At 71.2% G+C, this 56,312-nt stretch carries 51 protein-coding genes and 1 pseudogene (1 of these 52 running past the window's edge); 33 read left to right on the forward strand and 19 right to left on the reverse strand.

Annotation, left to right across the window (positions count from 1 at the left end; genetic code table 11):
• Window positions 1-91: 91 nt before the first annotated feature.
• Together J7I97_RS11225 and J7I97_RS11230 are read right to left on the reverse strand one after the other, a co-directional pair.
• On the reverse strand, window positions 92-1,687 hold the full coding sequence (locus J7I97_RS11225; protein ID WP_214933388.1) for a DUF4139 domain-containing protein: 1,596 nt from the start codon (window positions 1,685-1,687) through the stop codon (window positions 92-94).
• Window positions 1,688-1,695: 8 nt separating this feature from the next.
• Window positions 1,696-3,858: a DUF4139 domain-containing protein gene (locus J7I97_RS11230; protein ID WP_214933389.1), complete on the reverse strand. Its 2,163-nt coding sequence runs from the start codon at window positions 3,856-3,858 to the stop codon at window positions 1,696-1,698.
• Between the two features lie 104 nt (window positions 3,859-3,962).
• Here J7I97_RS11230 and J7I97_RS11235 point away from each other — a divergent pair, with 104 nt between their 5' ends.
• Entirely contained in the window at window positions 3,963-4,316 is a 354-nt protein-coding gene (locus J7I97_RS11235; RefSeq protein WP_214933391.1) for an MmcQ/YjbR family DNA-binding protein, read from the forward strand.
• On the opposite strand, the gene J7I97_RS11240 is transcribed toward J7I97_RS11235, so the two are convergent.
• The 6 genes from J7I97_RS11240 to J7I97_RS11265 form a co-directional block, all read right to left on the reverse strand.
• Window positions 4,282-5,361, reverse strand: coding sequence for an iron-containing redox enzyme family protein (locus J7I97_RS11240; protein WP_251051680.1), 1,080 nt, complete (start codon window positions 5,359-5,361; stop codon window positions 4,282-4,284). The two genes, J7I97_RS11235 and J7I97_RS11240, sit on opposite strands and share 35 nt — an antisense overlap.
• 2 nt (window positions 5,362-5,363) lie before the next feature.
• Window positions 5,364-6,116, reverse strand: coding sequence for a HemK2/MTQ2 family protein methyltransferase (locus tag J7I97_RS11245; RefSeq protein WP_374195463.1), 753 nt, complete (start codon window positions 6,114-6,116; stop codon window positions 5,364-5,366).
• 825 nt (window positions 6,117-6,941) lie between these two features.
• Window positions 6,942-7,682, reverse strand: a complete 741-nt coding sequence (locus J7I97_RS11250) for a VOC family protein (RefSeq protein WP_214933599.1) — start codon at window positions 7,680-7,682, stop codon at window positions 6,942-6,944.
• Window positions 7,683-8,232: 550 nt separating this feature from the next.
• Window positions 8,233-9,066, reverse strand: coding sequence for an SDR family oxidoreductase (locus J7I97_RS11255; RefSeq protein WP_214933393.1), 834 nt, complete (start codon window positions 9,064-9,066; stop codon window positions 8,233-8,235).
• A 157-nt stretch (window positions 9,067-9,223) separates the two neighbouring features.
• Window positions 9,224-9,475: a CDGSH iron-sulfur domain-containing protein gene (locus tag J7I97_RS11260; RefSeq protein WP_214933395.1), complete on the reverse strand. Its 252-nt coding sequence runs from the start codon at window positions 9,473-9,475 to the stop codon at window positions 9,224-9,226.
• Between the two features lie 96 nt (window positions 9,476-9,571).
• The gene (locus J7I97_RS11265; protein ID WP_214933397.1) at window positions 9,572-10,300 is read right to left on the reverse strand and encodes a DUF72 domain-containing protein; all 729 of its coding nucleotides are present in this window, start codon (window positions 10,298-10,300) and stop codon (window positions 9,572-9,574) included.
• 163 nt (window positions 10,301-10,463) lie between these two features.
• Between J7I97_RS11265 and J7I97_RS11270 the strand changes: the two genes are divergently transcribed.
• The 4 genes and pseudogenes from J7I97_RS11270 to J7I97_RS40255 all read left to right on the forward strand — a co-directional run.
• Window positions 10,464-10,820 (forward strand): STAS domain-containing protein, encoded by a 357-nt coding sequence (locus J7I97_RS11270; protein WP_214933399.1) that lies wholly within the window; start codon window positions 10,464-10,466, stop codon window positions 10,818-10,820.
• Window positions 10,821-10,952: 132 nt separating this feature from the next.
• A complete protein-coding gene (locus tag J7I97_RS11275) occupies window positions 10,953-11,147 on the forward strand; it encodes a hypothetical protein (RefSeq protein WP_214933401.1) in 195 nt (64 codons plus the stop codon).
• 51 nt (window positions 11,148-11,198) lie between these two features.
• Window positions 11,199-11,480: a hypothetical protein gene (locus J7I97_RS11280; RefSeq protein ID WP_214933403.1), complete on the forward strand. Its 282-nt coding sequence runs from the start codon at window positions 11,199-11,201 to the stop codon at window positions 11,478-11,480.
• Between the two features lie 43 nt (window positions 11,481-11,523).
• Window positions 11,524-11,604 (forward strand): annotated as a pseudogene (locus J7I97_RS40255) (SRPBCC family protein); the annotation flags it as partial.
• 75 nt (window positions 11,605-11,679) lie between these two features.
• Here the strand turns inward: J7I97_RS40255 and J7I97_RS11285 are convergent.
• Together J7I97_RS11285 and J7I97_RS11290 are read right to left on the reverse strand one after the other, a co-directional pair.
• Entirely contained in the window at window positions 11,680-13,074 is a 1,395-nt protein-coding gene (locus J7I97_RS11285; RefSeq protein WP_214933405.1) for a M1 family metallopeptidase, read from the reverse strand.
• 36 nt (window positions 13,075-13,110) lie between these two features.
• Complete coding sequence (locus J7I97_RS11290; protein WP_214933407.1) at window positions 13,111-17,016, reverse strand: Pls/PosA family non-ribosomal peptide synthetase; 3,906 nt, start codon at window positions 17,014-17,016, stop codon at window positions 13,111-13,113.
• 226 nt (window positions 17,017-17,242) lie between these two features.
• Here J7I97_RS11290 and J7I97_RS11295 point away from each other — a divergent pair, with 226 nt between their 5' ends.
• The 5 genes from J7I97_RS11295 to J7I97_RS11315 all read left to right on the forward strand — a co-directional run bounded on the left by J7I97_RS11295 (window position 17,243) and on the right by J7I97_RS11315 (window position 22,845).
• The gene (locus tag J7I97_RS11295; RefSeq protein ID WP_214933409.1) at window positions 17,243-17,977 is read left to right on the forward strand and encodes a helix-turn-helix transcriptional regulator; all 735 of its coding nucleotides are present in this window, start codon (window positions 17,243-17,245) and stop codon (window positions 17,975-17,977) included.
• Between the two features lie 32 nt (window positions 17,978-18,009).
• Window positions 18,010-18,936 carry a DMT family transporter gene (locus J7I97_RS11300; RefSeq protein ID WP_214933411.1) on the forward strand — a complete coding sequence of 309 codons (927 nt, stop codon included), beginning with the start codon at window positions 18,010-18,012 and terminating at the stop codon, window positions 18,934-18,936.
• Window positions 18,937-19,194: 258 nt separating this feature from the next.
• Window positions 19,195-20,607 carry a family 2B encapsulin nanocompartment shell protein gene (locus J7I97_RS11305; protein ID WP_214933414.1) on the forward strand — a complete coding sequence of 471 codons (1,413 nt, stop codon included), beginning with the start codon at window positions 19,195-19,197 and terminating at the stop codon, window positions 20,605-20,607.
• Between the two features lie 97 nt (window positions 20,608-20,704).
• Entirely contained in the window at window positions 20,705-21,949 is a 1,245-nt protein-coding gene (locus J7I97_RS11310) for a family 2 encapsulin nanocompartment cargo protein terpene cyclase (protein ID WP_214933416.1), read from the forward strand.
• Between the two features lie 14 nt (window positions 21,950-21,963).
• Window positions 21,964-22,845 (forward strand): geranyl diphosphate 2-C-methyltransferase, encoded by an 882-nt coding sequence (locus J7I97_RS11315; RefSeq protein ID WP_374103789.1) that lies wholly within the window; start codon window positions 21,964-21,966, stop codon window positions 22,843-22,845.
• Between the two features lie 82 nt (window positions 22,846-22,927).
• On the opposite strand, the gene J7I97_RS11320 is transcribed toward J7I97_RS11315, so the two are convergent.
• On the reverse strand, window positions 22,928-23,152 hold the full coding sequence (locus J7I97_RS11320) for a hypothetical protein (protein WP_214933420.1): 225 nt from the start codon (window positions 23,150-23,152) through the stop codon (window positions 22,928-22,930).
• A gap of 47 nt (window positions 23,153-23,199) precedes the next feature.
• Here J7I97_RS11320 and J7I97_RS38360 point away from each other — a divergent pair, with 47 nt between their 5' ends.
• Window positions 23,200-23,355, forward strand: a complete 156-nt coding sequence (locus J7I97_RS38360; protein ID WP_251058713.1) for a hypothetical protein — start codon at window positions 23,200-23,202, stop codon at window positions 23,353-23,355.
• 177 nt (window positions 23,356-23,532) lie between these two features.
• Window positions 23,533-23,769, forward strand: coding sequence for a hypothetical protein (locus tag J7I97_RS38365; protein ID WP_251051668.1), 237 nt, complete (start codon window positions 23,533-23,535; stop codon window positions 23,767-23,769).
• Between the two features lie 142 nt (window positions 23,770-23,911).
• Here J7I97_RS38365 and J7I97_RS39560 read toward each other — a convergent pair whose 3' ends face one another.
• Window positions 23,912-24,190: a hypothetical protein gene (locus J7I97_RS39560; protein WP_214933422.1), complete on the reverse strand. Its 279-nt coding sequence runs from the start codon at window positions 24,188-24,190 to the stop codon at window positions 23,912-23,914.
• Window positions 24,191-24,955: 765 nt separating this feature from the next.
• Between J7I97_RS39560 and J7I97_RS11335 the strand changes: the two genes are divergently transcribed.
• Genes J7I97_RS11335 through J7I97_RS11345 form a run of 3 tightly spaced genes read left to right on the forward strand, consistent with a single transcriptional unit; the run spans window position 24,956 to window position 28,954 of the window.
• Window positions 24,956-26,587 (forward strand): MFS transporter, encoded by a 1,632-nt coding sequence (locus J7I97_RS11335; protein ID WP_214933424.1) that lies wholly within the window; start codon window positions 24,956-24,958, stop codon window positions 26,585-26,587.
• Window positions 26,588-26,591: 4 nt separating this feature from the next.
• A complete protein-coding gene (locus J7I97_RS11340) occupies window positions 26,592-28,391 on the forward strand; it encodes a DEAD/DEAH box helicase (protein WP_214933426.1) in 1,800 nt (599 codons plus the stop codon).
• A gap of 2 nt (window positions 28,392-28,393) precedes the next feature.
• Window positions 28,394-28,954 carry a hypothetical protein gene (locus J7I97_RS11345; RefSeq protein WP_214933428.1) on the forward strand — a complete coding sequence of 187 codons (561 nt, stop codon included), beginning with the start codon at window positions 28,394-28,396 and terminating at the stop codon, window positions 28,952-28,954.
• On the opposite strand, the gene J7I97_RS38375 is transcribed toward J7I97_RS11345, so the two are convergent.
• Window positions 28,933-29,481: a hypothetical protein gene (locus tag J7I97_RS38375; RefSeq protein WP_251058714.1), complete on the reverse strand. Its 549-nt coding sequence runs from the start codon at window positions 29,479-29,481 to the stop codon at window positions 28,933-28,935. The genes J7I97_RS11345 and J7I97_RS38375 overlap by 22 nt on opposite strands.
• A gap of 221 nt (window positions 29,482-29,702) precedes the next feature.
• Entirely contained in the window at window positions 29,703-30,437 is a 735-nt protein-coding gene (locus tag J7I97_RS11355) for a dienelactone hydrolase family protein (RefSeq protein ID WP_214933430.1), read from the reverse strand.
• 799 nt (window positions 30,438-31,236) lie between these two features.
• Here J7I97_RS11355 and J7I97_RS11360 point away from each other — a divergent pair.
• From J7I97_RS11360 to J7I97_RS11395, 8 genes are all read left to right on the forward strand, one after another.
• The gene (locus J7I97_RS11360; protein ID WP_214933432.1) at window positions 31,237-31,755 is read left to right on the forward strand and encodes an EF-hand domain-containing protein; all 519 of its coding nucleotides are present in this window, start codon (window positions 31,237-31,239) and stop codon (window positions 31,753-31,755) included.
• Window positions 31,756-32,194: 439 nt separating this feature from the next.
• Complete coding sequence (locus J7I97_RS11365; protein ID WP_214933435.1) at window positions 32,195-33,832, forward strand: trypsin-like serine protease; 1,638 nt, start codon at window positions 32,195-32,197, stop codon at window positions 33,830-33,832.
• Between the two features lie 212 nt (window positions 33,833-34,044).
• The gene (locus tag J7I97_RS11370) at window positions 34,045-35,127 is read left to right on the forward strand and encodes a class I SAM-dependent methyltransferase (RefSeq protein WP_214933437.1); all 1,083 of its coding nucleotides are present in this window, start codon (window positions 34,045-34,047) and stop codon (window positions 35,125-35,127) included.
• A 121-nt stretch (window positions 35,128-35,248) separates the two neighbouring features.
• Window positions 35,249-36,661 (forward strand): hypothetical protein, encoded by a 1,413-nt coding sequence (locus J7I97_RS11375; protein WP_214933439.1) that lies wholly within the window; start codon window positions 35,249-35,251, stop codon window positions 36,659-36,661.
• 78 nt (window positions 36,662-36,739) lie between these two features.
• Complete coding sequence (locus tag J7I97_RS11380; protein WP_214933440.1) at window positions 36,740-38,002, forward strand: MoxR family ATPase; 1,263 nt, start codon at window positions 36,740-36,742, stop codon at window positions 38,000-38,002.
• The gene (locus J7I97_RS11385; protein WP_214933442.1) at window positions 37,999-39,261 is read left to right on the forward strand and encodes a VWA-like domain-containing protein; all 1,263 of its coding nucleotides are present in this window, start codon (window positions 37,999-38,001) and stop codon (window positions 39,259-39,261) included. The genes J7I97_RS11380 and J7I97_RS11385 overlap by 4 nt, the downstream gene beginning before the upstream one ends.
• Window positions 39,262-39,379: 118 nt before the next feature.
• Window positions 39,380-39,949: a PadR family transcriptional regulator gene (locus J7I97_RS11390; RefSeq protein ID WP_214933444.1), complete on the forward strand. Its 570-nt coding sequence runs from the start codon at window positions 39,380-39,382 to the stop codon at window positions 39,947-39,949.
• Between the two features lie 80 nt (window positions 39,950-40,029).
• Complete coding sequence (locus J7I97_RS11395) at window positions 40,030-41,745, forward strand: acyl-CoA dehydrogenase family protein (protein ID WP_214933445.1); 1,716 nt, start codon at window positions 40,030-40,032, stop codon at window positions 41,743-41,745.
• Between the two features lie 33 nt (window positions 41,746-41,778).
• Here J7I97_RS11395 and J7I97_RS11400 read toward each other — a convergent pair whose 3' ends face one another.
• Together J7I97_RS11400 and J7I97_RS11405 are read right to left on the reverse strand one after the other, a co-directional pair.
• Window positions 41,779-42,759 (reverse strand): LysR family transcriptional regulator, encoded by a 981-nt coding sequence (locus tag J7I97_RS11400; RefSeq protein WP_214933447.1) that lies wholly within the window; start codon window positions 42,757-42,759, stop codon window positions 41,779-41,781.
• A gap of 36 nt (window positions 42,760-42,795) precedes the next feature.
• On the reverse strand, window positions 42,796-44,541 hold the full coding sequence (locus tag J7I97_RS11405) for an ABC transporter substrate-binding protein (protein WP_214933449.1): 1,746 nt from the start codon (window positions 44,539-44,541) through the stop codon (window positions 42,796-42,798).
• A gap of 217 nt (window positions 44,542-44,758) precedes the next feature.
• Here J7I97_RS11405 and J7I97_RS11410 point away from each other — a divergent pair, with 217 nt between their 5' ends.
• From J7I97_RS11410 to J7I97_RS11430, 5 genes are all read left to right on the forward strand, one after another.
• Complete coding sequence (locus J7I97_RS11410; protein ID WP_214933451.1) at window positions 44,759-46,036, forward strand: alpha/beta fold hydrolase; 1,278 nt, start codon at window positions 44,759-44,761, stop codon at window positions 46,034-46,036.
• A 62-nt stretch (window positions 46,037-46,098) separates the two neighbouring features.
• Window positions 46,099-47,292 carry a M6 family metalloprotease domain-containing protein gene (locus J7I97_RS11415; RefSeq protein WP_214933453.1) on the forward strand — a complete coding sequence of 398 codons (1,194 nt, stop codon included), beginning with the start codon at window positions 46,099-46,101 and terminating at the stop codon, window positions 47,290-47,292.
• 337 nt (window positions 47,293-47,629) lie between these two features.
• On the forward strand, window positions 47,630-48,400 hold the full coding sequence (locus tag J7I97_RS11420; RefSeq protein WP_214933454.1) for a hypothetical protein: 771 nt from the start codon (window positions 47,630-47,632) through the stop codon (window positions 48,398-48,400).
• A 48-nt stretch (window positions 48,401-48,448) separates the two neighbouring features.
• Window positions 48,449-48,697 (forward strand): hypothetical protein, encoded by a 249-nt coding sequence (locus J7I97_RS11425; protein ID WP_214933456.1) that lies wholly within the window; start codon window positions 48,449-48,451, stop codon window positions 48,695-48,697.
• A gap of 258 nt (window positions 48,698-48,955) precedes the next feature.
• Window positions 48,956-49,924: a chitinase gene (locus J7I97_RS11430; RefSeq protein ID WP_308369332.1), complete on the forward strand. Its 969-nt coding sequence runs from the start codon at window positions 48,956-48,958 to the stop codon at window positions 49,922-49,924.
• A 61-nt stretch (window positions 49,925-49,985) separates the two neighbouring features.
• On the opposite strand, the gene J7I97_RS11435 is transcribed toward J7I97_RS11430, so the two are convergent.
• Together J7I97_RS11435 and J7I97_RS11440 are read right to left on the reverse strand one after the other, a co-directional pair.
• Window positions 49,986-51,134 (reverse strand): flavin-dependent oxidoreductase, encoded by a 1,149-nt coding sequence (locus J7I97_RS11435; protein ID WP_214933460.1) that lies wholly within the window; start codon window positions 51,132-51,134, stop codon window positions 49,986-49,988.
• A complete protein-coding gene (locus J7I97_RS11440; protein ID WP_214933461.1) occupies window positions 51,131-51,499 on the reverse strand; it encodes a nuclear transport factor 2 family protein in 369 nt (122 codons plus the stop codon). Before J7I97_RS11440 ends, J7I97_RS11435 begins: the two co-directional genes overlap by 4 nt.
• Before the next feature lie 96 nt (window positions 51,500-51,595).
• Between J7I97_RS11440 and J7I97_RS11445 the strand changes: the two genes are divergently transcribed.
• The gene (locus J7I97_RS11445; RefSeq protein ID WP_214933463.1) at window positions 51,596-52,498 is read left to right on the forward strand and encodes a LysR family transcriptional regulator; all 903 of its coding nucleotides are present in this window, start codon (window positions 51,596-51,598) and stop codon (window positions 52,496-52,498) included.
• Between the two features lie 66 nt (window positions 52,499-52,564).
• Here the strand turns inward: J7I97_RS11445 and J7I97_RS11450 are convergent, their stop codons facing one another.
• Complete coding sequence (locus J7I97_RS11450; protein ID WP_214933465.1) at window positions 52,565-53,194, reverse strand: hypothetical protein; 630 nt, start codon at window positions 53,192-53,194, stop codon at window positions 52,565-52,567.
• A 133-nt stretch (window positions 53,195-53,327) separates the two neighbouring features.
• On the opposite strand from J7I97_RS11450, the gene J7I97_RS11455 reads away from it, so the two are divergent.
• The 4 genes from J7I97_RS11455 to J7I97_RS11470 all read left to right on the forward strand — a co-directional run.
• Complete coding sequence (locus J7I97_RS11455; protein WP_214933466.1) at window positions 53,328-54,005, forward strand: response regulator transcription factor; 678 nt, start codon at window positions 53,328-53,330, stop codon at window positions 54,003-54,005.
• A gap of 220 nt (window positions 54,006-54,225) precedes the next feature.
• The gene (locus tag J7I97_RS11460) at window positions 54,226-55,530 is read left to right on the forward strand and encodes a HAMP domain-containing sensor histidine kinase (protein WP_308369333.1); all 1,305 of its coding nucleotides are present in this window, start codon (window positions 54,226-54,228) and stop codon (window positions 55,528-55,530) included.
• 15 nt (window positions 55,531-55,545) lie between these two features.
• Entirely contained in the window at window positions 55,546-55,740 is a 195-nt protein-coding gene (locus J7I97_RS11465) for a hypothetical protein (protein WP_214933468.1), read from the forward strand.
• A 110-nt stretch (window positions 55,741-55,850) separates the two neighbouring features.
• Window positions 55,851-56,312, forward strand: partial view of a SpoIIE family protein phosphatase gene (locus tag J7I97_RS11470; RefSeq protein WP_308369334.1) — the 5' portion only. Its footprint extends 1,734 nt past the window's final position; the window shows 462 of its 2,196 coding nt (coding positions 1-462); its start codon is at window positions 55,851-55,853; the stop codon falls past the right edge of the window.

Genomic DNA, 56,312 nt, shown 5'->3' on the forward strand with positions numbered 1-56,312 from the left:
CGTGAGTCACGCGTCCCAGCCACCCCGTAGGTGGCTCAGACGGAGGAGGCCACGCGGCAGCCAGCCGCGCCCTACCTCCAAGCCCGGTCCTTTAGGGCCGGGTCAAGTTTGACAGACCGACGACTTTGGCGCTCGCCGACAGCTCGTAGACCAGAGTGACCGTGCGGCGGCCGCCGGGTGGGAGCGCGACGTCCCAGCGGGCGATGCCTTCAGCGTCGACCACATCGGGCGCCGGAGAGCAGGCTTCCTTGCGCAGGCGTACCTCCACCGCCGAGACCTCGGAGACCGGGATCCGCTCCCGGAGGACGACCACCCGTTCGCCCTGCTCCCCGGGGGCGGAGAACCGGGACAGGTGCAGCCGGACCGTGCGGGTGACCACGGTCCGCTGGATGATTCCGGCGGAGTCGCGGGACTCCTCGGCATACCGGACCACCCTGTGGTCGTCGCAGCTGCCGAAGGCGAGCTCGACCGGGGCGCCGGGGGCGGTGAAATCCAGCGTGCCGCGGCCGCTGAATCCGCTGCCGCGGACCAGGTCCACGGGACCGGCGAGCAGCGCATGGCCGGACAGGTTGTCGAACCGCACCACCTGGGTGACCAGCGGGGACAGCTCGGGCGAGCAGGCGAACTCGCTGCTTTCGGCCGTGGTGAAGGCGGAGATCGGCACCCGGTGGGCGCGGCCGTCTCCGGGCACGGAGACTGGTGCGGGGGAGCTCAGCACCCGCGCCTCGCCGCCGTCGTCCACCCCCGGCAGGCCGAGCACCGGGGCCGGGCCGAGGTCCCCGATCTCCTCCTCGCGCAGCTCGACGTCGACCGTACGGCGCTCCGCGGCGGAGCGGTCCCCCAGCGTCAGCCGGTCCTCGCCCAGCCGCGGTGGATCGGTGGCCAGCGCAGACCGGGCCGTCGACAACGTCAGCCGTACGTCGGACCAGTCCTCGCCGGTGCGCTGCCAGACCATCGCGTCGGTCTCCAGCGTCAGGGAGTCCCCGTCGAGCACGGCCCGGTAGGCAGGCCGCCACAGCGCACACGGGGTGAGGTGGCTCAGGCGCAGCCGGACCGGCCCGGCGACCGCGGTTTCCACGGTCAGTTCGATATGGCCGACCAGCTCGGCGGGCTCCCCCTCGGAGAGGTCGATGGCCCGCTGGGCCTCCCCGAGCTCGACGGCGAGGCCGGCCAGCCGGGCCTCCACGGTGCGGAGTTGCTCGCCGTACGCGTCGCGCTCGTCGTCCACCCGGTCCAGTTCGCGGGCCCAGCGGGGCCCTTCGCTCTCCCCGCAGCCGACGCCTTCGCCGATCTCCCGCAGCAGATCGGCGGCGAGGCGGCCGAGCAGGCCGAGGCGGGCGTGCAGCCGGTCGCGTCGCTGCCCCAGGGCGATCCGCTCCTCTTCGAGAACGTGCACGCGGTGGCGCAGGGCGGAGTCGTCGCCGGTGGACGGCAGCGGCCCGCGCGGCGTCCAGCTGCGGACGATCCGCACGTCGAGAACGGTCGCGGCGTGGTCGGCGGTCAGCTCGGCATGGAGGGTACGGTCGACGGCCAGCGCACTGACCGGCCCGAGCCGCAGCCGCTGGACCCCGGCCTCCAGGTCGAGCATGACGGTGCGCTCGATGTGGGCGCGATCCTCCAGGCAGGTGACGGCGGTGACGGGGAGGGCGATCACGGGGAAGGCGATCGGCTTCGGGGCCGTGGACATGGCGTGTGTCAGCTCCTGCGGTTGCCGCCGACCAGGGCCTTGCCGGCCGGGATGCGGATCTCGTAGCCGCCGTCGAGGGCGGCGGTGCCACCGGCGGGCAGGTCCACCCGCCAGACGCGGGTGCCCGGGGCATGCCGCTCGGGCCCGGCGCCACCCTCGGGTGGTGCCGTCCAGTCGGCCCGTTCCTCGATCCGGACGTCCGGTTCGGAGGTGACGGGCACCCGCTCGCGGACCTCGACGGTGACGGGCCTCGCGAGCCCGTTGGCCAGCTCCACGTGGACGCGGTGGTCGAGCACGGTGGTGTTGCCCCGCAGGCCCGCGGTCGACTCGTGGAGGTTCGTACGGCGGGTGACCCGGATGCCCTCGGCAGGCCCGAGCCCCACCCGGCGGACACCGCCGGGGGCGAGCGTGGGCAGTGCGGCGGTCAGCAGGAACTCGTCGTCGACGGTGACCTCCACCGGGCCGGCCAGCAGAGCCTGGTCGGTGGCGTTGGAGAGCACCAACTCCGCGTACACGGTCCGCTCCACGGACGGCACGCACACGTACTCGGTGCGCAGACCGACCGGAATCTCGGCGACGGTGATGGTGTGCCAGGTGCCGTCCGACGGAATGTCGGCGCGGGCCGTGGCATCGAAGCGGTGGTCGAAGGAACCCGCTGACTGGCGGGGCCGCACGGCGTGCCCGGGCAGCGGCAGCACGGCCACCGCTTCGGCGCGGCGGCGGTACTCGGCCGCCACCGCGTCGGAGGGAGAGCCGGGGAACAGCCGGCCTTTGCGGCCGCCCTGCTCGTCGGGGCCGCACAGGACGAGGGCGGCGTAGTCGAGCTCGGCGCCGCTCGGCTGCGGCGGACCGGCCGCCGGTGCGGCGCCGCGCGGCTGCGGTGGACCGGCCGGCGGTGCGGCGCCGCGCGGCTGCGGTGGACCGGCCGGCGGTGCCGGAGCGGGTGGCGCAGCCCGGCCGGGAGCCGCAGGTGCCGTGGCGGCGGGGGCGCCGGCGAAGGATCCGCCGCCGGTACGCGGCCTGCCGCCCGGTCGCGACCGGACCGGCTGCGCGAGGTCGGACATCCCGCCGCCGAAGACCGCCGGGGAGTGGCTGTCCGCGCCGGAGGGCACCGGGAGGGCAGCGGGTGGCCCTCCGTAGGCCTGCGGTGCGGGCGGCGGTGGCGGCGGCGGCGGAACGGGGCCGGACGCGGAGCCGCCTGCGGCAGCCGCGGGCGCGGCCGTCGGGGCCGGGCGGGGGCCGGCCGCCGCCTCGTATCCGGCGAACAGGTCGGCGAGCCCCGCCGGAGGCTCGCGCCAGCCGGAAGGAGTGGGGGCGGGCTGACGGCGTCCGATCCGGATCGAACGGAGCCTCGGCAGGTCGGTGCGGCGCCGGAGGTCGGCGGTGGCCAGGGCGATGCGCACGCCGGTCCAGTCCTCACCGGTGCGCTGGGCGACCGAGGCGCGCAGCACCAGGCGCCCGGTGTCATCACCCTGACGGTGGGTGAGCCGGTAGGCCGGCACCCAGACGGCGCCCGGCACCCCGTACTCCAGCTCCAACTCCAGCTCCAGCCCCACCTCCGCGTCACCGGTGACGTCGAGGGTCAGGACCGCGGAGACCGTGGTCTCCACATGCGCTGACGGTGCGTCGGTGGAGGCGCGGGCGAGTCTGTCCGCGGCGACGCTGAGCTCGTGCTCGACGCGGCGCATCGCCTCCTCCAGCTCGACGAGGCGGCTGTGCAGTCCCGTCAGCCGCTCGTCCACGAACTCGGCGAGCGCCAGCCACGCGTCGGCCGGGGTGCGGCGGTGCGGGTCCTCGGGCAGACGGACCGGCGGCACCGGGTGCAGAGCCCTGACCTCCTCGATCAGGCTCAGTTGCCGGTCCCGGCGTCCCTGCGCCGCCGCGTACTCGTCGCGCAGCCGCTCGACCTCGCACCGCAACTCGTCGGGTACTCCGGTGCCGAGCGGCTCGGCCTCGATGTCCACACGGGCCTCGGTGACGCGCACCCCGGGGGCGCCCAGGACGCCGGCCCGCAGTGAGCCCGGGTCCAGCGAGCGGGGCAGTCCCGTCACCCGCACCCGGCCGTCCGGCGGCACGCGGCCCCGGACCAGGCGGCGGCAGACCGCGCCCTGCGCGTACACCACGACCGAATCGAGGGTCGATCTCCACCTCGGTGCTGTCTCAGCCGTCATGTGCTCCGCCCCCCGCCGCGTCCGTGCTGAGCGAAGCCTACGCCCGAGCGGTCCGCGCCTCCGCGTCGAGTCCCGATGTCAGTGACCTGTCGTACGGTCGGGACGTGTGCACATCCGACGAAGTCCGTGAACTCGCCCTCGCCCTGCCGGAGACGACCGAGAAGGAGGCCTGGTCCATGCCCACCTTCCGGGTCGCCGGCAAGATGTTCCTGACCCTGCCCGACGAAGAGACGTCGATGGCCGTCCGCTGCCCGAAGGTGGAGCGCGACGAGCTGGTCCTAGCCGAGCCCGAGAAGTTCTGGGTCGCGGACCACGAGGCGTCCTTCGCCTGGGTGCGAGTGCGCCTGGCCGCCCTCAATGACGCGGATGAGCTCCGTGCGATCGTCGTCGACTCCTGGCGCCAGGCGGCCCCGCCCGGGCTGCTCAAGGCCCACCCTGATCTCGTGCCCCCGGCATAGAAGCTTCCGCTCCCGCTCCCGCTGAGATGAGCGGAGTCGTCAGGGCTGATTCACCCCGGCTCCACGCGGCGAGGAGGACGCTTCCGAGACGCCCCTCGAGCAAGGTGGTGGCGTCCGCACCGAAGGCGATGTCCCGTTCGAGGTGGGGCTCGTCCTCAAGGAGTCCGGCGATGACCTCACGGCGGACGAGCTGCTCATGTACGGCGTCGGCCTCGACGTGCTCGGTGTAGAAGTGCTCGGCGGCAGGACCGGCCTCCAGCCGGCGCATGGCGGCGGCCATACGGCGCGAGCCCGGCGACGACGTCACCTCTACACAGGCGAAATGACCCACGAGAGCTCCACGCAGCGCCCGGTGAAGGCCGAAGAGGGACATGACGTTGACAGTGGCCAGGGCCTCGGCGGGCGCCGAGTCGAGGTAGGAGCCGTACGAGGGATCGAGATCCAGATCCTTCATCAGGTCCGCGAACAGCCGGGAGTGCATCCGTTCGGCGCGGCCACCGCCGAACTCGTCGTACTCGATGGCCACCATGGCCGCCTTGGCCCGGCCACGCAGGCGCGGGATCACCCAGGCGTGCGGCTCGGCCTCTTTGAGGTGATAGAGCGAGCGCAGTGCCGCGTACTCGCGGAGCTGCCACAGTTCGCCGTCGTGTTCGAGGTGCGCCGAGACGCTTCCGGTGTGATCGACGGGCTCGACGAGCAGCTCGCCGAACGCCTCGTCGACGGTGCGGTCTCGGGCGGTTTCCCGGCGCAGTGCCGTCAGGAACCGGTCTTCGAGTGCCTGCCGGAGCCGGAGAAGTCCGGGATCCCACTCGAGAGCCTCGTCCACGCCCTCGAAGCCGCGGTAGTGGAGTTCGTACAGTACGTAAAGGGCGAGCTGAAGGTCCTCGCCGAACGCGGCTGCCGGGCTGACCGCCCAAGCGTCCGGCAGGCTGTCCTGCTCACCACGCAGGGCGGCGATCACCGCTCTGGAAAGCGCGCCCCTGCCCGTCGGCAAGGCCGGCGCCATCTCGGCCGGCATGGCGGGAGACGTCCATGTCGCTGGCATGCCTACCGCGCCTCCCGACTCGTGTGTGCGGGGCGGTCCTCCGCTGCGCGGTGCTGCTGCGCGGCCCGGATGACGACCAGTTCCTCGGTCAGTTGTCCTCGTTCCACCAGGCCTTGCTCCACCAGCCAGGGCCTGCGCGATCTCAGGACAGGGCCGAACGGGATGTGTGCGTGCGCCACGATTTCGCCGCTCAGCCCCGCCTCGGCCAGGCGCGCCAGGGTGGCATCCGTACCGGCCAGGGCGGAATGGACCAGCAGCAGGATGCCCTGGGGTTTGAGGAGGGCGGGCGCGGCCGCGCAGATCCCGTCGACGACGGCTCTGCCGTCGCGGCCGCCGTCCCAGGAGCGGGCAGCGCCGCGTCGGGGCAGGTGTGCGTCAGGGGCCGGGACGTAGGGCGGATTGCTGATGACGAGGTCGAATCGCCGACCGCGTACGGCCTGCGGGACGGTTCCGAGACGGACGGTGATCGGCAGACGCAGCCGCGCGGCGTTCACCCTGGCCGTGAGGGCGGCGCGCCAGGAGACGTCGACCGCGGTGACCCGGGCTCCGCCCAGGGCCGCGCACAGCGCCAGCGCTCCGCTGCCGGTTCCGATGTCCAGGACGTCCATACCGGCGGTTACGTCGGACTGTACGGAGCGGGCCAGAAGCAGGGTGTCCTCCTGTGGGGAGTAAACGCCGGGGAGACGCCACAGCGGCCTGAACCCCAGGCGGGCGTTCGGGAGGCCAACCGTCTCGGTCATGCGCGTTGCAGTCATATGTGGATCTCCACGGGGTCGATCGCCGTCCGGTTCCCAGCGCCGGTCTCTCGGCCTGGTTTCCAGCGGCTACCCACGTCACCCGGGCTCATGCCCATGCCCCTGAGTGCGCGGACGGGTGATGCCGGCGGGCAGGGAGCGGTATCGCCCCGGCCGCCGGGTGGACCAGCGACGTCCCCGAACAGGACCTGACCATCCCCCTGAGGCCTATTCCAACGCTGCCGCACAGCGGCTTCCGATTGAGCGTGCCGTGGCCACAGGCGACGAACACCTCGCTGGTCGGGGCCGATCGGCAGCCATGACGGCCGGCCCGACGCCGGCCTTCAGACGCCAGTCTTCAGGAGTGTGGCCCAGGTTGGGGTGCGGGCTGCGGGCCTGGCTCCCGATCCGGTTCCGGCGGCGCCGCCGGCTGTGGTTCCGGCGCGTGGGGGTCGACCGGGAAGGGGTGCGTGGGCGGAGCTGGGTAAGGGTTCGGGCCCGCTGGGAATGGATGGGTGGGCTGCCCCGTATTCGTGCTCATCATCGAGGGCCCCCTTCCAGAGAGGCGACTTGGGAGGTTCAGGTGTTGGTGGTGGTTTCGGCGAGTTGGTCGACGACGGCCACCGTGTCTGACCTCGGTGATAGCCATGCACGGCGTCTAACCCGCACGGCCGGTCCGAAACCAGCCGGGGCAAGGCCACCGCGGCCCTGACGAGCATGAGCCGCCGCTTCAGGACTCGCCTTGAGCCGGCGGACGAGTCCGACCGCCGTCCGCCCGTCCGACCGCCGTCCGCCCGTCCGCCCGCCGCCCGCCCGTCCGCCGTCCGGCCGCCCTCCGCCCCAGGGTCAGTCGGCGGGACCGTCCGCCGTGAGCCTGAACACCGCTCCGTCGGCATCGCGGAGGGCCACCCAGCGCTCGGTGGCGTTCGAGACGATGGGCGACAGGGCCGCGCCGCCGTGGGCTTCGGCCGTCTCGATGGCCTTGGCGAGGTCGGGGACCCGGAAATGGACCAGCCAGCGGGGCTGCATGTGCGGGTCGGGGGCCGCTGTCTCGACGGGACCGCTGTTCAGACGGGCTACGGGCTCGCCGGCCTGCCGCAGGACGACCTGGTCCTCCTCGTAGGAGACCTCGCAGCAGCCCTTGCGGCCGCTGGCCCAATCCAGCACTCCGCCGTAGAAGATCGCCGCCTCGAACGCGTCCCGGGTACGCAGTTCCAGCCAGGCCGGCGCCTGGCCAACGCCGATGCGCCAGTCGGCTGCGACCGGGCCCTCCCAGATACCGAAGACGGCGCCGTCGCGGTCGGCTACGAGGGCACCGCGGCCACCCGGGGCGAAGGAGACCGGGCCGACCGCGATCGTGCCGCTGCGCTCGCGGATCCGGTCCACCGCCACGTCGGCATCGTCGACGGCGAAGTACACCGTCCACGCCACCGGCATGGTCACGCCCGTGGCCAGGGACCCGATGCCCGCCACGGGCACGCCTTCCAGCTCGGCGACGACGAACGCCTCGCCCATGGGTGCGGGCCGGAAATCCCAGCCCAGCGTCGCGCCGTAGAACTCCTGCGCACCGTCCAGATCGCGGGCCATCAGGCTGACCCAGCACGGTGCGCCGAAGACGTCCCGCGTGGTGATCCCCACGGTTCACGCTCCGTTCTCTCGGTGCGGTCCTTGCGGTGCTTGCGTTGCAGCACCGCAAGGGTTACTGGCGGTGTTGAGGTCAAGGTCATCCTGACGCCAGCTGTGCCCCCCGCGCACGTCGGCGCCCCGCAGCGGCATGGCGAATGCCTTGGTAGGCCCGGAGGCAGAGCGGTAGGACTCCGTCGGATGCCATTCGGCCAGGAGGATTGTGGCGTCGTCGGTGCGCGGAGCATGCCCATGGACTGGACTGCCGGTACGGATCAGGGCCCGGAAGATCGTCCGGGCCGATCGTGTGGGCATCGCGGAGCAGCGCTCCGAGGCGACGGCCGAACTCTGCATCGTCCATGTGGTCACCACCTGTCAGCGGTGGGCCACCGGCGCCCGCGCAGGTCACTTGAGTCTACGCTTCCCTGACCTGCCCGTTGGCCGAGGAAGCCCGGCCCGGGGGGCGCCGAGTATGAGGCCGTCGGATGAACGAATGTGCTCAGGGTCGGGCGATTCAGCGGAAGGCGGCGCCGTTCTCCGAGATCCATTGCTGGAATGTCCTGGCCGGGGCGCTGGTGATCTGGGAGACGGTGTCGCGCACGGTGAGCAGCTCGTCGTTGAGGTCGCCGCCCGTCACGTCGAGGACCGCGTCCGCGGCTTCGTCGCCCAGGAAGGCGGCTATCTGACGGTGGGCCTCCTGCCGGCTGATCTGGGCGAACGGCACCTCCCGCCCCAGCGTTGCCGCGATGGCCCGGACCTGTTGCCGGGCCGTGATCCGCTCCGGGCCGGTCAGGGCGTACGTCCGCCCTCGGTGGCCGGACTCAGTCAGGGCCGCCCGGGCCACCGATGCGATGTCCGCGGGGTGGACCGTGGGGAGGCCGGTGTCTGCATAGGGCACGCGGACCGTTGCGCGCTCGCGGATCGTTCCCGCCCACCACAGGGCATTCGAGGCGAACTGTGTCGGTCGCAGGATCGTCCATGCCATTCCGCTGTCCTTGAGCAGTTGCTCGACGGCCAGGTTCTCGTCGGCGGGGCCCAGATGCGGATGGGTCTGGACGGTAATGGACGACACCAGCACCACGTGTTCCACACCTGCCCGCCGAGCAGCCTCAAGAATCGCGGCGTCCGAGCCTATTCGTGACACAAGGAACAGCGAACGCACCCCCTCCAGCGCGGGCTTCAGTGAGGCTGCCCGAGCGAAGTCAGCCTCGACAGCTTCGACCCCTTCCGGAAGCGCGGCCCGCGCGGAGTCACGCGTGAGCCCCCTCACCGGTCCGGCACCGAAAGACTGGAGCTCCTTCAAGAGCGCGCTTCCTATGTTCCCAGTGGCCCCGGTCACGAGGATCATCGGTCTTCTCCTGCCGTCAGGTGGTGATCAACATGATGTGACGGTAGGACCTCAACCGAACTTCAGGTCAAGGAGGCCCAACAGGGGGTGACCAACTGAGCAGGTTTGAGGACTACGACCCCGCGGGCCAGCGCATGGGGCTCATTCCCTCATTCCCTCATTCCTCTCGACTGGCCCGGTCCGGCACGCGCACACGGTGGCTGGTGTCGCACCACGGGTAGATCCGGCTGCGCCGGCATGTGCACAGCGCGACCACCGGCCTCTCGGACCGGGCGATCGACCCGTCCCGCCGGGACCGCTCCACGGGCCCGGCGACCAGCTCGGGCCCGTCCGGCTCCGTGATGCGTCGCGGTGTGCCCGTGTTCCGCTCCGCCGGGAGGCTCCCGGCCGCTGCTCGGTCTCGTGCCATGGAGGGCGCCTGCCCAGCGGACGGCGCACAAACCGTCTGGAGTGTTGTGCTCCGCCCGGCTGCGCCGCTTTCACGCACCCCGCTCGTAGAGGGGTGTCAGGGCCCGTCCACGAGCCGCCGGAACGCCCGGGCATTGACGACGGCGGCCCCGCCCGGGTCGTTGTTGAAGTAGGCGAAGACGTCGGCGTCCGCCGGCCAGGTGTCGGCGATGCGCTCGGCCCAGGACTTCAAGGCCGTCCGGCCGTACCGGGGACCGGGGGAGGCCCTGCCCTCGTGAAAGCGTACGTATCCCCAGTCGGCTGTCCGCCACAGCGGCGTCACGGGACGTGACCCCCGGTCCGCCCAGCACAGGGCGGCCCCGCGCGCGGTCAGCACCTCCCGTACCTCCGGGATCCACCAGGAGTCGTGCCGCGGTTCGACGGCCACGCGCGTACGGCGCGGGAAGCAGGCGAGGCAGGCATCCAGGGCTTCCACGTCCACCCGCAGGGTCGGCGGCAGTTGGAGCAGGACCGGTCCCAGCCGGTCACCCAGCGCGCTGCTGTGCTCCATCAGGCGACGCACCGGCTCCTGCGGCTCCCGCAGACGCTTGATGTGGGTCAGGAACCGGCTGGCCTTCACCGCCATGACGAAGCCGGGCGGAGTGCGTTCCCGCCAGTCGGCGAACGTTTCCGGGGCGGGCAGCCGGTAGAACGCGTTGTTGCTCTCGACCGTGTGGAAGTGCTGCGTGTATTCCTCCAGCCAGAGCCGTTGCGGCCGCCCTTGCGGGTAGAGCACCCCGGCCCAGTCCCGGTACTGCCACCCGGATGTGCCGACGAGGACAGGCATGATTCTCCTTCTCGGCGTCCAAGGGGGGTGCCGGGCCGCCCTGGGGGATCCACTGACCCCCCGGTGGCTGGCTACCCACCTCCCGGGCGCCCATGCGGGGATCCGGCGCGCGGCCGGGGCCCCGTGGCCGCATGTACGCGCCGATTGCGGGCAGCCCCATCCCATGAGCTACGACCAGCCGCGGATAGAGGTTCTCCTGGACCAGGACGAGGTCCGGGTCGTCGTGCTGTCGGGTGAGTTCGACATCGACAACGTCGAGCCAGTCCGAGAAGTGCTGACCGCTGCCGCGAGGGACGGCGTACGACGTGTCGTGGACGTCACCCGCCTGGTCTTCGCCGATTCCTCCTTGCTCACCACGCTCCTCGCGAGCCGACGGGACGGTCCTCTGGTACTGGCGGGCCCGGTCCCGCCACAGTTCGCGCAACTCTTGCGCCTGTCCAGCGCGGAATCCGTCCTGGAGATCGCACCCACCCTCGACGACGCCCGCTCCTTTCGGCCGAGCCCCCGCCGGGACCCGTAGACATCAGCATTCGACGCCTGGGGCGGTGTGGGTGTGAGGCCGCGTATCAGGGGCAGGCGGCTGTTGCGAAGGCTCCCGCCGCCTCCCGACCGCGGCGAGGACCGTGCACCCGCGACACGAGGAGCACGAGAGATGAGCGAGCAGAGGAAGAACCCGACCCCGACCCCGCCGTCGAAGGCGCCGGGGGAGAGCGGCGACCGCGCGGCACGCGAGGAGGCGGAAGACGCCGTCATGCCGGGCCGCCATGACCGCGAGGCGGGCGACGCGCTGACGCCGAACACCGAGGCCCAGCGCCGCGCGGGCAGGCGGGACCGGTCTGGGGACTGACTCCGCCAGTTCCGGGAGTGACGACGCCGGAACGAGGGAGATGACGCAGCGATGAACCATTACGGCGAACACGCGCATCCGCGCGTCACCGGACTGGTGGGCTCCAAAGCGAGCGAAACGGCTGCCCGAGTACGGCGTACGGGCGCCGGTGCGGGACAGCTCGTCCAGGACGCGGTCCCCGCGATCGTACGGGCAAGAGCCAATGACGGCGATGGCGGCGCCGTCGCCCGTGGTGGTTTCCAGCCCTTGCTCCTGGCCGCCGGAGCGGCGTTGGCGGCGGTCGCCGCCGTGGTGGTCCGCCGCCGGGCAGGCGCACGCGGGACGAGTCGGTAACGACGAGAGGTGTTCGGTAACGACGAGGTGTGAGGACCCGACGACCGAGTACGAACGCTCGCGCACGATGCCCGCTCTCCCGGAGCACGTCTTCGACCAGGCGGCCAACGTGGACCAGATGGATGAACAGGTGCGCCTGCGCACTGACGGCGCGGCCGGCTGACTCCCGGGTTCCGTCCGTCGAGCAGTTCTACGCCCGTCAGGCGGAGTTCCCGCCCCCGCCCGCGGGCTCGCCGTTCGCGGGCGGGTACGCCGGTCTCGCCGGTGCCGGCGGCGAGGGAAGAGGCGGGAGGGACGGCTCGTACAGCCAAGCCGAGAACAGGTCGTCCACCGGCTCGGCGGCGTAACGGGCCACGTGGGTGGCGAAGCCCGCGGTGGTCACCACGCCGTGGCGGTGCACGGTGGCCCAGTCGCGCAGCATGCGGAAGAACGCGCCGTCACCCAGGGCGCAGCGGATCGCGTGCACGGCGAGACCCCCGCGCTGGTACAGGCGGTCGTCGAACATCAGCTTGCGTCCCGGGTCGGCCAGCGTGAGGTCCTGCGGCTGCGAGGCCACCAGCCGGTGTGCGGTGGCCGCCAGCTCGTGCGCGGTGCGGCCGCCGGAGCGTTCCGACCAGAGCCATTCGGCGTACTTGGCGAAGCCCTCGTTCAGCCAGATGTGCCGCCAGTCGCCGATGCTCACGCTGTTGCCGAACCATTGGTGCGCGAGCTCATGGGCGACGAGGCGCTCCGAACCACGGGCCCCGTCCACATGGTTGGCGCCGAACGTGGAGAGACCCTGGGCCTCCACCGGGACGTCCAGTTCCTCGTCGACGACGACCACCGCGTACTCCCCGAAGGGATACGGCCCGAACAGTTCCTCGAACAGCCGCATCATGGCGGGCTGCCGTGCGAAGTCGCGGGAGAACCGCGGCAGCAGACGCACCGGCACGTGGGCGCTCTGCGGAACGCCGCCGAGGCCGGGGTCGCCGAACAGCACCGTCTGGTACACGCCGATGGACAGGCCGACGAGGTAGCTGGAGGTGGGTGCGGACTGCTCGTACACCCAGGTGGTCGTGCTGGCCCTGGTCGTCCGGGTGAGCAGTCGGCCGCCGGCCACCACCGTGTAGGCGGACGGGGTGTTGACGGAGATCTGGTACGAGGCCTTGTCGGCGGGCCGGTCGTTGCACGGGTACCAGGAGGGTGCGCCGACCGGCTGGCTGGCCACCAGCGCGCCGTCGGTCAGTTCCTCCCAGCCGATGCCGCCCCAGGGGCTGCGGACGGGCTTGGGATTGCCCGCCCAGTGCACCTCCACAGTGAAGGCGGCGCCGGCGGGCAGCGGCTTGCCCGGCCGGATGCGGAGCTTTCCGCCCCGGAGGGTGTACTGCGGCGCCCGGCCGTTCACCAGGACCCGGCCTATTTTGAACTCGGCCAGGTTCAGGTGGAACTCGGCGAGCGGCGCCCGCCCGGCGATCGCACTGAGCCGGGCCGTCCCGGCCAGCCGGTTGGGGCCGGGGCGGTATTCCAGAGCGAGTTCGTACCGGTGCACGCGGTAACGGGGGTCGCCGTTGGCCGGAAAGTACGGGTCCGATGCCGCTGTCCTCTGGCCGCTCATTGCCGCTTCCGTTCCCCGCACTGTGCTCGGGACCTTTCAGGTCCGCCACGCCTCGATCGGATTGCCCAGCCAGCGCGTGCCGGCGGGGACGGATTCCCCGGCCATCACGAGGGAGGCGGGACCCAGGGTGCTGTGGGCGCCGACCGTACTCCCGGGCAGGACGATTCCGCCCGGGCCCAGGGTGGCGCCCTCACGGAGGACCACAGTATCCGTCCTCAAGATCCGGTCGTGGAAGAGGTGTGTCTGCAACACGCAGCCACGGTTCACGCTGACCGCGTCGCCCAGCACCACCAGGTCCGTCTCGGGCAGCCAGTAGCTCTCGCACCACACGCCACGGCCGATCCGGGCCCCGAGACCGCGCAGCCACAGGGCCAGCAGCGGCGTACCGGGCACCGATCCGGCCAGCCACGGCACGGCCAGTACCTCGACGAACGTGTCGGCGAGCTCGTTGCGCCACACGAAGCCGCTCCACAGCGGGTGTTCTCCCGTCCGGTGCCGGCCCACCAGCAGCCACTTCGCGGCCACCGTGACCCCACACGCGGCCACCCCGGCGGTGAGCAGGACCGCCCCGGACAGCAGCGCGGTTCCCCAGATCCCCAGACCGCTCGTCGTGATCAGCGCGCAGAGCGCCGCCACGGTCAGTACGGCCAGCGCGGCCGAGCAGAACACCGGGACGAGCCGGCACAGCTCCACCATGCCCCGCGCCCACAGCAGACGCGCGGGCGGATCGTACGTCCGGCTCTGGTCGCCGTCCGCGGCGGACCGTGGCAGCCGGACCGGCGGCAGGCCCAGGTACGAACTGCCCTTCTTGGCCTTCTTCGGAGTCGCCGACAGCACACCGACCAGCCCGTCGTCCGGCACCGTGCGGCCCGGCGCGGTCATGCCGGAGTTGCCGAGGAACGCCCGGCGGCCGATCTCGGAGTGGCCGATCCGCATCCAGCCGCCGCCCAGCTCATAGGGGGCGGTCAGAGTGTCGTCGGCGAGGAACGCGCCTTCGCCCACGGTGGTGAGACTCGGCAGCGCGAGCACGGTGGACACCTCCGCGCCCCGGCCGATCCTCATGCCGAGCAGCCGCAGCCACACCGGGGTGATCAGCCCGGCGTACAGCGGGAACAGCGTTTCCCGGGACAGATCCATCAGCTGAGTGACCGTCCAGGCCTGCCAGCCCACCCGGCTGTGCGTCGGATGAATTCCCGTACGCAGTCCGAGGCTGAGCAGACGTACGCAGACCAGCAGGAGCAGCGCGTACGCGAACCCGAAGGCGAGCGCCCCGGGCACCACGCCGAGCAGGGTTCCTCGCAGTGCCCGGGCCGGCCCGGCGTCAGCGGGCACGAACCGGCTCACCACGAGCAGGGCGGGCAGGGTGGCGAGCACGGGCAGGGCGGTGAGGGAGAAGCCGGTCGCCCCGTACATGGCGCGCCAGTGGACCGCGCGCGGCGGCCGCTGCCCCGGCCAGTTGCGCTTGGCCTTGCCGAGCTTGACGGCGGGCGCTCCGGCCCAGCGCTGGCCGGTCGGAATCTGCCCGGCCACGGCGGAGCCGGGGGCCACCTCGGCCCGCTTGCCGACCCGCGCACCCGGGAAGAGCATGCTGCGGGTGCCGACCACCGCCCCCGCACCCACCTTGACCGGGCCGATCTCCAGCCGGTCCCCGTCCAGCCAGTACCCGCAGAGGTCCACCTCGGACTCCACGGCGCAGCCGCGGCCGAGCTTGAGCATGCCCGTCACCGGGGGCAGCGCGTGCAAGTCCACCTCGGGGCCGACCTTGGCGCCGAGCGCCCGCGCGTAACGCTCCAGCCAGGAACCGGTGAGGGACGTCGCGCCGACGTACTCGGCCAGCCGTTCGGCCGTCCAGAGCCTCAGGTGCACGCTTCCGCCGCGCGGGTGGCGTCCTGCCTTCACCCCGCGCAGCAGCAGCCGCGCGCCGCCGGCCGCGATCGCGAGGCGGCCCGGCGGGCTGAAGAACAGCACCGCACCGGCGGCGACGAGCCACCACGAGGCGGTGGGCGCCCACGGATAGGGCCCGAACCAGTGCAGTACGTTGCCCAGTGCCAGCAGCGCCACCGTCCAGCGCAGGCCGACCAGGGTGAACAGCGGGAGCAGCAGGAGCGATTGCGTGACTTGGGACCGGACCGGAACCGGAGCGACGGCCCGGGCCGCTTCGTCGTCCCGTACGGACTTCTCCAGCCGCCGGGCCAGCTTGCGCAGGGTGGGCTGCTGATAGATGTCGAGGACGGCCGCTCTCGGGTAGCGGGTGCGCAGCCGGGTGGTGAGCTGGGCGGCGGCGAGGCTGTTGCCGCCGATCGCGAAGAAGTCGTCTGCGGCTCCGGTGACGGCCACGCCGAGGGTCTCGCTCCACTGCTCGGCGAGCCAGGCCTCGGTGCCGTACAGCTCCTCGGCGGGGCCGTCGGGCTCCAGTTCGGGCAGCGGCCACGGCAGCGCGTCCCGGTCCACCTTGCCGGAGGTGCGGGTCGGCAGCTCGTCGACCGGCGCGAGCAGCGGGACGAGGGCCGCGGGCAGTTCGGCGCGCAGCCGCTCCACGGCCGCCGCGCGGTCCCAGCCCTCCTGGGTGACCAGGTAGCCGACGAGCAGCTGGTTGCCGCTGCGCGCGGTGCGTACGGCGGCGGCCGCGCCGGCGACGCCGGGCAGGGCCTGCAGCGCGGCGTCCACCTCGCCCAGCTCGATCCTGCGGCCGCCGAGCTTGATCTGCTCGTCACCGCGGCCGAGGAAGACCAGCCCCTCGGGTTCCGCGCGGACGAGGTCGCCGCTGCGGTAGGCGCGCTGCCAGCCGAGGGATTCCAGCGGGGCGTACTTCTCGGCGTCCTTCTCGGGGTCGAGGTAGCGGGCCAGGCCGACGCCGCCGATCACGAGCTGGCCGCTGCCGCCCATCGGCACCGGCTCGCCGGACTCGTCGACCACGGCCAGCTCCCAGCCGTTCAGCGGGAGGCCGATCCGGATCGGCTCTTCACCGGTCAGGAGCGAGGCGCAGGCGACGACGGTGGCCTCGGTGGGGCCGTAGGTGTTCCAGACCTCGCGGCCCTCGGTGACCAGACGCTGGGTCAGCTCCGGCGGGCAGGCCTCTCCGCCGAAGATCAGCAGCCGGACCTCGCCCAGGTCCTCTGGCTCCCAGAGCGCGGCCAGGGTCGGAACGGTGGAGACGACGGTGATCTCCTGTTCCGCCAGCCAGGGGCCGAGGTCGGCACCGCTGCGCACCTGGGAGCGGGGGACGGGCACGAGGCAGGCGCCGTAGCGCCAGGCCAGCCACATCTCCTCGCAGGAGGCGTCGAAGGCGACGGACAGCCCGGCCATGACCCGGTCGCCGGGACCGATCGGCTCCTCGGCGAGGAACAGCGCGGCCTCGGCGTCCACGAAGGCGGCGGCGCTGCGATGGCTGACCGCGACGCCCTTGGGCCTGCCGGTGGAACCGGAGGTGAAGATGACCCACGCGTCGTGCTCGGGGCCGGGCCGCGCGGCGGACACGGGAACGTCCGCCAGGCCGGTGACGTCGATGCGCCGTCCGGCGCCCAGCACCGCCCGCACCCCGGCCTCGCCGAAGACCAACTCGGCCCGCTCGTCCGGGTCCTCGGCATCGACCGGCACGTAGGCGGCGCCCGCGGCGAGCACGGCGAGGATGGCCACGTACAGCTCATTGGTCCCGGACGGCACGCGTACGCCGACCCGGTCGCCGAGCCCCACCCCGGCGGCCGCGAGAGCGCACCGCCGTCGCTCGACCTCGGCGGCCAGCGCCCGGTAGGTCAGCTGCTCGCTGCCGTCGTCCAGGGCGAGCTCGTCGGGGTACGCCCGTACGGAGGCGTCGAAGATGTCGACGAGGGTGCGCGTCGGGGCGGCGGGCCCGGCGGAGAACCGGGCGGACTTGCCGGACTGCCCGGGCTCGTCGCCGTGGTCGAGCAGAGTCAGTTCACCGTGCTCAGGTGTGGCTGCCATCGGCCCTCGCGTCTCGGTCCCGGAGACATCCGGGTGGCCGGCGGAGCCCAGGTTTGCCCGGGTTGTTCCGGTCCAGCGCCAAACAACCGGCCAGTCTAATGCGCCGTCAAGGATTTTCTCGCTGAAGCCTTGCGTGTGGCGGAGAAGAGACGATAGAGAAGGCGACCGAGGCCCGCCCCATGTCGACCATTCGGTGTTCAGCGAACTTTTGCGGCACTCTGGGAGCATGAATGACGCACAGGCCGGAAGGCCGACCGACGCCCCCGACCCTGCGGCGCGCCTTGCCGCCCTCGCTGCGGCGCTGGCCGACGAGACCCGGGCCGCCATCTGTATGACCCTGCTCGAAGGGCGCGCCTGGACCGCGGGCGAGCTGGCCCGGATCACCTCGGTCGCGCCGTCCACCGTCAGCGGCCACCTGTCCCGCCTGCTCGACGCGGGCATCTGCGTGACCGAGCGACAGGGCCGCCACAGCTACGTGCGGATCGCCGACGCCGCGACGGCTCGCCTAGTGGACGAGCTGGCCTCGCATGCGATTCCGGATCGGGATGCCGCGCACGCGGTGCCCGTGGTCTCCGCGCCCGACCCGCTGGCCCGTGCCCGCACCTGCTACGACCATTTCGCGGGGCGGCTCGGCATGGCGGTCACCGATGCCATGGAGGGACAAGGGCTGCTGCGGACCGAGGGGGCCTTCGAGCTCACGGAGGCGGGGCGCGAGTGGTGCGGGCGGGCCGGCGTCGACCTCACGCGCGTGGGGCGCAGGCCGCTGGCGAGCTCCTGCCTGGACTGGACCGAACGGCGTCGTCACCTGGGCGGCCTGGCCGGGGCGCGGCTGTGCGCGCGGGCGCTGAACGAGAAGTGGGTGGTGCGGGTGCCGGGCGGCGGGCGGGGGCTGCGGGTGACCGAGGCCGGGGAGCGGGCCTTCAGTGACTTGCTGGGTATTTCGAGCTCAATACTTCGGTAGACGACGAAATGAAACCTCGGTAGGGTCCGCGTATGAAGTCCCGCCTGAGTCTGCTCTCACCCCGCGCCCTCACAGTCGGCGCCGTCTCCTTCACGGTGTTCGCGTGGGCCTCCGCCTTCGTTTCCATCCGCAGCGCCGGCGCCGCCTACTCGCCCGGGGCCCTGGCCCTCGGCAGGCTGCTGGCCGCCTCCCTGGTGCTCGTCGCCCTGCTCCTGGTACGCCGCGAAGGTCTGCCGCCGCGCGGAGCCTGGCGCGGCATCGTGATATCCGGACTGGTGTGGTTCTGCGGCTACACGGTCGCGCTGAACTGGGGTGAACGTCTGGTGGACGCGGGTACGGCGTCCCTGCTCGTGAACACCGGGCCCATCCTGATGGCACTGCTCGCTGCCCGCCTGCTGGGGGAGGCGCTGCCACCGCGGCTGCTGGCGGGCATGGCCGTCTCCTTCGTCGGCGCGGTGGTCGTCGGCCTGTCCATGTCGTCCGGCGGCGACGGCTCCACATCAGCCCTCGGAGTCGCGCTGTGCCTGCTGGCCGCAGTGGCCTACGCGACCGGTGTGGTCGCGCAGAAGCCGGCCCTGTCCTTCGGGACGCCCATGCAGATCACCGCGTACAGCTGCCTGACCGGCGCCGTGGCCAGCCTGCCCTTCGCCGGGCAACTCGCGGCGGAGCTGCCCCGGGCGCCGGTTTCCGCGACGCTGAACATGGTCTACCTGGGCGTGGTGCCGACCGCCCTCGCCTTCATCGCGTGGAGCTACGCCCTGGCCCGAATGCCGGCCGGGAAGCTGGGTTCGACCACGTACGCCGTCCCGGCCGTCGTGGTGCTGCTGAGCTGGGTGCTCCTGGGCGAGGTGCCCGCATGGCTGACGCTGATCGGCGGGGTGCTGTGCCTGACCGGGGTGGCGGTGTCCCGACGCCGGCCGCGCTCCGCGACGGCCGTCGCGGCAGCGGTGACGAACTGAGTTCCGCCGGCCGCGGCTGCGGGAGCGAGGCCCGCGGCGCGGCGGCCCTGTACCTCTGGAGCGGGCCGCAAACGCCCCACGGGGCAAGATCACCGCATCGAGGTAAACCAACGGTTTAAAAGGGCCGATCTGATGCACCGACGGTTACTGTGCTCCCGGATCCGGACGGATTGCCCGGATATCCGCCCCCCTTTTTCTTCTTTCACCGGTGACGTGCACGTGCGCCGATCACCGCCCTTACGAAAGAGAGCCTGCCCGATGACCGTGGACACCAGCCCGGAGGCGCAGCTGGAGCCTCTCCAGCAGACCAGCCTGGGAACGGCGGCTGCCCGCAACCTCGCCACCACGACCAAGTCCGCCCCTCAGATGCAGGAGATCACCTCCCGCTGGCTGCTGAGAATGCTCCCCTGGGTGGAGACCAAGGGCGGCACCTACCGGGTGAACCGCCGGCTGACCTACACCGTCGGCGACGGGCGCATCGATTTCGTCCAGGACGGTGCCAACGTCCGGGTGATCCCCCGTGAGCTCGGCGAACTCGCCATGCTGCGCGGCTTCGACGACGTGGAGGTGCTGACCGCGCTCGCCGGCCGGTGTGTCCAGCGTGACTTCCGTGCCGGTGAGGTGCTGGTCGAGCGCGGCACCCCCGCCGAGCGGATCCACCTGATCGCCCACGGCCGGGTCAACCAGACCTCCGCCGGCAAGTACGGGGACGAGGTCGCCGTAGCCGTGCTCGCCGACGGCGACCGGTTCGGTGAGCACGCCCTGCTGGACGGCGAGGGGAGCTGGGACTACACCGCCACCGCCGCCACCGCCGGCACCCTGCTCACCCTGTCCCGCGCCGACTTCGACGCCGTGATGTCCTCGGCGCCGCACCTCCAGGCCCACATCCAGCAGTTCGGCTCGCTTCCGCACCAGCGGCAGAACCGGCACGGCGAGGCCGAGATCGCGATGTCGGCCGGCCACACCGGCGAACCCGAACTGCCCGGCACCTTCGTCGACTACGAACTCAAGCCCCGCGAGTACGAACTCTCCATCGCCCAGACCGTACTGCGGGTCCACACGAGGGTCGCCGACCTCTACAACGACCCGATGAACCAGACCGAGGAGCAGCTCAGGCTCACCATCGAGGCGCTGCGCGAGCGCCAGGAGCACGAGCTGATCAACAACCGGGAGTTCGGTCTGCTCCACAACGCCGACTTCAAGCAGCGGATCCAGACCCACTCCGGCCCGCCCACCCCGGACGACCTCGACGAGCTGCTCTGCCGCCGCCGTGGCTCCAAGCTCTTCCTCGCCCACCCCAGGACGATCGCGGCGATCGGGCGTGAGTTCAACGCCCGCGGGCTCTACCCGGACCACGTCGACCTCGGCGGACAGCAGGTCCCGGCCTGGCGCGGGGTCCCGATCCTGCCCTGCAACAAGATCCCCATCAGCAAGGAGAACACCAGCTCGATCCTTGTGATGCGAACCGGCGAGGACAACCAGGGCGTCATCGGCCTGCGCCAGACCGGTCTGCCGGAGGAGTACGAGCCGGGCCTGTCGGTGCGCTTCATGGGCATCAGCGAGCAGGCGATCATCTCCTACCTGGTCACCACCTACTACTCCGCCGCCATCCTGGTGCCCGACGCGCTCGGCGTGCTGGAGAACGTGCAGATCGCCCGCAGGCACGACTAGAGGAACTGCCCCACGGCCAGACAGCCCGGACCCTCCCGGGCCGGCCGAGCGTGCCCGGGATCCGGGACAGCCCAACCACCTCACCAAGGAGCTACGGATGCCCGATCCTGGGCCTTCCCCTCTGCAGTCGAGCATGCCCGCGGCCGCTGCCCGCTTCGGGGCCCACGGTCACGGCCGTGGCATCGAAGCCGTCGGCTGCGTCCAGCCTGCCCTGTTCGCCCCGCCCGCCCAGCCCTCCGTCGCCGACAGGACACCGAGCCCTGCCCTGGAGCGGATCCTCTGCGGCCCCAGTGGCCTGGGCACGGCAGGGCTGTCCCTGGCCCGGCGCGAGGAGCCGCCCGCGCCACCGCAGGAGCCGGCGGCAGGCCGCCCGATCCCGGGCCTCTACTACCACCCGGTGCCGGAACCCGACCCGGTACGAGTGGAGGAGGTCAGCCAAAGGATCAAGGCATGGGCGGTGGACGAGGTCGAGCTGTACCCCCCGGAGTGGGAGGACCAGTTCGACGGGTTCTCCGTGGGCCGCTACATGGTCGCCTGTCATCCGGACGCTCCCACCGTCGAGCACCTGATGCTCGCCACGCGGCTGATGGTCGCCGAGAACGTGGTCGACGACTGCTACTGCGAGGACCACGGTGGCTCGCCCGTCGGCCTCGGCGGACGCCTGCTGCTGGCGCACACCGCTCTCGACCCCCTCCACACGGCGACGGAGTACCAGCCGGAGTGGACTGAGTCGCTCCACTCGGACGCGCCGCGGCGTGCGTACCGATCGGCCATGGAGTACTTCGCCCAACAGGCGACCCCCTCCCAGGCCGACCGGTTCCGGCACGACATGGCCCGTCTGCACATGGGGTACCTCGCCGAGGCCGCCTGGGCCGAGACGGACTACGTCCCGGAGGTGTGGGAGTACCTGTCGATGCGGCAGTTCAACAACTTCCGCCCCTGCCCCACCATCACCGACACCGTCGGCGGCTACGAACTGCCGGCGGACCTGCATGCCCAGCCCGCCATGCAACGGGTCATCGCGCTCGCCGGGAACGCGACCACCATCGTCAACGACCTGTACTCCTACACCAAGGAACTCGCCAGCCCCGGCCGGCACCTGAACCTGCCCGTGGTGATCGCCGAACGCGAGGGCTGCTCCGTCCGCGATGCCTACCTGAAGGCGGTCGAGGTCCACAACGACCTCATGCACGCCTTCGAGTCCGCGGCCGCCGACCTGGCCGCCGCCTGCCCCGTCCCGAGCGCGCTGCGCTTCCTGAAGGGCGTGGCCGTGTGGGTCGACGGCAACCACTACTGGCACCAGACCAATACCTACCGCTACAGCCTGCCCGACTTCTGGTAAGGATGGATTTATCTGTGACCAACACCGAGCTCACCATGGCCCCCGCCTCCGCGTTCATCCCTGCCCCGGCGACGCCCTACCAAGGTGACATCGCCCGTTACTGGGACCACGAGGCCCGGCCGGTGAACCTGCGTCTCGGCGACGTCGACGGCCTCTACCACCACCACTACGGCATCGGTGACGTCGACCACGCGGCGCTCGGAGACACCGACGACAGCGCGTACGAGAAGAAGCTGATCGCCGAGCTCCACCGCCTGGAGTCGGCGCAGGCCGAAGTCCTCCTGGACCACCTCGGCACCATCGGGCAGGACGACACGCTCGTGGACGCCGGCTGCGGCCGCGGCGGATCGATGGTCATGGCCCACCAGCGGTTCGGATGCAAGGTCGAGGGCGTCACCCTGTCGGCCAAGCAGGCCGAGTTCGCGAACCAGCGCGCCCGCGAACTCGGCATCGAGGACTCCGTCCGCGCCCGCGTCTGCAACATGCTCAACACGCCGTTGGAGACGGGGCAGGCCGCGGCCTCGTGGAACAACGAGTCGAGCATGTACGTCGACCTGCACGACCTCTTCGCCGAACATTCCCGCGTTCTCGCCGTCGGCGGCCGCTACGTGACCATCACCGGTTGCTGGAACCCCCGTTACGGCCAGCCCTCGAAGTGGGTCTCCCAGATCAACGCGCACTTCGAATGCAACATCCACTCCCGCCGGGAGTACATGCGAGCCATGGCCGACAACCGTCTCGTACCGCAGGCCGTCATCGACCTGACCCCCGCGACCCTGCCCTACTGGGAGCTGCGGGCCACTTCCTCGCTGGTCACCGGCATCGAAGAGGCGTTCATCAACTCCTACAAGGACGGCTCGTTCCAGTACGTCCTGATCGCGGCCGACCGCGTCTGACCCGTCCTGCCGTGTCCGGTCACACAAAGGTGCCCCCGGTATCTCATTGAGATAACGGGGGCACCCGTGCGAGCGACGGACGTCAGAACATGCTCAGCGCGAGACCGACGAGAAGACCCACCGCCGCGAGCCCGGCACTGAGGGCAGCGCCTATGCCGCCTCCGCCTCCGCCTCCGCCTCCGCCTCCGCCTCCGCCTCCGCCGCCTCCGCCGTAGCCGGCGCCGGTGCCGGGGTACGTGGTGATCGTGCCGGTTTCGTTGAGGTCGAAGGTCTCAGTCCAGTGGATGTCCTGGTGTTTGAGTGACATGACGCCCGTGGTGCCGAAGCTCTTGTTGAGCTCCTGTGCTGATCTTCGTGACCGACGCCATCATGAACGGCCTGCCATCGCACATCGCTCAAGTGATCTGTGGACATAAGAGTCTTGATACGACGATGGGCTACAAGGCGATCTACTCGGCCGAGACCATCGAGGCCCATCGGGCCTTCATCGCCCGTCGCAGGGCCACCTGACCCAGCGATGAGTATCGGACCCCCACCGAGGAGGAATGGGACGCCTTCCTCGCGCACTTCGAGAAGCGCAAGGTCTCCATCGGCACCTGCGCTCGTGCCTTTTCAAGCCCCTGTGTTCATGAACACGCTTGTGTTCGTTGCTCGCTCCTCCGGCCCGACCCGGCCCAGCGCGGCCGGTTGGAGGAGATCCGCGATAACCTCATCGCCCGCATCGCCGAGGCCGAGCGCGAGGGCTGGCTCGGCGAGGTCGAAGGACTCCGGGTCAGCCTGGCTGGCGCGGAAGACAAGCTGGCGCAAATGGACAGACGAACTCCCGGCGGCACGGCGATCAACCTCGGCATGCCACGCATGGCCGCAGCTCAACTACCGGCATGGCTGAGCTCGGCAGCTCATTCGGCGGGAACCAACCGATAGTTCAGAGAAGCTTGCATCCGGTGCCCGATGCTGCAGGTCAACCCGAAGATGCTGTCGAGGCTCACGGAGACTGAAAAGGAAATCGAAGGCATCGACCTGACGCTGACTTTCGTCCGCACCAAGCAAGCTGACGCGGCTCGGCTCACACATCGGGAACCAGTGGGCCTCGGTATCCCGACCACCCGCCCCCAGTCCGACTGACGACCATGATCGTCTCGCCTTGACTTAGTGCAGAGAAGGACAGCTCCTGCGCGCGCGGCGCACTCTCTGCGTCCGTGTAGAGGGTCACCGCCTGGGTGTCGCGCAGGATCTGGATCTGATGCTCCGGCGGCAGGACCGCCGCGTTGCTGACGGGATGGGCGGACCGCAGATAGCAGACGGCGCTTCCCAGCAGGTGCGCGGCATAGCGCACCGTGAGCATTTCAGGGCTGTTGGGGGGCGACCAGAACGGCTACGACATCCCCTTTCCGTACGCCGTTTTCACGCAGCGTATGGAATATCTCGAGGACGGAACGGTTCAGTTCGGCACCTGATATCACCTGACCACGCCAGCGAAGAACCGGACGGTCCGAATCCAATGAGCACACCGAGAGAATGTCCGAGACGTAACTGTCGCTTTCGCTCCACCATTGACCCTGTAGGGTCATCCCCTACCTCTCCATGCAAACCCCGGCGACTTCCGTTCCGCTGACCCGGGTGAATTCCGATCCTCCCATTCGGAAGATACGCGGGGAAGAACGTTCGGCCCGCTGAATCGGCAGGCCGAAAGGGCCGCCCGCACGGGGTAGCCGTCTGGGTACTCTGCCGCTCCCGACGGCCCCAGGACACCCACCAGGACGGGCTCCGGGAGCAGCCGCACCGGCGGGGGCGCCCGCTCCGTGCCCCGCCCCGTGTCCGGAACGGGGCACGGAGCGGGACAGAGGCAGAACGCGAGATGGGGCACGGAATTCCCGCGAGGTCAAACATTAGGTTCAGAAATTGACAGAGCACGTGGCGGCATGCCCCCGGGAGCGTACTAAATCGCCGGCCCGGTCACATCTTCAAGAATTGACAGAACACTGGGCGGCATGCCCTCGGGTACGCCGGAAAATCGCCGACTGTTATCGGTCGCCAGGGAATTGACACCCGCCTGATGGTTGCTTACGGTCCGCTCGTCAGGTTTTCCAGACCGCATCCGAAGGTATTCATGACTACATCCACGTTGCCGAAGTCCAGGCAGCAGTTGATTCTTGCCGTTCTCATGGTGTGTTCACTGCTGATCTGGCTGGACAACACCGTCCTGAGTACCACCCTGGAGACCCTCGCGGACCCGGTCCGTGGGCTGAACGCCAGCCCGGCCGAGCTGCAGTGGGCCACCGGCTCGTACACGCTGGCCTTTGCCACCTTGATGTTCACCGCGGGCGCGCTGGGCGACCGCTTCGGTCACCGGACCGTGCTCGCGACAGGCCTGGTGGTCTTCGCCGCGTCCTCGGTGTGGGCGGCGTTCGCGGGCGACGCGGGGCAGCTGATCGCCGCCCGGGCCGCGATGGGCGTCGGCAGCGCGCTGATCATGCCCGGCAACCTGGCCATCCTCATGTGGACATTCACCGGCCCGGCGCGGTCGACCGCGATCGCCATCTCCTCGACCTCCGCCGGCGTCGGCATGGCCGTGGGCCCGGTGCTCGCCGGCGTGCTGCTCGACCACTTCTGGTGGGGCTCGGTCTTCCTGGTCAACGTCCCGGTCGTGGTCCTCGCGCTGATCGGCATCGCCCTGCTGGTCCCGAACTTCCGCAGCCCCGTCGTGCGACCGCTGGACCCGGCCGGAATGCTGCTGTCGATCAGCGGCCTCGCGGCGCTCGCCTACGGACTGATCCGCGCGGGGCAGGTAGCGGCCTGGGGCCGTACGGACGTCTGGGCGCCGATCGTCGTCGGACTGATCCTGCTGGCCGTGTTCGTCCGCGTCGAACTGCGCAGCAAGATGCCGAGCTTCGACCCCCGGCTTCTCGCCCAGCGCGCGTTCGGTGGCGGCAACGTAGCCCTCGGACTGCTTCTGTTCGCCATATCCGCCATCACCTTCTACAACGCGTTCTACCTGCAGGGCGCCCGCGGCTACTCGCCGATCGAGGCGGGCCTGGCCAGCCTCCCGACCGCGCTCGGCGCGATCCTGGGGGCACCCGTGGGCGCGCGCCTGGTGCATCGCTGGTCTCTGCGGATCGTCGCCGTGCCGGCCCTCACCGTGGCGGCGCTGACCATGGGCGCGTACGGGCTCTTCGGGCTGAGCACGCCCCTCGTCTGGATCGAGGTCCTGCTGCTGGTCCAGGGCCTGTCCATCGGCATGGTGATCGGCCCGGTGACCGCGGCGCTGATCAGCACCCTGCCGTTGGAACGCGCCGGCGCCGGATCGGCCGTCACCAACACCGCGCGCCAGACCGGCAGCGTGATCGGGATCGCCGTCGGCGGCACGATCATGTCGATCGTGTACCGGCGCGCGATCGAACCCTCGCTGCACGGTGTCCCCGGACCGGTGCGGGACCAGGCGCGGGTCTCCGCCGAACAGGCCCGGCACGTCGCCACCACGTCCCACCTGCCCGCGCTCGGGCACGCCGCCGATGACGCGTTCGTCCACGCCATGCACGTCGGTGCGATCTGGATCATGCTCATCGCGCTCTTCGGCGCGGCTGTACTGCTGCTGGCCCTGCGCGCGGTCCGCAAGCCCGCGGCTGCCGGGGGCGAGCCGGAGCCCGCGCAGGAAGACGGCCCGACCACGGACGAGGCGGCCCCCCGGGCCGGGGCCGATGCCCGGCCCGTCCGCGAGGGCGACGACGTGGGCACCCGCTGACGCCATGGGAACCAGGCAGAAACTCCCCGAGGCGCGGTCGGACAGTCAGGCCACTTACCTGCCCGACCGGCACATATTCGCCCTGTGGACCTGGGCCGACGGCGCCGTGGGGGCGGCCCCGCCGGTCGGCGACGTCGAGACCGTTCCCCTGGTCGTGCCGACGCCGGACCTCGGCAGGCTCAAGGTGTCCGACGTCGACTGCGTGCTGATCGAGCCGGACCGGCTCGTGGCCGTGCCCCTCGACTCGCCCGGCCGGTCGGTGAAGGTCTGGCGGTCGTGGATCGCGGGCGGCGAGTCGGCTCTGCCGATCGCCGCGCACGCGGTCCCCGACGCCACAGGTGTCGCCGTGACGACGGCAGAGTACGCGGGCGGCGTCTTCCGCCGCACCACCTCGGTGGGGGCCGAGATGCGTACGGCGCTCACCGCCAAGCTGCGGCCTTACCAGGTGCGCGGGGTGAGCTGGCTGCGCGAGACCATCGAGACGCACGGCGGCGCGGTGCTGGCCGACGAGATGGGACTCGGCAAGACCCTGCAGACCATCGGTTGTGTCGCCGGACGCGCCGAGAAGGCGCCGCAACTGGTGGTCTGCCCCACGTCGTTGGTGGGGAACTGGGCGCACGAGATCGCGCGGTTCGCACCCGGACTGCGGACCACGATCTGGCGCGGCGGGCCGCTGCCCGAGGTGGACAGCGGCACGGTGGTGCTCACCGGCTACCCCACGCTGCGCACGCACAGCCCGGCCCTGGCGGGGATCCAGTGGAGCACCGCGGTCTTCGACGAGGCGCAGGTCCTGAAGAACCCCCGTACGCAGGTGTCGAAGGCCGCGCGCACCATCGCGGCCGACGCGCGGATCGCCCTGACCGGAACGCCCGTCGAGAATCACCTCGACGAGCTGTGGGCCCTGCTCAATCTGGTCGCACCGCACCTGTTCGCGAACCGGACGCAGTTCCGCCGTCGCTTCGTGCGGCCGATCGCGGACGGCTCCCCGGCCGCTTCCGCCCGGTTGCGCGGGGCCATCGAGCCGGTCGTGCTGATGCGGAAGAAGTCCCAGGTCGCAGGGTCACTCCCACCCAAGATCCACGCCGATCTCATCTGCGACCTCAGCGAGGAGCAGGAGAAGCTGTACGACCGGCTGCTGGACCAGGTCATCGACGACGGCTTTGGCAGCGGCGCCCAGCGGCAGACCAAGGTGCTCGCGGTCCTGACGTCGCTCAAGCAGGTCTGCAACCATCCGGGCCTGATCACGGACGACCTCGGTGAGCTGTCGGGCAGGTCGGGCAAGCTCGACCTGTGCGCCGACATCGTGGCCAACAACTTGGAGAACGACTCTCCGACCCTCGTCTTCACCCAGTACCGGCAGACCGGTGAGCTGCTGGTCCGGCACTTCGCCGAACAGTTCGGGGTGAGTACGCCGTTCTTCCACGGTGGCCTGAACCAGGAGCAGCGGGCCGACATCGTCCGCCGGTTCCAGTCCGACGACGGTCCGAAGGTGCTCGTCCTCAGTCTGAAAGCAGGGGGCACCGGGCTCACGCTCACGCGCGCGGCCGACGTCATCCACTTCGACCGGTGGTGGAACCCGGCCGTGGAGGCCCAGGCGTCCGACCGGGTCCACCGGATCGGTCAGACCCGCACGGTCACCGTCACCACCCTGACAACCGGTACCACTGTCGAGGAGCACATCGCGGCCATGCACAACCGCAAGTCCGCGCTGTCGGACATCGCCGACACGTCCAGCGTCGCCGAGCTGACCCGCCTGGACGACGACCGTCTCATCGAGGTCCTGCGCCGGAAGCGAGTCAACTGACCATGGCCGACCACGACTACGGTTACACGAAGTGGGGCAAGGACTGGGTCCGGTTCGCCGAGTCGTTGCGCCAGACCCGTCCTGATCCCCAGCTGCCGAGCGCACGCCGCACGGCACGCGACGGGAAGGTCCAGATCACGTTCGACGACCGGACCGTGCGTGCCGTCGTGCACCGAGGTCGCGGTACCTCGGTGGTCACGATCGAGGTCGCGCCGATGTCCCCGGGGGCGACGGCCGAGATCTCCCGTCAGCTGAGCGGCATCCAGCCCCTGCTCACCGACGACCTGTACCGCGCGATCGCCGACGCGGGCCATCCGCCCGCGCCGGCCCTCGACAGCGTCGACTGCTCCTGCCCGACCGCCACCCTGCGGTGCGTCCATGAGCTGTCCGTCTACTACGACATGGCGCGGCGCATCGACGACGATCCCCGCATCGCTCTTGACGTGCAGGGCTTCTTCCGCGCTTCGGCGGGCGGCGGCCAGGCGCCCGCCGAAGCGACGGCGCAGCGCTGGATCGCACTCAACTCCCTTGATCCAGCCGCCTACTTCACAGCGGCCGATTGACCCGGCCTCCGCCGGAAGAGAGCAGAAGAAGAGCGTTGGCTGGGTGAAATCGAAGGCATCGACCTGACGCTGACTTTCGTCCGCACCAAGCAAGCTGACGCGGCTCGGCTCACACATCGGGAACCAGTGGGCCTCGGTATCCCGACCACCCGCCCCAGTCCGACTGACGACCATGATCGTCTCGCCTTGGACTTAGTGCAGAGAAGCTCGAACCAGGCGGGCGGGATGTCGTTGGAGGCGGCGGTGACCAGGATCGCGTGGAAGCCCCGGGCGGGGACGAGCTCGGGCGGCGCGCCGTGTTCGCCGTCCCCGAGGACCGGCCGCACCCGCCGCGCGTACCCGGTCTCGTCCAGGAACCGGACGGTCCGGGCATGCACGTAGGGGTCGATCTCGACACAGGTCACCGATCCGGCCGGCCCGACGAGTTCGGCGATGAGGGACGCGTTGTAGCCGCCGCCTCCGAGAAACCGACGGGTTCGCAGAATCTCGAAGGGGAAGCTACGGGAACCCGAGGGGCATCTCGCCAATTATTGCTTCCGACGCGTGGGTTCGCTGCTAATTCTGGCGCTGACAGCGGAAAGGGACCTCGGCCCGGATCGCCGGGCCCACCAGCACGCCGCTGGGGCATCTCCAATCGATGGCTCCCCAGCCCGTGTGAGGGCGGGCTGCGCCCGCCCTCACACGGGCTTTGAAACATCGCTAGGGCTCCGGAGCCATGTACTTCAGGTTTGGTTTCCGAGCCGGAGCCTCAACTGTCGGCCAGGGCGCGGTCGAGGAGGGGCAGCAGGCGGTCCCAGTGGCGCTGCAGCGCGGCGGGGTTGAAGGCGTCGGTGTCGGACATGGTGAAGCCGTGGACGGTGCCGGGGTAGATCTCGGAGGTGTAGCCGACCCCCGCGGCATCCAGGGCCTGGTTGAGCTCGCCGAGAGCCTCGGGCGTCATGTCGCCTTCGGCGTGGCCGAGGTGGACCTCGCCGGTGAGGCGGTGCAGGCTGTCGGGCCCGTCGGCGCCCACGGGGCCGTGGAATCCGGCGACGGCGGCCACCTGGCCGGGGTGGGCCGCGGCGGTGCGCATCGCCAGAAGGCCGCCTATGCAGTAGCCGGTCACCGCGACCGGTCCGGCGCTGACCTCGGGCTGGATGCTGAGGAACCTGAGGTAGGCGTCAGCATCGCTCAGGACACGTTCGACGGTGTGCGCCTCGATCAAGGGCATCAGCTGGGCGAAGACCGCGGGCCGGTCCTCTTCTCCGATGTGCTCGGGTAGCTCGATCACCGGTGCCGGGCCGTGCCGGTAGAAGAGGTTGGGGACGAGCACGTAATACCCGTGCCCGGCCAGTTCGCGGGCCATCTCCCGCAGCACGGGCCGGATACCGAAGCCGTCCGCGTACATCAGCACCCCTGGGTGCCGCTCACCACCGTCGGGGAAGGCGGCGAAAGCGTCGGCCTGGCCGTCCGCGGTGGGTATGTGCAGCATCTTGGTGGGCATGAGTTCTCCTGTCGTGGTTGACGTATCGAGCTGTGATCAACACGACAGGAGGCGGAGCCCGCGCAGCAGCGCCAGATCCTCGATCCAACAGCGGGCCAGCACCGGCCCGTACGGCGCTCAGAGGAGCGCCGGGTCACCAATCCGTGTGTGGCGCAATGCCGTCCCGGTAGTCATCGCCGCACAACGTAGCCCACCGGACAGGATCGATGCCAGCCCCCAAGTCCATTGTGCTGTCTGGGTCAGGTCCTCGACCAGCCCGCGGCGCAGCCGTAGGGCGGCGGCCGCCTCGGCGAACCGCAGACGTCCCGGGGCCGGGGGCCGGGGGCCTGGGGGTGAGGTGGGCTGCGGGCAGGCCGGGCAGCAGGCCGGGCCAGACCACGTTCAGGGCCTGGGCGGTGGGGGTGAAGAGCGGTTGGGGGAGGTGACGCAGATCGGCGGGGGTGTGCCATTCCCAGCGGGCGATGTTCTCGGGCTCCCGTACGGTCGGCCGGCCCGCGTAGTGGGTGATCCGTGCGACCTCGCTGACCCGGGTCACACCGTGGGTGTCGTCGCACAGGGTCCCGAGCAGCACGACATCCTCCGCCCGGGCACGGAGCCCGGCCTCCGACGCCGCGCACCGGCTGGCCGGCCGGCGCCGGGGAGTGCGGCGGGCCGCACTGATACACCGTTACCGGGCCTCGGCGGGACTCTGGTCCGGGCGGGTCGGGGGAACACGCCAGGCGGGCGGGAAAACGGCAGGTTGCACCGTACGTTCGCCTACGCTCACGGTGACGGTTCCCACTGCCGGTGAAGGGACGACATGACTGCCGACAAGCTGTCCATCGCCGACCAGATCTTCGACCGGCTGGACACAGACGGTGACGGGAAGCTGGTCGAGCAGGACTACCGGGCTGCCGCGGAGCGGCTTCTCCAGTCGTACGGCATGGGGCCGAATTCACCGAAGGGCCGGGCTCTCATCGAGGCGCATCTCGCGGTGTGGGAGCGGGAGGCCGAATTGGTCGACCGTGATCACGATGGCGCGATCACCCGCGAGGAGTATCGCGAGTGGTTCACTTCCAAGGCGGCGCCCGACCACGGCTCTCCAGAGGTATTGGCCATGCTCCATGCGCAGTTCCATGTCGCCGACAGGGACGGGGACGGGACGCTGAGCCTCCAGGACTTCGTGGCCTGGAGGGCGCTGAGGGGCGTGTCGGCGGAGACGGCCGCTTCGGCCTTCGCGCTGATCGATTCCGATGGGGACGGCGGCATCAGCTGGGACGATTTCGCCGCCGCCGGCCACGCACACGGATTGCTGACCTTGCTGTACGGCCGGCGGTGAGCTGCCCGCCTGCTCCGTAGCCGATGCCGGCCCAGTTCGTGGCGTTGGCCAACCACCGCGCGTCCTCCTTCCACCACGGACGGCCGCCCTTGACGCTGTCGCCGCGGTCTGCGCGTCCTCGCCTGCCTGGACGGCCGAGGCGTGGGCGGAAGCAGCAGAAGCCTGAACCGCGTTGGCGGAGGCCACCGCCCTGCGAGCGGCGTCCACCGCACGGTTGCCGATTCCGACGATTCCCGTACGCTGCGGCTCGGCTCTCGTGAGACACCGGAACCCCTGGGAGGGTCGTCGGTGTGTCGCCGCCCGCCATTTGGCGATGGGCTTTCGAGGCGTAGAGATTCGACGGAAATCGGTGTGACTGACAGCTTGCGGCGGCCGGAGAAGTCATCTCGGCAGCGCCCTCGATCGATTCCCCGCGCACCTGTTCAACCGAAGGAAAAGCATGCTTGCAACCCGTCCGCGCCCGGCGCGGATAACCGGTCTCCTGGTCTCCGCCACCGCGGTTTCGGCCGGCCTGAGCTCGTCCGGTCCCGCCCTGGCGGTGACCGGGCCCGAGGCCGCCGCCGGTCAGTACGCCTACGTCGCGAGGCTGAACATCGGCGACGAGGCCAACTCCCGTGGCTGCACCGGGACCCTGATCGACGAGTGGTGGATCGCCAGCGCCTCCAGCTGCTTCGCCACCACCCCGGGTCAGCAGGTCCCCGCCGGGAAGCCGGCTCTGAAGACCACCGCCACGCTCAGCAACGGGCAGGCCGTCGACGTCGTCGACGTCGTGCCCCGTACCGACCGCGACCTGGTCCTCGCCCGCCTCGCGATACCCGCGACCGGCATCACGGGCGTCAAGCGCGCCACCGCGGCCACCGCCGCCGGCACCGACCTCACCGCCGTCGGGTTCGGACGCACCAAGACCGAATGGGTCCCCGGCAAGCTCCACACCGGTACGTTCACCACCAACACCGTCGACGCCGCCACGCTGGCCGTCACCGGCAAGGGCACCGACGCCATCTGCAAGGGCGACACCGGCGGCCCGCTCCTGAACGCGGCGGGCGAGCTCGTCGGCGTCAACAGCCGGTCGTGGCAGGGTGGTTGCCTCGGCACCGACGCCGCCGAGACCCGTACGGGAGCCATCTCCGCGCGCGCCGACGACCTCGGCCAGTGGATCCAGGACGTCCGCGCCCTGACCCCCGGCTGGAAGACCGAGGCCGTCGTGCAGGCCGGCACCAGCCTCTACCAGGGCATTCGCCTGGCCGACGGATCCTGGACCGGCTTCGCCGACGTCCAGACCAAGGCCGGCAACATCAACGGCGTCCGCACGGCCTCCGTCGCCGGCATCAACGGTGACACCCATGTGGTGGCGCTCGATGGCAACGGCCGCATCCAGCACACCATCCGCAAGGCGGACGGCAGCTGGGGAACCTTCGGTGACGTCGGTGCCGCGGCCGGCGTCCTGCGCAACGTCACCCAGGTGTCCGCCGTGTCCATCGGCACCGACCTCCACGTGGTCGCGGTCTCGGACGGCAAGGTCTTCCACACCCTGCGCCGGGCCGACGGCAACTGGACGCCCTTCGGCGACGTCTCCGCCGCCGCCAGCCCGATCAGCTCCGTGACCTCCGTCGCCACGGCCAACGCCGGGGGCCAGCTCCAGGTCGTCGCCGTCACCGGCGGCAAGGCCTTCCACACCCTCCGAGACACCACCGGCCACTGGACCGTGTTCGGCGATGTCTCCAAGGCCGCCGGTGTCACCGGTCCGATCACGTCCGTGGCCATGGCCGGCGTCGGCACCGACGCCCACATCGTCATCGCCACCGACAACGGCACCCACCAGTACCACGCCATCCGCACGGGCGCCGGCAACTGGACCGTCTTCGGCGACCTGACGGGCTACCTCGGCAACGTCACCGCCAAGTCCGTCGCCGCCGGCTCCGTCAACGGCGAGCTGCAGGTCGCCGTCACCACGGGGGACAACCGGGTACTGCACACCATCCGCCGCGCCGACCGCACCTGGAGCACCACCACCCCGGTGGCGTTGCAGGGCATCACCGGCCCCCCCGGCGCGATCGCCATCGCCGGCACCCTCTGACAATGCCGCTACCGGGTCCCGCTCTGCCTCGCGGCACAGCGAGACCCGGGTCCAGGCGGACGGGGCCGGCATCGTCCGTCCGTAGAAGTGCCGCGTCATCAACTGGCGGTGATCAGTCGACTACCGTGGGCGCGCGGCGCTCCGTGAGGCCCGGATCGTCCCGCAGTCCTACCGTGGAGACAGGGGCAGGAACCCACCGTGAAGGAGGGGCCATGTCGGGTCTTGAGACGGATCCCGTGTCGCTGGACAGCGGAAGGCAGGAGGAGTTCGCTGACCGCATGGTCGGCGTCTTCAACGGAGCGGCCATGGCGTTGCTGATCAGCGTGGGTCACCGGACGGGCCTGTTCGACGCCATGAGCACGATGCCTCCCGCGACGAGCGACCGTATCGCGAAGGCCGCCGGGCTGGATGAGAGGTACGTCCGGGAATGGCTGGGCGGGATGGTCGTGGGCGGGGTCGTCGACTACGACGCGGACCGTGCCACCTACGTGCTGCCACCAGAGCACGCCGCGTCCCTCACCGCCGCGGCGGGTCCCGGCAACCTGGCCGGGATGATGCAGTACATCTCACTGATCGGTGAGGTGGAGCAGCGGGTCGTCGAATCGTTCCGCTCGGGCGGCGGCGTGCCCTACGAGGCGTATCCGCGATTCCAGGCGCTCCAGGCCGAGGAGAGCGCCCGCGTGTACGACCTCGCGCTCGTCGACGCGATCGCCCCCCTGGTGCCGGGTCTGACCGAGCGGCTGCGGGCCGGCGTTGACGTGCTTGACGTGGGCACCGGCCAGGGGCACGTCCCCGTAATCCTGGCGCGGGCGTTTCCGCACAGCCGCTTCCACGGCTTGGACCAGTCGGAGGAGGGCATCGCCGCAGGACGTCGGGAAGCCGCCCGGCTCGGGCTGGACAACGTGCGGTACACGGTGGCCGACTCGACGGAGATCAGCGGCACCTACGACGTCATCACGGCGTTCGACGTGATCCACGACCTGGCCCGGCCGGCGGAGACCCTGTCGGCGATCGCGGCCGCACTGCGCGACGAAGGCACCTTCCTCATGGGCGACATCGCGGCGTCCAGCAAGCTGGAGGAGAACGTGGGCCACCCCTTCGGGCCCGCCCTCTACGGCTTCTCCCTCTTCTACTGCATGACCACCTCCCTGAGCACGGGCGGCGCGGGCCTGGGCACGGTGTGGGGCGAGCAGACCGCACGCCGCATGCTCGGCGAAGCCGGTTTCACCGAGGTGGAGACCCGGTCGGTCGAAGGGGACCCGCTGAACGTCTACTACGTCGCCCGCAAAGGCTGATCCGCTGGTCGCCGCGATCGAATACGGCCTGGCAGATGGAGGCGAGGGGCGATACGATCACCGCGATGACTACTCGTTCTTTTCACAGATCGGGGGTCCCATCCGCGCAAGGTGAGTGCTGATGCTCACTCAGACCGCGAATGGGGATTCCCGCCTTTCCTTCTGGCTGCGCGTGCGTGAGTACGCCGTGCCGCCGTCCATGATCGAGACTGCGACCGCCCGCCGTTGTGCCGGGGACTGGGCGGGGGCGTGCGCTGCCGCAGGCATCGATGTCGATCTCAATCTGCGTTCCGTCGCGCGTACCCACGGCCAGGAACTCGCGGCCCGACTCCGGGCCGATCTCCGGCATCTGGCTCCTGACCTGTTGCGCTGGCACATGGCCAGGATCGCTCCTGACGGGCTGCTGCGCCCCGGTCTGACCGTCACTCTGGCGCGGTACGACGCCCCGGGGCACGACGGCGAACGCCCGGTGCACCTCGTGGCCAGGACTCCGCCGGCTTGGGCGGATGCCGGTCAGCGGATCAGCCTCGCGCTGTGGGACGGATCCCACTCCGGGGCCGGCGCCTGCCGTCCCCACGCCCATCCCCATCCCCGTCCCGACAAGCGGTTCCGCCTCGACCTGCACCGCCACCTGTGGGACGCGCGCAGGACCGATGAGCTGCGGATCCGGACCGGGGCCGATCGGCTGCCCGCCGACAGCCTCCCTATGACGGACCCGGATGCGCCGGCGCTGGTGCCGCAGGGACTCCTCTGCGCCGTTGACCGGTGGGCGGCCGAGGCGGGGATTCTGCTCCACGCCGAGGGGCAGTCCACCGGTACCGTCGCGGTGCGGCTCGGGGGCCGGCATCGGCTGGTCCTGGACCTGGCCCCCGGCAGGGGCGGCGCCGGGCCGCCCGCCTTGCGGATAGCGGCGGCGCCCAAGGACGGCGACGCCGCCGCGCTGCCGGTCCTGCCCGACGCGGCGACCTGGGTGCTACCCGACCTGGAGCTGCTCCGCACCGGCTTGATCGAGGCCGATCGGCTGCACCCGCTCGTCGCCTCGGCACTGGTACCGGGTTGGCCGCCGGCCGGTCCGTCGCGGATTGCGGACCATGCAGGGCAACCACGCCTCGTGGAGTGCCGGGGAGCCCAGCACCGGATCGGCCTGGTCGACGGGGTACTGGCCCCGCTGGACCACGAGCCGGCCGAGATCCGGCGGGAGGAGCTGCTGGTCGCACTGACCGGCACTCCGCTTCCCTGCCTTCAGGCGATCGACGAGGCGCACCGTCGTCCGGACTGCCTCGCGGGCGTCCGCGAACGCCTGGACCATGGCGACACCGCCGGCGCGCTGGCCGTCGTCGAGGGCCTGCTGGGCCCCGACGCACTGCTGCGCGGCGGCGCTCTGCGGGACGAGCTGGAGGCCGCCGCGCAGCGGCGGATCACCTACGGACTGTTCAGGGCGGGCCTGCTCGGACCCGGACCCGGCCGCATCCGGCCCGGCGACCGCCGTTCCCGTGACCTCCGCTCTCACCCCCGCCACGCGATCTCCCGCTGATCCAGGGGCCGTCCGTCCCCTGCACCCACCCACTTGGCTCACCGACAAACCCACAGGTGATGAAACTTGCTCACAGACATGCCCGCATACGCCCCGTTCGCCGCGACCGTCACCTCCTCAGATCCGGCCCATGCCTCCCAGCTCGACGTCGCCGGCGACCTGCTGGCCCTGCTGCGCGACACCACCACCGAACCGCGCCCCGACACACAACTGGAGGCCCTGACCCTGGCCGTGGCCGCCGACCTGCCCGTGCTCCTGTGGGGTGAGCCGGGGATCGGCAAGACCGCCGCCCTGACACAGCTCGCCACTGCCCTGGACCTTCCCCTGACCACGGTGATCGCCAGTGTGCACGAGCCGTCCGACTTCTCGGGGCTGCCCATCATCGGAGACGACCCCGCGGAACAGGGTGTCCCGATGGCCCCGCCGGACTGGGCCGTGCGACTCGTACGGGCGGGCCGCGGGCTGCTGTTCCTGGACGAGCTGTCCACCGCGCCGCCGGCCGTGCAAGCCGCCCTGCTCCGCCTCGTACTGGAGCGCCGGATCGGCGCCCTGCAACTGCCGCCCGGGGTACGGATCGTGGCCGCCGCCAATCCGCGGTCCTCGGCGGCCGACGGCTGGGAGCTGAGCCCGCCTCTGGCCAACCGGTTCGTTCATCTCCAGTGGACCCACGATCACGAGGTCGTGGTACGCGGCCTCGGTGGGACATGGCCCCGGGCGACCCTGCCACGGCTCGACCAGGCGAAGTTGCCGGAGGCCGTGGACTTCGCCCGCCGTGCGGTGTGCGGACTCCTCTCCGCCCGCCCCAAACTCGTTCACCAGCTGCCCAGCAACGAAACCCGCCGGGGCGGCCCGTGGCCGTCACCGCGCAGCTGGGACATGGCCCTGTGCCTGATCGCCTTCGCGACCGCGGCCGGCTCCTCCCGGGAAGTACTTTCCCTGCTGGTCAGGGGCACAGTTGGGGACGGCCCGGGGCTGGAGCTGCTGGCCGGCCTGGACCGGATGGACCTTCCGGACCCCGAGATGCTTCTCGCCGACCCGGCGGGGACCGACCTGCCCGAGCGGGGGGATCTGCGCCAGGCCGTACTCGACGGTGTGGTGGAGGCGGTCCGCAAGCGCCCGGACCAGTCGCGCTGGGACGCGGCGTGGGCGCTCCTGGTCCGGGCGATGGAGACCGGAGCCCCGGACCTGGTGGTCGTCCCCGCGACCACACTCGCCTCGCTGCGCCAGCAGGACTGGGACGTTCCGGCCTCGATCGAGCGGCTCGCCGGAGCGGTGTCCCTGTCCCGGCGGGCAGACCACTCGGTGGCCCGGGCCGCGGCCGCCGCGAAGGCCGGACGATGATTCTGCAAACGCCGGGGGCGCGGCCCCTGGACCTCGACAAGCTCTACGCCGCCCGACTGCACGCCGTCCGGGTCCGGCCCTACTTGGCGACGGCGCTGTTCGCCCTGCACACCGTGGAGTCCCGGCGGGTACCGACGATGGCCGTCGACCGGTACTGGCGGTGCTACGTCTCGCCGGCGTTCGTGGACAGGACACCGGTGGAGGAACTGGCCGGGGTGTGGGTGCACGAGGTGTCGCACCTGCTGCGCGACCACCACGGGCGCAGTGACCGGGTCGCGCGCGAGCGCGGGCTGACCGGCCCGGGGGAGCGGCTGAGGATGAACATCGCCGCGGACTGCGAGATCAACGACGACGTGTTCGGAGACGGGCTCGTCCGCCCGGAAGGTGCTGTCGGGCCGGGGACTCTGGGGCTGCCCGAGGGTGAGCTGATGGAGGACTACCTCCGCCAGTTCGGGCTCGGTCCGCGTACGGAGAGCTTGGTGTGGCTGGACTGCGGCAGTGGCGCCGACGGACTGGAACGGGAATGGGACCTGGGGCCGGACGGCGCCCATGGCCTCAGCGAGCAGGAACGGGACGCGGTCCGGTTCCGGGTGGCGCAGGGCATCACCGGCCGTCCGGGGAGCGCCCCGCGAGGGTGGAAGCGGTGGGCCGAGGAGGCATTCCACCCGCCGCAGCCGTGGCGGGAGTTGCTGGGAGCGGCGGTCCGCTCGGCGGCATCGGGCGCCGGCGCGGGCGAGGACTACACCTACGGGCGGCCGTCGCGGCGCTCGGCCGGGGTGCCCGGCGCCGTCCTGCCGAGCCTTCGGCGCAGGCCGCCCCGGGTCTGCGTGGTCATCGACACATCCGCGTCGGTCAGCGACGCCGAACTGGGCAGCGCGCTCCTCGAAGTCGCCGCGATATGCCGCGCCGTGGGCGGCCGCCGGGACCTGGTCACCGTGGTGCCCTGCGACGCGGCGGCCCGGGTCGCGCACCCGCTGTGCCGGGCCGAGGGAATACCGCTGATAGGCGGTGGCGGTACGAATCTACGCACCGGCTTCGCGAAGGCGCTCCGAACGGGCCCCCGCCCGGACGTCATCGTGGTCCTGACCGACGGGCAGACGCGCTGGCCGGGCACGCGACCGCCGTGCCGGACGGTGGTGGGCCTGTTCCCCCGGCAGGGGGCGGTCCGGTCGTGGGTCGAGAGCGATCCCGATTACGTGCCGGACTCGCCGCCCGAGTGGGCCCGGGTGGTTGTCATCGGTTCGTCTCCCACACCTTAGAAACGCGCATGGCCGGGGCGGGCCGCGGCGAGGCCGGGCTGCTCGTGTCCGGGTGAGCCGCGTCTCACCCGGGCTCTGCCACTTGTCTATGCAACGAGTTGCATAGAAGGATCGCGGTATGGCGCTCGAACACGCGATCCTCGTCTCGCTGCTGGAGAAGCCGGGCTCCGGCTATGAGCTGGCCCGGCGGTTCGAGCGGTCCATCGGCTACTTCTGGACCGCCACCCATCAGCAGATCTACCGCGTTCTCAAGCGCATGGAGACCGCCGGCATGCTCGCCGTCCGCGAGGTGCCGCAGCAGGGCCGGCCGGACAAGAAGGAGTACTCGGTCGCCGGTCCCGGCCGCGCCGCCCTCTCCCAGTGGCTGCACGAGCCGATCGAACCCGAGAGCCTCCGGCACGACCTGGCGGTGAAGATCCGCGGCGCGGCCTTCGACGACCCGGCCGCACTGATCGACGAGGTCGAGCGGCACCGCCAGGTGCACAGCGACCGGCTCGCGCACTATCTCGCCGGGGAACTGCGTGACTTCACCGGGCCCGAGGCCGCCGCCGCACCGCCCGACGCCGGTCAGGAACTACAGCACGTCGTGCTGCGCGGCGGCATCGCGTACGAACGGATGACGATCGCCTGGCTCGACGACGTACTCGTCACCGTCCACCGGCTCGGCGCGTCCCGCCCGCGTACCTGAACCGTCCCGCCTTTACCCTCCGCAACCTTCACCTTCAGCGTTCAACCTTCAGCCCTCAACCCCTCGGAAGGCGAACCTCCATGGCCGACACCCTGCTGTTCAACCCGCGCACCTACGACCCGCAGCACTTCGACCCCGAGACCCGCAGGCTGCTGCGCGCCACCGTCGACTGGTTCGAGGAGCGGGGCAAGCGCCAGCTGCTCGAGGACTACCGCTCCCGTGCCTGGCTGGGGGACTTCCTCGCCTTCTCCGCCAAGGAAGGTCTGTTCGCCACCTTCCTCACCCCTGCCTCCGCCGCCGGACAGGACCAGCGCTGGGACACCGCCCGGATCGCCGCCCTCAACGAGATCTTCGGGTTCTACGGCCTCGACTACTGGTACGCCTGGCAGGTGACCATCCTCGGTCTCGGTCCGGTCTGGCAGAGCGACAACACCGCTGCCCGCAGCCGAGCGGCGGAACTCCTCTCCCAGGGCGAGGTGTTCGCTTTCGGCCTGTCCGAGAAGACGCACGGCGCCGACATCTACTCCACCGACATGCTCCTGGAGCCCGACGGCGACGGCGGCTTCCGGGCCAGCGGCTCCAAGTACTACATCGGCAACGGCAACGCCGCCGGGCTGGTCTCCGTCTTCGGCCGCCGCACCGACGTCGAGGGCCCGGACGGGTACGTCTTCTTCGCCGCCGACAGCCGTCACCCGGCGTACCAGCTGGTGAAGAACGTCGTCGACTCCTCGAAGTACGTCAGTGAGTTCCGCCTCGAGGACTATCCGGTGGCTTCCGAGGACGTCCTGCACACCGGCCGCGCCGCCTTCGACGCCGCCCTCAACACCGTCAACGTCGGCAAGTTCAACCTCTGCACCGCCTCCATCGGCATCTGCGAGCACGCGATGTACGAGGCCGTCACCCACGCGCAGAACCGCATCCTCTACGGCCGCCCCGTCACCGCCTTCCCGCACGTGCGCCGCGAGCTGACCGACGCGTACGTCCGTCTCGTCGGGATGAAGCTCTTCAGCGACCGCGCCGTGGACTACTTCCGCTCCGCCGGCCCCGAGGACCGCCGTTACCTGCTCTTCAACCCGATGACGAAGATGAAGGTGACCACGGAGGGCGAGAAGGTCATCGACCTGATGTGGGACGTCATCGCCGCCAAGGGCTTCGAGAAGGACACGTACTTCGCCCAGGCCGCCGTCGAGATCCGCGGGCTGCCCAAGCTGGAGGGCACGGTTCACGTCAACCTCGCGCTCATCCTCAAGTTCATGCGCAACCACCTGCTGAACCCCGCCGAGTACGCGCCCGTGCCGACCCGGCTCGACGCCGCCGATGACGCGTTCCTCTTCCGGCAGGGGCCGGCCCGCGGCCTGGGCTCCGTACGCTTCCACGACTGGCGCACCGCCTACGACGCGTACGCCGCGGTGCCGAACGTCGCCCGCTTCCGCGAGCAGGCGGACGCCCTGTGCGAGTTCGTCGCCACCGCCGCCCCCGACGAGGAGCAGAGCCGCGACCTCGACCTCCTCCTCGCCGTCGGCCAGCTGTTCGCGCTCGTCGTCCACGGCCAGCTGATCCTGGAGCAGGCGAGCCTGTCGGGCCTGAACGAGGACGTGCTGGACGAACTGTTCTCCGTTCTCGTACGCGACTTCTCCGCGCACGCCGTCGAGCTGCACGGCAAGGACTCCGCCACTGAGCAGCAGCAGAGCTGGGCGCTCGGCGCGGTCCGGCGGCCGGTCGTCGACGACGCCCGCTCGGCCCGGGTGTGGGAGCGTGTCGAGGCACTGTCCGGGGCGTACGAGATGGCGCCGTAACCACGCGGCCACCGGGCCCGTCGAGAGGCCGGCTCAGGTTCCCGGGGCGGCCGCGGTCGGCAGGGCGGCATGCGGATGCCGCTTTCGCCAGCTCGTGTACGCGGAGCCGTCCAGGCATGTGGCCAGATAGCCGTCGGCGACACGGCGCAGGATCTCGGGGCCGTGCTCCGTGAGGGGGCCTTCGCGGCGCCAGGCCAGAATGTGGCGGTACCACAGGGGATTTCCGGCCAGGGGGCGGACCGCGACGCCCGGGACTTCGTTGAAGGTGGCCTGGCAGAGGCTGACGGCCAGACCCGCGCGCACGATCTCGATCAGCTGCCGCCCCTCCGCCTCGTACGGGGTGAAGGGGCGGCGGCCCGTCAGGGCGCAGACGGACGACCAGTATTCGAGGGTCCGGTCGCTGTCGGGCCGGGGGGCCGCCCAGTCCTCGTCCAGGAGCTCGGCCAGGGAGACCTCGTCCTGGGTGGCAAGGGGGTGGGCGGCCGGCAGGAGCGCGAAGACCGGCTCGGTGACGACCGGATGGAGGATCACGTCCTCACGTTGCGGCAGCTCCTGGTCGGGGTGGTCGCCGAGCACCGCCGCCTCCAGACGGCCTGCCGCGAGGTCGTCGAGCAGGGCGATGGGGGAGTAATGGCAGCGAGAGGTCAGCTCCGCTTCCGGGAGTCGGGCCTTCACCGCCCTGATGAGATGGCCGATCAGGGGAGCGCCCACCGAGCCGATGCGCACTCGGTGCGCCGCCGATATCCGGCGGGCGGCCCGGGCGGTGTCGGCGAGGAGTCCGTCGATACCCGGCAGGATCGCGCCCGCCCGGCTGAGCACCAGCTCACCGAAGGGCGTGGGGACGGCCCCGGCCTGCCGCCGGTCGAACAGGGACCCGCCCAGCATGGCCTCGATGCGGCGCAGTTGAGCGCTGAGTCCCGGCTGTGTCATGCCCAGAGAGGCGGCGGCGCGGGTGAGGCTCCCCGCCTCGGCGATCGCGCACACCACCCGCAGGTGTCGTACCTCCAGATCCATGGCGCAGATGTTATGCGTGATCTCTGTTGAGAGCTCTCAGTTCCCGGCCCTGGCGGCGTCCTTGAGGCCGATCGTGGCGTAGTCGAGCTGGCCGCCGAATGAGTTGTGGCCGAAGGCGCCGGCGATGTTGGTGCCGAGGAGGAGGGGCATGCGCTCGATGACGACCGGTGCCGTCGGGGCCTTCGCGAGGATCTGCCCGTCCAGTTCCTGCCATGCCTTGTTGGCCTGCCGGGCGTCGGCCATGGAGGCGATCTCGTCCATCCGCTTCATGGTGGCCTCGTCGCGGAAGAGAGAGTGGTTGCCGGAGTTGCCCTTCTCCTTGATGTAGCGGCCGTCGAACACGAAGGGCAGGAAGGTGGAGCCGGAAAGGTAGTCCGGGCACCAGCCGGTGTAGACGAGGTCGGTGCGGTTCTTGGTGTCGCCGATGGTGTCGTAGAACGCGGACGGGTCGACCGTCTCGATGGTGACCTTGATCCCGACTCGGCCGAGGGACTGCTGGACGGCTTCCGCGACGCCCTTGTCTCCGTTGGAGACGGTGATGGTGGTGGCGAACCCTTCGGCCTTCCCGGCCTCCTTCAGCAGCTGCTTCGCCTTCTCGATGTCACCGGTGGCCGGGATTCCCAGCGTGTCGGGCTGCTTGCCGCCGAAGATCGAGCCGGGCATGAGGGCCGTGGCGACATCGCCCAGGGCCGGGCCGCCGGAGGCGGTCAGGATGGCCTCGCGGTCGAGGGCGAACTGGACGGCCTGGCGAACCTTGACACTGTCGAACGGCGCACGGCCCGTGTGCATCTGCACCATCTCGGTGCAGTTGGTGGACTCGGCCAGCAGGCGCGCCCTGACATCGGTCTTGGTGAGCACCTTGGGGGTGCTCTCGGGGCGCAGCTTGCCCCAGGGGACGGCGGAGGCGTCGGCGCCCGCGCCGGCGATGAGCCGGTCGTCGATCTGGTTGGCCCGCAGGCCCATCGTCACGACCACCTTGTCCGGGTAGGCCTTGCGCACCTGGTCCGTGCCCGGGTCCCAGTGGGTGTTGCGGACCAGCACGAGCTGCTTGTCGCGGTCGTACGTCTCGATCTTGTACGGGCCCGAGGAGAACGGGCGGCTGTCGTACCGGGGGCCCGCCTCCTGCGCTCTGGGGACCGGCGCGAAGGTGGGCAGTACCGTCGCGTAGGGGAACTCGGCGAAGGGCTTGCGCAGTTCGAAGACGATCGTACGGTCGTCAGGGGTCTTGATCGAATCAAGGTGCTCGTCCTGCGCCGGGCCCCGGTAGCCCTCGGCCCCGGCGAGGTAGCGGGCGGCGTAGTCGGGGCCGCCGGGCAGATCGGGGGAGAAGGACCGCTCCACGTTGTACTTGACGTCCTGGGCGGTGATCGGCGAGCCGTCCTCGTACTTCAGCCCCTTCTTGAGCTTGAAGGTCCAGGTCATGGCCCCGTTGGAGGGGACGCCGAGGTCCTCGGCGAGGTCGGGTGTCAACTCCCCGCCCTTGGCACCGGGCTCCGCCTTGTACGTCACGAGCGTGCGGTAGAGCAGCCGCGTGCCGAAGTCCATGTCGCCGATCACCCAGTTGCGGGCGGGGTCGAGGTGGGTGAAGTCGTGGTCGGACAGGACCGTCAGGGTGCCGCCCTTCTGCGGAGTACCCCCGATCACCGCGCCGGTGTTGGCCGTCGCCGGGTTCCTGGCTCCTCCTGCGCCGCCGGCCGTCTTGCCGTCGGTACAGCCGGCCCCGCCGAGGGCGAGGGTCGCCACGACCGCGGCGGCGAGGGAGGTGCGGGTGCGCTTGTCCATGAGGGGTCTCTCCGAGGGCAGTTGGACAGCCGGAGCGGCTGGAGCGGGCGTGACGGATAACTTAGTAATGTGACATTGCACTCCCAAGATGTCGGCACTTCATAACGTGGTGTTATGCCTATGCGGGAGCTCCCTGGGTGACATGCGCCCGACCATGCTGATCGCGCAATGTCACACCTCACTCTGCGGCCTTCCTCCCCGGCCGTGAAAGGGATTCATGAACCCCGCGTACGCGACCGCCGACCATGTCTTCCGCGTCCCTCTGGATCACCAGGCCCCTGACGGCCCGGTCATCGAGGTCTTCGCCCGCGAGGTCGCCGACCCGGCTCGCGCCGGCGAGGAACTCCCCTGGCTGCTCTATCTGCAGGGCGGTCCGGGCGGCAAATCGCCGCGCCCCGCGACCGGTTCGCCCGGCTGGCTGTCCCAGGCGCTCAAAACGCACCGTGTACTGCTCCTCGACCAGCGCGGCACCGGCCGCTCCACCCCGGTCACCGCCCGGTCCGCCGCCCGGTCCGCCTCCCGGTTCACCTCGCCCGCCCAACTGGCCACGCATCTGGCCTACTTCCGCGCCGACGCGATTGTGGCCGACGCGGAACTGATCCGCCGCAGGCTGTGTGGGGACACCCCCTGGGAGACGCTCGGTCAGAGCTACGGCGGCTTCATCACCCTCACGTACCTGTCCCAGGCCCCCGAGGGGCTGCGGGCCTGCTACGTGACCGGAGGTCTGCCCGGTCTGGCGGCCACCGCCGACGACGTGTACGCCCGGACCTACCCGCGCGTGCGCGACCGCGTGCTCGACTTCTACGCCCGTTACCCGGACGACGCCCTGCGCCTCCGCGAGATCGCCGATCTCCTCGCGGCCGTCGACGTCCGCCTGCCGGACGGGGACCGGCTCACGCCCCGGCGTCTGCGCGCCCTCGGTCTCTGTCTCGGGATGGGCGACGGCTTCGAGCGGATCCACTGGCTGCTGGACGAAGCGCTGGGCGGCGACCGCGAGTTGACCGACACGTTCCGCCACCAGGTGATGGCCCTCACCGCCTTTGCCGACAACCCGCTGTTCGCCGTCATGCAGGAGACGCTGTACGGGCAGGGCGCGGGCCCGACGGGCTGGGCGGCCGCCCGGGCCCTGGCCGACTTCCCCGAGTTCGCCGAGGACGCGGACCCCCTGCTGCTCACCGGAGAAATGATCTACCCCTGGATGTTCCGGGAGATCGCGGGCCTACGCCCCTTCGCTGACGCCGCCGACCTCCTGGCCCGGCGCACCGACTGGCCCCCGCTCTACGACCCCCGTCGCCTCGCCGCCAACACGGTTCCCCTCGCCGCGGCCGTCTACCACGACGACATGTACGTCGACGCGGGCCTCTCCCTGCGCACGGCGCGCGAGATCGGCGCAACGCGGGTGTGGGTCACCAACGAGTGGGAGCACGACGGCGTCACCGCCTCAGGCGGCCGCGTCCTGGCCCGGCTGATGGACCTGGCCGCGGGTCGCGCGTAATCCACCCCCACCCCCTGGTTTGCCCTGCCCCGCCCTGTCCTGCCCTCGACGAAGGGAATCCCATGTCCATTCCGCCCCGCCGCCGCCCGCGCGCGACCGCCGCGATGGCCGTCCTCCTCACCTGCCTGGCCGCCGCCCCCACCACGGCGACCGCGGCCGAAGGACCGCCTTTGGCCGCCCCGGCCGCCGCTTGCGCGCTCCCCGGCAGGACCGGCTGGACCGACGAGGGCCACGACACCGACCGCACCCTGTTCCAGCCCTCCACCGGCACCCGCCGCGTGCTGACACTGTTCGTGGACTTCCCCGATGCGCCGGCCGGCGACCCCACGGACGCCTACGCCGCCCACCTCGCCCCCGCCGCCGAGTGGATGCGCGCGGCCAGCTACGGCCGCTCCCGTCTCGCCGTCAGCTCGCTGCGCCGCTGGATCCGTATGCCGGCGGACTCCGAGTCGTACGGGTTCACGCGCGGGCTCACCTTCGAGGCCCACGAGAAGTACGTACGCGACGCGGTCACGGCCGCCGACCCGTACGCGGACTTCTCCCGCTACGACATGGTCTACATCGTCCCGACCAAGGCGGCGACCGCCATCTCCTTCTCCCCGACCTACCTCTACGACCCCGCCACACCCGGCGTGACCGCCGACGGTGCCCGCCTCAAGTGGGCCGTGACCTTCGGCCAGGACATGTGGCACTGGGGACCCAAGGTCGCCGCCCACGAGACCGGCCACACCTTCGGGCTGCCGGACCTGTACTCCTTCACCGGCGCCGCCCACCAGTACGTCGGCGGGTGGGACGTGATGGGCAACATCGCGGGACCCGCCCCGCAGTACCTCGGCTGGCACTCCTGGAAGCTCGGCTGGACGCGCGATGACCAGGTCGCCTGCCTGCCGGGGGCCGGACGCCGCACCGTACTGCTGACCCCGGTGGAACGGCCTGGCGGTACCAAGATCGCGGTGCTGCGCACCAGTGAGACCACGGCGTACGTCGTCGAGTCCCGCCGCGCCGAGGGCAACGACCGGGCCGCCTGCTCGTCCGGCGTCCTGATCTACAAAGTCGACTCCGCCGCCCCGACGGGCGAAGGGCCGGTCCGGTTCACGAACGGCAACCCGGCCGCCACTTCGCCCGCCGGCTGCACCCAGCTCGACCTGGCGGCGTACACGCCGGGCCGGACCTTCAGCGACACGGACACCGGCGTCCGGATCGACGTCCTCGCGGACGGCGGAGCGGGGGATGTGGTGCGACTCCGCAAGTCCTGAGGCCGGTGCCTGCGGCGGCCCGAGCCGCTCGACACGCTGGCGGCCGGGTACCGGGGCCGGCTCGCCCTGCTCCCCGTCGACGTGACGGACACCGACGGCAACTCCGCGACCTGATGGAGCTGCACTTCTTCGGGCCGGCAGCGCTCACCCGCGCGCTGCTCCCGCACATGCGTGTAGGCCGCCTTAACCGGGTCCCCGGGCTGCTTGCCGTCGCTGTCCGGAAGCCCGGTCCGTACCGCCCCGACGGTGTCCCCGTAGGCGGGCAGGGAGGTCGCGGCATGCCCGGGCGCGGTCAGTCGGGGGCAATCGATGCCGATCTTGCAGTCGCCTCGCTACGATGACCAGCGTGACGTCCCACGGCGAGAGCGACTGGCAGGAGAGGCTGCGCGAAGCGGCCCGCCGGGTACCGCTGTTCGCCGAGAGCCCCCTCTGGCGTGGGACTCCCGCTCCCGCGGCCTCACACGCCTCGTTCGATGCAGTCGACCTCGTGGCGTACTTCGACGGGCATGGCAACACGACGCGCGCGGGCTACCTCCTCATTGAGGCAAAGAGCAGCCGACGCCGCGTTGACGAGGCGCGAGTTGATGTGTGGCGCCAGGCATGGGAGTCGGTGGCTGCACAGCTGGTGATCTTGGACGCTTGCGCATCCGGGGTCCACCTTCCCGCGCGCGGCGGGCAGTCCTCCGCCGACGAATGGGCATCGCTCGCGTCTGCGCTGTCCGAGGCGTATGAACGCCGACTGGCGGCGTTTCTCCACCGGCCGCTCCGAGGCCACCGGCCCGTCCGAGGCCGTGACTCGGATGTCTTCCACGGCCTGTCGTCGATGGAGGCGCCGACGGACATCGAGCGTGCGGAACAGACCGATCTCGCACGGCAGGTGACGAGTGAGATCCGTCGCCAGCAGAGGCCGGACGTCCAACGCGCCAAGGCGGCGGAGGCCGCAGTCGTGCGTGAGCTCGGCCTCGTGCACTACGACGACGATGACCAGCCGCCGGTCCGTGCCAACGCGCCGTGCGGTGTGCTCCGGCTGGCCGTACCCGAGATCCCGCGCGGACCGGAACTCGCTCTCCACCTCGATGCCGCAGCCCTCTGGGCGCCGGCTGCCTGATCTCCGGAGCAGGCGCCCGCCGCGCCCGCTCATCGCCAAGGAGAAGCAGTGCAGATCATCCTCGTGGCCCTGTCCGCGGTCACGGAGAACCCCGTCACATCAACAGTGGCCGGTTTCGCCGTGGTGATTTTCGGGCCGCCCGTCACCAAGTGGCTCTTCGGGCTCGCCAAGGAGTACTGGGGTCCGAAGGTCACCCGCCTTCGCAAGGCGATCGCCGAAGGCGTCGCACCGAAGGAGTCCGAACCCACCGCCGAGGAGCTGGACGAGGACGTCGTCCGGCTGCCCGACCGCGTCTGACGCCCAACGCCACTGCCGACAGGCCCGGTTATCGGGCCTGTCGGCAGTCAGCTGTATGGAAACTTTCCTAACTAACCATCTTGACCATGCCCCCAGTGGCCCCCGATTCTGTACGTCACCCACTACGGCCGTGCGCCGCACGCCCGCCCCGGACTCATGCCGTCCGGATCAAGCGTCCGTGAGCCGTTACTGATTGGCGCATCGTCAGATCCCTGCTCTGAGAGGCAAGCCGACATGTATGAGTCCTTCACGCCCAGAGTGATCAGCACCCTCCTGGCGGCGACCCTGGCGCCGTCGGCCTTGCTGCTGGCGCCCGGGAACAGCGCCTCGGCGGCGCAGGCCGGCGCGATGGCGGCCGCACCGTACGAGTACCTCGGCTGGGGCAGTCCCCAGAAGCCCACCGACGTCATGGCTGCCACCGGCACGAAATGGTTCACCCTCGCCTTCATCCTCTCCGACGGCACCTGCGACCCGAAGTGGGACGGCACCCGGGCGCTCACCGGGGGCTCCGACGAGGCCGCCGTCAAATCCATCCGGGCCGCCGGCGGCGACATCGTTATCTCGGTCGGCGGCTGGAGCGGCGACAAGCTGGGCGAGAAGTGCACCAGCGCGACCGCACTGGCCGGGGCGTACCAGAAGGTGATCAACGCCTACCACCTCAAGGCGCTGGACATCGACATCGAGAACACCGAGTTCGCCAGCGCCACGGTCCGCCAGCGGGTGGTCGACGCCCTCAAGATCGTCAAGACGAAGAACCCCGGCATCGTCACCTACGTGACCATGGGCACCACCCCGAGCGGCCCCGACGCCACCGGCAAGGACCTCATCAAGCGAGGTGCCGCGGCCGGCCTCGACAACGACGGCTGGGTGGTCATGCCCTTCGACTTCGGCGGGCACAGCGGAACCATGGGCCAGGCCTCGGTCGGCGCCCTCGAAGGGCTGAAGGCGGCCGTGAAGAGCGCCTACCGGTACAACGACGACGCCGCCTACCGCCACAGTGGGGTGTCGTCCATGAACGGCAAGACCGACGAGGACGACGAGACCGTCACCCTCACGGACTTCCGGACGATCCTCTCCTACGCCCAGCGGCACCACCTCGCGCGGTTCGCGTTCTGGTCGGTCAACCGTGACCGCGCCTGCGCCACCGGTACGGACCCCGATGCCTGTAGCGGCATCTCGCAGTCCCCGTACGCCTTTACCAAGATCGTCGTCCAGTACAAGGGCTGAGGGGGAAAGGAGAGAAAGCCGGCAGCGTCCAGTTCCAGGCGGTGATCGTCACTTCGGGGAACTACCGGGTCCCGTAGGTGGCCTGCCGGTAGGTGTCGGTGATACGGGCGAGGTCTCGCGCGGTGTGGCCCTCGGCCCGGTGCATGTCCCGGTTCGCCAGCACGACGGCCGTGGTGGCGTCCCGGCGCGTGTGCTCGTAGCGCGCCAGGCCGGTCGGCACCTCGGGGGCCTCCGCCAGTTCGCGGGCGAGTACGCGGGCGTCGACGATGGCCTGGGACGCGCCGTTGGCGCCCACCGGATACATCGGATGCGCGGCGTCACCGAGCAGGGTGACCCGGCCCCGTCCCCAGGCGGGCAGCGGATCCCGGTCGGCCATCGGGTGTTCGATGATCTCGCCGCTGCCCGCCAGCAGACCCGGCACGTCGTACGGGCCGAATGCCCAGTCCTCGTAGTAGGGGAGGACATCCGCCAGTCGGCCGGTGCGGTTCCAGCCCGCCTCCTCCGCGAGCGGTCGTGGCTCGGACACCCGCACCTGGCAGACCCAGTTGATCCGGTTCCACCCGATCGGATACGCGACCAGTTGCACGTCCGCCTCGCTCACGATCACCATCGAACGGCCGGTGCGGAACGGCTCGGCCTCCGTCACGCCCCGCCACATCCGAATGCCCGACCACAGCAGCGGCCCGCCGTCCGGATGCAGCCGGGCGCGGACCGCCGAGTGCAGCCCGTCCGCGCCGATCAGCGCCCCGGCCCGGGTCTCCTCGACCACCCCCGTCGCACGGTCGAGCAGGCGGGCACGGACGGTGGTGCCGGCTTCCTCGAAGCCGACCAGACGCGTTCCGGCGCGTACCGCACCGGCGCCCAGCCGTTCGCGGACCGCCGCGAGGAGCAGCAGCTGGAGTTCCCCGCGGTGGACGGAGTACTGCGGCCAGTGATGGCCCGCCGCCAGCCCGCGCGGCTCGGCGAACATCTCGTTGCCGAACCGGTCGCAGTACACGTTCTCGGCGGTGGCCACGCCGATCGCGGCCAGCGCGTCACCGAGGCCGAGCTCGGTCAGCTCCCGTACCGCATGCGGCAGCAGATTGATGCCGAGACCGAGCGGCCGTATCTCCCGGGCGCTTTCCACCACGACCGCGTCGATTCCGGCGGCGTGCAGGCTCAGTGCGGCAGTCAGCCCGCCGATGCCCGCCCCGGCGATGAGCACCGTCATCGTGCGGCCGGGATCTCGGGCCGGTCGATGATCCGCAGCCAGGTTCCGTCCGGCTGGCGGCGCGCGACCTGCACCCGGCCGCCCGTTCCGTCGGCGTCCCGTGTCGAGGTGAGGGCGAGGTCCCCGTGGCGGACCGTCGGCAGGGGTTCCTCGAACGGGAACGGCAGCGGGGCGTGGTCGAGCATCCGCTCGCACACGGCGCGGATCGCATCCCGGCCGACCGTCGACGCCCCCGCCGGGTAGGCGAGTACCGCATCGGGCGCGTAGAGCTCCGCCAGCCCCTCGGCGTCACGGGCGTTGGCGCGCTCCACGAACAAGCGGGCCAAGTCCTCGGGGGAGGTGGCACGTTCACGGGTATTCGTCATGGTCGACTCCTTGGCTCTTGTCTCCTGCCCCCACTCTGAGACGACGGGATCCAGAAGTCCAAGAGCTGGTAAGTCTGGTTGCTAGAATCAGCAGTTATGGAACTGCGGCAGCTTGAGTACTTCGTGACCGTGGCCGAGGAGCGGAACTTCACGAGGGCCGCCGAGAAACTGCATGTCGCCCAGCCCGGCGTCAGCGCGCAGATCCGCCGCCTGGAGCGCGAGTTCGGCCAGGAGTTGCTGGACCGCTCCCACCGCTCGGTACGGCTGACCGAGGCGGGCGCGGCCGTCCTTCCCTACGCGCGCGCCGCGCTCGCCGCAGCGGAAGGCGCCCGGCTCGCCGTCGACGAGCTGACCGGACTCCTGCGGGGGCGGGTCGCCGTCGGCACCGTGACCTCGCACAACGTCGACCTGCCCGGAGTGCTGGCGGGATTCCACGAGGAGCATCCGGCGGTCGAGATCACGCTGGCCGAGGCGAACACCGATCAACTGCTCGACGACCTGCGCACGGGGCGGCTCGACGCGGCGATCGTCAGCGTGGGCGACACCGGCGACACCACCTTGGCCGGCATCGAGATCCACGTGGTCGAGGACCAGCCGATCGTCGCCGCGGTCAGCCACGACCACGAACTCGCCGTCCACTCCGTCATCTCGCTCGACACACTCCGCGGCCGCGCACTGATCAGCCTGCCGCGGGGCACGGGCCTGCGCACCCGGCTCGAAGAGGCGTGCGCGGACGCCGGCTTCGCGCCGTACATCGCCTTCGAGGCCGGCGACCCCGCGGTCCTCGCCCAACTCGCCGCCCGTGGCCTGGGCGCGGCCATCCTGCCCGGCGCGTTCGCCGAGGCGCGGTCGGATCAGCTGGCGACGATCAGGATCAACCGGCCGGCGCTGCGCGGCCGCCTGGCCCTCGCCTGGCGGACCGACGGCCCGAGCAACCCGGCCGGCCGCGTCCTGATCAGCCGGGCCCGCGCCGCGCTCGCGCAGGCCACTCGGCCCTGATCGCCGGGGCACACCGTGATGCGGCGGCAGGACGGTCCGTACGGTTCGTACGGTTCGTACGGTTCGTCAGCGAGGTGCCTTCGGGCCCTCTCCGGCGACGGTGTTGCCGGTGACCGTGCCGTCGTCGCCCGCCAGGGTCACCGCATGCCGGACCCCGTCGGAACCGAGAACTACGGCCCGCCAAGCGCTGCCGCCACCCTCCTGAACGATCACGCGCAGCGATTCGACCTTTCCGCCGGGCACCGCACCCGCGGCCTTTTCCACGGCCTGCCCGGCCGACAGCTCCGGAAGCGGCGCGGGGGCCCGCATGGCCCCTCCCGGGAAGGAGCCCGGTCCCTTCCCGGCCCGCTCCTTCTCGCCGGCGGCCCGCTCACCGAGCTTCTCCTTCAGCCCGAAATGACCGGGCGCCGGCTTCACCGCGCCGGCGGGCCCCCGGTCCTCGGCGAAGAATCTGCCCTCGATGTGCCGGACGTGCTCCCCGTGGTGGTGCTCCGCCACCGCCACGGCCGCGACCCCACCGCTGACGACGAGCGCCGCCGCCCCGAGGGCCACCCAACGCGTACGCCCCTCGCGGGTCAGCCGGACGAGCCGGCTGCTGCGCCCCGCCGCCGTAACCGTCGTCGTCTCGGCCTTCGCCTCGTCCGGGCCCGCGGCGAGCTCGGGGAGCTCGGGCGGCTGGGGACTGGACTGAGTCATGTGGTTGCTCCTCGCATTTCTCCGGGCACTCTGCCCGCCCGGCAGATCATGCGAGTCGGATGCTGAAGCCTCGCTGAAGCCACCTGAAGACCCCTTCAGCAACCCGGCGCGGCGACCTGAGAACCTTGACCCCATGCGCGTACTGGTGGTCGAGGACGAGCGGCGACTGGCCGCGGCTCTGCAGCGTGGGCTGCAAGCCGAAGGCTTCACGGTGGACGTCGCCCACGACGGGCCGCAGGGCTTGTGGCTGGCCTGCGAGCACGACTACGACGCCATCGTGCTCGACATCATGCTGCCCGGCCTCAACGGCTACCGTGTCTGCGCCCGGCTCCGCGCGGCCGGATGTGAGTCGGGGATCTTGATGCTCACCGCGAAGGACGGTGAGTACGACGAGGCGGAAGCCCTCGACACCGGTGCGGACGACTTCCTCTCCAAGCCCTTCTCCTACGTCGTCCTGGTCGCCCGGCTGCGCGCCCTCATCCGGCGCACCGGCCGCCGCAGCCCGCAGATCATGGAGTTCGGCGATCTCGTCGTCGATCCGGCCGGGCAGCGCTGCACCCGCGGCGGGACCGAAGCCCGGCTGACCTCGCGTGAATTCGCCGTCCTCGTGTACCTGGCCCGCCGGGCCGGGGAAGTCGTACCGAAGCGGGAGATACTGGACAACGTCTGGGATGCCGCGTACGAAGGCGACCTGAACGTCGTGGAGGTCCACGTCAGCGCACTGCGCCGGAAGATCGACACGCCGTTCGGGCGGGCCGCGGTCGAGACCGTACGCGGCGCGGGCTACCGGCTGGCGGCCGACGGTGGCTGAAGCGACGGAAGCGCCTGAACCGACGCAAGCACCCGACCCGACGGGAGCGCCTGAACCGACGCAAGCGCCCGAGGCGCATGGCGGCCGGGACCGCCGCAGCCCGGCCCCGCTCCGAACCCCGCTCCGAACCCCGCGTCGCATCCCCGCCCGGATCCGGGACCTGACGCAGCGCCTACGCCCCCGCTCGGTCCGCGCCCGGGCCACCCTCGGAGCCGCCACCGTGGTCGCGCTCGCCCTCGGCGCCGCCTCCTTCGCCCTGCTCGGCACCTTGGACGGCAACCTGCTGCGCAACGCCCAGAGCGACGCCGAACGCCAAGCCCTCGCCACCGCCGGACTGGCGGCCGCCGGGCGGCTCGACCCCCTACTGCCGCCGGCCCCCGGCACGGACTTCCTCCAGGTCGTCGACGCCAGGGGCCGCGTCCTGGCGGCCAGCCCCAATCTCGCCGGCCTCCCGGCCCTCGCCCCGAGCCGCCCGGGCAAACCCGGCACGGTCCGCGGCACCTGGAAGGGCAGCCCGGCGCGTGGCGATCACCGCCATCGTGTCGTGACGGTCACCACGGTCACCGGGGGCGGACTCGTCACCGTCTACGCGGGAACCTCGCTCAGGGACGCCGATGCCGCCGACGAGATCATCACGGCCGCGCTGGTCATCGTGGTACCACTGCTCGTCCTCACCGTGGCCCTGGTCACCTGGCGGGTGACGGGCTGGGCGCTGCGCCCCGTCGAGGCGATCCGCGCCGAGGTCGCCGAGATCAGCGACCGCGATCTGCACCGCCGCGTGCCCGTTCCGCACAGCCAGGACGAGATAGCCCGGCTGGCCGTTACGATGAACGCCACCCTGGACCGGCTGGAAGCCTCCGGAATCCGCCAGCGTCAGTTCATCGCCGACGCCTCCCACGAACTGCGCAGCCCGATCACGGTGCTCCGCACCCAGCTTGAGGTCGCCCAGGCCCACCCCGACCCGGCCCTGTGGGGCGAGCTGGTCACCGGAGCCCTGGAAGACACCGTACGGCTCCAGGATCTCGCCGCCGACCTGCTCCTGCTGGCCCGCCTCGACACCGCCGGGCCGGCTCCCGCCGTCGTCGTCGACCTCACGGGCGTCGCCCAGGAGGCTGCCCGGCCGCGCCGGCACGACCGCGTCCCCGTCCACACGGAGATCGCTCCCGAGGTGACGGTACGCGGCAGCACGCTCTGGCTCTCCCGGCTCGTGACCAACCTGCTGGACAACGCGCAGAGGCACGCCGAAAACCGGGTCCTGCTCGCCCTCGGAGTCGACCGGGTCCACGGCGCGGCCGTGCTGGAAGTCTCCGACGACGGGCCGGGCATTCCGGCTGCGGACCGGGACCGGGTCTTCGAACGGTTCACCCGCCTCGACGACGCCCGCAGCCGCGACGAGGGAGGCACGGGCCTGGGTCTGGCCATCGCCCGTGACATCGCCACCCGCCTGGGTGGGTCCCTCTCCGTCGAGGACTCGCCGGCCGGCGCCCGTCTGGTGGCCAGACTCCCGCTGGACGCCCGTCCCTGATCCTGCCTGCCGCGTGTGTCAGTCCTGCCATACGAGGACGGCGTGCCCCTCGCGCACCGTTCCCGCGAAGAACTCGGCCAGTCCCTCGTACAGGTGCCGCGCCCAGGTGAGGGACTTGGCGGCATCCCAGCCGTGGGGGCACAACTGCGCCTCGGCCAGCTCGCGGTGGTCGGCGTGCTCGGCGAGCCCGTCGTAGGGGATCCTGCCTGACCCGCTCCAGCTCCCGCGCCGCGCTGCCGAGGGTCTGGGCGCCGCCTCCGAGGCCGCCGTCGCGGGCTCCCGGGCCAGCGGGCGGAGCGGAGTGGAGAGACCATGGTCAGGTGCGAAACGTACCCGTGCGAGACCAGGCGGCCGACCACCGGCTGCTGGGGGAGGCGCTGGTCAGAGCCTGCGGTGACACGGGGGCGTCCATCGGCATGATCTACCTGCCCGACTCCGCGCGGAGGGTTCTGCACCTGACGCTGACCGTGGGTGTGTCCCGCGAGTTCGCGGCCCCATGGTCACGCGTCGGCCTGGACGACCCCATTCCGGTCGCGGACGCGGTCCGTGAGCAGCGGTTCGTCTGGCTGGGCGGCCAGGAGGACACGGCCCGGCGCTACCCGCGGCTCGGGCTGGTCCTGCCCTACGGCTTCGCCCTCGGCGCGGCTCCGCTCGACACTGCTCCGGGCGACATGCCTCCGCTCGACACGGCTCCAGGCGACACCGCCGCCGCCGACCGCGCGGCGTCGACAGGGGCCGGTCTGGTGCTCCTGTGGCCGGGCTCGCACGAGCCCCACCTCAGC

Origin of the sequence: Streptomyces sp. ISL-87 (assembly GCF_018614095.1) — a bacterium.
In the GTDB taxonomy this organism is placed as follows: Bacteria; Actinomycetota; Actinomycetes; order Streptomycetales; family Streptomycetaceae; genus Streptomyces.

What these genes read in the sequence shown, in the direction of transcription:
- J7I97_RS11265 (WP_214933397.1), bottom strand. Translation starts at nt 10,300, where the DNA reads ATGCCTGTCCTCGTCGGCACATCCGGGTGGCAGTACCGGGACTGGGCC.
- J7I97_RS11455 (WP_214933466.1), top strand. Translation starts at nt 53,328, where the DNA reads ATGCGCGTACTGGTGGTCGAGGACGAGCGGCGACTGGCCGCGGCTCTG.
- J7I97_RS11280 (WP_214933403.1), top strand. Translation starts at nt 11,199, where the DNA reads ATGAACCATTACGGCGAACACGCGCATCCGCGCGTCACCGGACTGGTG.
- J7I97_RS11255 (WP_214933393.1), bottom strand. Translation starts at nt 9,066, where the DNA reads ATGATCCTCGTGACCGGGGCCACTGGGAACATAGGAAGCGCGCTCTTG.
- J7I97_RS11275 (WP_214933401.1), top strand. Translation starts at nt 10,953, where the DNA reads ATGAGCGAGCAGAGGAAGAACCCGACCCCGACCCCGCCGTCGAAGGCG.
- J7I97_RS11385 (WP_214933442.1), top strand. Translation starts at nt 37,999, where the DNA reads ATGATTCTGCAAACGCCGGGGGCGCGGCCCCTGGACCTCGACAAGCTC.
- J7I97_RS11440 (WP_214933461.1), bottom strand. Translation starts at nt 51,499, where the DNA reads ATGACGAATACCCGTGAACGTGCCACCTCCCCCGAGGACTTGGCCCGC.
- J7I97_RS11230 (WP_214933389.1), bottom strand. Translation starts at nt 3,858, where the DNA reads ATGACGGCTGAGACAGCACCGAGGTGGAGATCGACCCTCGATTCGGTC.
- J7I97_RS11310 (WP_214933416.1), top strand. Translation starts at nt 20,705, where the DNA reads ATGCCCGATCCTGGGCCTTCCCCTCTGCAGTCGAGCATGCCCGCGGCC.
- J7I97_RS11250 (WP_214933599.1), bottom strand. Translation starts at nt 7,682, where the DNA reads ATGGCCCGCGATCTGGACGGTGCGCAGGAGTTCTACGGCGCGACGCTG.
- J7I97_RS11415 (WP_214933453.1), top strand. Translation starts at nt 46,099, where the DNA reads ATGTCCATTCCGCCCCGCCGCCGCCCGCGCGCGACCGCCGCGATGGCC.
- J7I97_RS11400 (WP_214933447.1), bottom strand. Translation starts at nt 42,759, where the DNA reads ATGGATCTGGAGGTACGACACCTGCGGGTGGTGTGCGCGATCGCCGAG.
- J7I97_RS11335 (WP_214933424.1), top strand. Translation starts at nt 24,956, where the DNA reads ATGACTACATCCACGTTGCCGAAGTCCAGGCAGCAGTTGATTCTTGCC.
- J7I97_RS11380 (WP_214933440.1), top strand. Translation starts at nt 36,740, where the DNA reads ATGCCCGCATACGCCCCGTTCGCCGCGACCGTCACCTCCTCAGATCCG.
- J7I97_RS11450 (WP_214933465.1), bottom strand. Translation starts at nt 53,194, where the DNA reads ATGACTCAGTCCAGTCCCCAGCCGCCCGAGCTCCCCGAGCTCGCCGCG.
- J7I97_RS39560 (WP_214933422.1), bottom strand. Translation starts at nt 24,190, where the DNA reads ATGCTCACGGTGCGCTATGCCGCGCACCTGCTGGGAAGCGCCGTCTGC.
- J7I97_RS11290 (WP_214933407.1), bottom strand. Translation starts at nt 17,016, where the DNA reads ATGGCAGCCACACCTGAGCACGGTGAACTGACTCTGCTCGACCACGGC.
- J7I97_RS11355 (WP_214933430.1), bottom strand. Translation starts at nt 30,437, where the DNA reads ATGCCCACCAAGATGCTGCACATACCCACCGCGGACGGCCAGGCCGAC.
- J7I97_RS11295 (WP_214933409.1), top strand. Translation starts at nt 17,243, where the DNA reads ATGAATGACGCACAGGCCGGAAGGCCGACCGACGCCCCCGACCCTGCG.
- J7I97_RS11370 (WP_214933437.1), top strand. Translation starts at nt 34,045, where the DNA reads ATGTCGGGTCTTGAGACGGATCCCGTGTCGCTGGACAGCGGAAGGCAG.
- J7I97_RS11245 (WP_374195463.1), bottom strand. Translation starts at nt 6,116, where the DNA reads ATGACTGCAACGCGCATGACCGAGACGGTTGGCCTCCCGAACGCCCGC.
- J7I97_RS11360 (WP_214933432.1), top strand. Translation starts at nt 31,237, where the DNA reads ATGACTGCCGACAAGCTGTCCATCGCCGACCAGATCTTCGACCGGCTG.
- J7I97_RS11365 (WP_214933435.1), top strand. Translation starts at nt 32,195, where the DNA reads ATGCTTGCAACCCGTCCGCGCCCGGCGCGGATAACCGGTCTCCTGGTC.
- J7I97_RS11405 (WP_214933449.1), bottom strand. Translation starts at nt 44,541, where the DNA reads ATGGACAAGCGCACCCGCACCTCCCTCGCCGCCGCGGTCGTGGCGACC.
- J7I97_RS11320 (WP_214933420.1), bottom strand. Translation starts at nt 23,152, where the DNA reads ATGTCACTCAAACACCAGGACATCCACTGGACTGAGACCTTCGACCTC.
- J7I97_RS11420 (WP_214933454.1), top strand. Translation starts at nt 47,630, where the DNA reads ATGACCAGCGTGACGTCCCACGGCGAGAGCGACTGGCAGGAGAGGCTG.
- J7I97_RS11240 (WP_251051680.1), bottom strand. Translation starts at nt 5,361, where the DNA reads ATGCCAGCGACATGGACGTCTCCCGCCATGCCGGCCGAGATGGCGCCG.
- J7I97_RS11225 (WP_214933388.1), bottom strand. Translation starts at nt 1,687, where the DNA reads ATGTCCACGGCCCCGAAGCCGATCGCCTTCCCCGTGATCGCCCTCCCC.
- J7I97_RS11285 (WP_214933405.1), bottom strand. Translation starts at nt 13,074, where the DNA reads ATGAGCGGCCAGAGGACAGCGGCATCGGACCCGTACTTTCCGGCCAAC.
- J7I97_RS11300 (WP_214933411.1), top strand. Translation starts at nt 18,010, where the DNA reads ATGAAGTCCCGCCTGAGTCTGCTCTCACCCCGCGCCCTCACAGTCGGC.
- J7I97_RS11340 (WP_214933426.1), top strand. Translation starts at nt 26,592, where the DNA reads ATGGGAACCAGGCAGAAACTCCCCGAGGCGCGGTCGGACAGTCAGGCC.
- J7I97_RS11375 (WP_214933439.1), top strand. Translation starts at nt 35,249, where the DNA reads ATGCTCACTCAGACCGCGAATGGGGATTCCCGCCTTTCCTTCTGGCTG.
- J7I97_RS11260 (WP_214933395.1), bottom strand. Translation starts at nt 9,475, where the DNA reads ATGGCACGAGACCGAGCAGCGGCCGGGAGCCTCCCGGCGGAGCGGAAC.
- J7I97_RS11390 (WP_214933444.1), top strand. Translation starts at nt 39,380, where the DNA reads ATGGCGCTCGAACACGCGATCCTCGTCTCGCTGCTGGAGAAGCCGGGC.
- J7I97_RS11445 (WP_214933463.1), top strand. Translation starts at nt 51,596, where the DNA reads ATGGAACTGCGGCAGCTTGAGTACTTCGTGACCGTGGCCGAGGAGCGG.
- J7I97_RS11410 (WP_214933451.1), top strand. Translation starts at nt 44,759, where the DNA reads ATGAACCCCGCGTACGCGACCGCCGACCATGTCTTCCGCGTCCCTCTG.
- J7I97_RS11395 (WP_214933445.1), top strand. Translation starts at nt 40,030, where the DNA reads ATGGCCGACACCCTGCTGTTCAACCCGCGCACCTACGACCCGCAGCAC.
- J7I97_RS11270 (WP_214933399.1), top strand. Translation starts at nt 10,464, where the DNA reads ATGAGCTACGACCAGCCGCGGATAGAGGTTCTCCTGGACCAGGACGAG.
- J7I97_RS11435 (WP_214933460.1), bottom strand. Translation starts at nt 51,134, where the DNA reads ATGACGGTGCTCATCGCCGGGGCGGGCATCGGCGGGCTGACTGCCGCA.
- J7I97_RS11305 (WP_214933414.1), top strand. Translation starts at nt 19,195, where the DNA reads ATGACCGTGGACACCAGCCCGGAGGCGCAGCTGGAGCCTCTCCAGCAG.
- J7I97_RS11345 (WP_214933428.1), top strand. Translation starts at nt 28,394, where the DNA reads ATGGCCGACCACGACTACGGTTACACGAAGTGGGGCAAGGACTGGGTC.